Here is a 53,505-nt window from a genome sequence, read left to right as displayed (position 1 = left end):
GCACGGAGCGCGCTTTCAGCGGAGAGCAGCGCCTCGACAGCGGCGGTGCGGCGGGTCTCAGCCTCGGTGATCGCCTCGGCCAGTTCGGCGCGGCGGGCGAGGATTTCCTCGGGCGCGGCGTTGGCCTCGGACAATTCCTCCTGCGCGTCGTCGGCGCGGCGTTCCAGCTCGGCGATGCGGTCCGCGGCGGTGGTCTTGCGGGCCGTCCAGCTTTGAATGTCGCGCGCCACCTCCTGCGAGCGGGTCCGGCGGGCGGCGCCCTCGCGGCGGATCTCTTCCTGCGCGGCGCGGCGGGCCATCATCGCCATGCGCGCGGCTTCGACCTGGGTGCGGATGGTTTCCAGCCGGGCGCGGGCGCTGTCCAGATCGTCGATCTCCGCCAGTGCCTCCTCGGCCTCGGCCAGCCGGGATTCCGCCGCTTCGGCCTCGGCCTGCATCCGTTCCAGCGCCAGTTCCGCCGTCTCGCGCTTGGACCGGGCGAGGCTCGCGTCGGCCTCGGCCTTCGACGCGGCTCGGGAGGCTTCGGTCAGCCGCATCTCGGCCTGACGGCGGGCGTCGCGGGCCATGCGGTCGGCCTCGGTCAGTTGGGCCAGACGCGACTGGCGGGCCTGATGCGCCTCGCGCGCGGCCTCCTGCCGTTCCTCGGCCTCGTCCAGATCGGCACGGAGCTGATCCAGCCGGTTGCGCTGCGTCAGGCGGATGGCAGCGGCCGAGGGCGCATCCTCGCCCCGCTGCATCAAGCCATCCCAGCGCCAGAGGTCGCCACCCGTCGTCACCAGCCGCTGGCCGGGTTTCAGGCTGGCATGCAGAGCCTCCGCCTGATGGTCTTCGACCAGCCCGATCTGCGACAGACGACGGGTCAATTCGGCAGGCGCAGAGACGCTTTTCGCCAGCGGCTCGACCCCGGCGGGCAGCGCGGCGGGCGCCTCGAAGGGCGCCAGCGCGCGCCAGCCCGAGCCGGTCGCAGAGGCCGCGATCCTGAGGTCATCGCCCAGCGCCGCGCCCAGGGCGTGTTCCAGACCGGGCGCCACGCGGACCTGATCCAGGAGCCCCCCGGCAAGATCCTTGTCCCGCGCCAGCAGCCGTTCCAGCGCCGTCAGTTCGGCGGACAGCGCGGTCGCCTCGCCCTCCGCCCCGGCCCTTGCCGCACGGGCCTCGACCTCGGCCGCTTGCGCATCGGCGCGGGCGGCTTCGGTCTCGATCAGCGTTTCCTCGGCCGATTCCAGCAGGTCCTGCGCGGCATCCCGCGCCTCGGCCGCCTGTTCCTGACCCTGCTCCGCAGCCTCCAAAGCGGCGGCGGCCTGCGCGGCGTCGTCGGCGGCGCGCTGGGCCCCGGCGGCGGCTTTGGCGCCCTCCGCCCGTGCATCCGCCGCCTGACGGGTCAGCGACTGGTGGCGCGCGGCGAGGCGGGCCATGTCCTCGGTCGCCTCGGTCAGGTGCGCTTCGATATCGGCCAGCACGTCGGAGGCCTCGCGCGCCGCTTCCACGGCTTCGGCCAGCTTCTCGTCATGACCCTCGGCCGCGCGGGCGAGTTGCTCTTCCTCCCATTGCAGCCGCTCGATGGTCTCATCCGCATCCGCCGCCAACCCCGATTCGCGCTGCGCGTCGCGGCGCAACTGCTCGATCCGCGCCATGAGGGTCTGCACCGCCTCGCGCGCGCGGGCCTCGGCATCGGTCAGCGTGTCGCGCTGAACCTGAAGGCGTTGCAGGATGGCCCCGGCGATGGCCTCTTCCTCGCGCAGGGGCGGCAGGGCGTCTTCGCGGCTCTCGCGCTGCGTCTTGGCCTCGCGCGCGGCGCGTTCGGCGGCGGCGGCGGCGGTGATCGCCTGGGTCAGCGCCGCCTGTACTTCGGCCCGCGCCTGCGAGGCCTCACGCCAGCGACGATAGAGGATCATCCCCTCGTTCTTGCGCAGTTCCACGGCGATCTCGCGATACCGCGCAGCCTGCCGCGCCTGCCGGGCGAGGACCGAGAGCTGCTGCGCCAGCGCGTCCACGGTGTCGCCGACCCGGGCGAGGTTGGCCTCGGTGGCGTTGAGGCGCAACTCCGCCTCGTGCCGCCGCTGATACAGGCCCGAGATGCCGGCGGCCTCTTCGAGGACCCGCCGGCGCGCCTTGGGCTTGGCGTTGATGAGTTCCGAAATCTGCCCCTGCCGGACCAGCGCCGGGGAATGCGCGCCGGTGGAGGCATCGGCGAAGAGCATCTGCACGTCGCGGGCGCGGACCTCCTTGCCGTTGACGCGATAGGCGGAGCCGGCGTCGCGGGTGATGCGGCGCGTGACCTCCAGGAAATCGGCGTCGTTGAAGCCTGCGGGCGCCACGCGGTCGCCGTTGTCGACGGTCAGCGCCACCTCGGCAAAGGCCCGGGCGCCGCGCGACTTGGTGCCGGCGAAGACCACATCCTCCATGCCGGAGCCGCGCATGGCGGTCGGGCGATTCTCGCCCATCACCCAGCGCAGAGCCTCCAGCAGGTTGGACTTGCCGCAGCCGTTCGGCCCGACCACGCCGGTCAGGCCTTCGCGGATCACCAGTTCGGTGGGATCGACGAAGCTTTTGAAACCGTTGAGGCGCAGGCGGGTGAAGTGCACGGAAGCATCCGGTTGGGGCGATTGCGGCCAGTTTTTCCGCGCGCGCGCGGGGAGTCAAGGATGACGCCGGATATGGCGGGGAGCCCAGGGGTTATCCACAAGATATTGGGGCATTGCGGCCACAGTTTCGGCGGCCTAGCCTGCGGGAAAACGAGGTTTGCCATGGCCCTATCCGTCCGTCCCGATTCCCCCCGCGACCCCGGCGCGACGGCGCTGCTGCAGGCCTCGCACGCCTATCTGCAAAGCCTCTATGACCCTGAGGACAACCATTTCCTGTCCATCGACGAGCTTTGCACGCCGGAGATCCTGTTCTTCACCGCCCGGCAGGACGGGCGGGTCATCGGCACCGCGGCGCTGGCCCTGCGCGGGGGCTATGGCGAGGTGAAATCGATGTTCGTGGACCCGGCGGCGCGGGGTCAGGGCGCCGCCGGGGCGCTGCTGGGGCGGCTGATCGGCGAGGGGGCGTTGCGCAGCCTGCCGGTGCTGAAGCTGGAGACGGGGCCGCTCAACACCGAGGCGCTGGCGCTTTACGCGCGGCATGGCTTCACCGTCTGCGGGCCGTTCGGGGATTATGCGGAGGTCCCGGCTTCGGTGTTCATGGAGCGCATACTCGACGCCCCGGCGCCGCGGCGCATGGGGCCGGAGGAGGAGATGGCCCCGGTCCATGCGCTGCTGACCGCGGCCTTCGGCTATATGGAGGGGGTGATCGACCCGCCGTCCTCGCTGACCCGGATGACATTGGCGGATCTGGCGCGCGACGCGGCGGAGAATGAGCTTTGGGTGATGGAGCCCGGGCCCGCCGCCTGCATGATCCTGACGGTCAAGGGCGACACGCTCTATCTGGGCAAGCTGGCGGTCGACGGGCGGCTGAGGGGGGCGGGGCTGGCGCGGCGCATGGTCGAACACGCGGTCAATCGGGCCCGGGCGCTGGGGCTGGCGCATGTGACGCTGCAGACGCGGGTGGAGCTGACCGGCAATCACGCGACGTTCCAGCGGCTGGGCTTTCGCGAAATCGAACGGACAGCGCATGCGGGCTACGACCGGCCGACCTCGATCACCTATCGGCGGGACGTCTGAACCCGTTGCACCTGCGACAATCGGGCGCTTCACATTCCAAAGTCGGAATGTTACTACGAATTCCAGAAATGGAATATGTGGAGACCCGACATGCCCCCTACCCGCCCCTCTGACACCTACAATCCGATGTACTTCCTGGCCTCTCTCGGTGCCGGCGGCCTGTCGGTCAGCTTCTTCATGTGGCTGATGTTCTGGCTGCCGCATCCCGGCCGCACCGTCCCGATCTTCGAGGATATCGCCGCCGCCTTCCAGACCGGGACGCCGCTGAAACAGGCGATGATCATCGCCGCCATGGCCTTCATCGCGCTGTTCGTCGTCCTGAACCTGAAATCGCTGGTCTGGAACCTGACGCATTTCGCCCGGTGGAAACGGACCGAGGCCTATCAGAAATTCACCAAGACCAACGCGCAAAGCCAGTTGATGGCCCTGCCGCTGGCGCTGGCCATGTCGGTGAACGGCCTGTTCATCGCCGGGCTGGTCTTCGTCCCGGGCCTGTGGACTGTGGTGGAATACCTGTTCCCGGTGGCGCTGTCGGCCTTCGTGCTGATCGCCGTGCTGGCCTTCCGCACCTATGGCGCCTTCATTGCCCGCATCAAGGTCGAGGGCGGGTTCAACCATGCGGCCAACAACAGCTTCGGCCAGATCCTGCCCGCCTTTGCCTTCGCCATGATCGGCGTCGGCATGGCCGCCCCGGCGGCGATGAGCACCAATGCGGCCGTGGTCGGCGTGTCGATCGTCGCCTCGACCTTGCTGATGGTGACCTCGGTGCTGATCGCCGGGATCGCGCTGGTGCTCGGCATCCGCTCGATGCTGGACCACGGCACCAATGCCGAAACCGCGCCGACGCTGATGATCCTGATCCCGCTGATGACCATTCTGGGCATCCTGATGATGCGGCAGAACCACGGGCTGGGCACCCAGTTCGAGGCGCATACCTCGGACGCCGAGACCTTCCTCTTCCTGGCCAAGGTCGTCTCGGTGCAGGTGATCTTCGCGCTGTTCGGCTGGCTGATCCTGTCGCGCCACAATTACGCCAAGCGCTTCATCTGGGGCCGCGAGACCTCGGTCATGAGCTATGCGCTGGTCTGCCCGGGCGTCGGCTTCACCGTGCTGTGGCAGTTCTTCGTCCACAAGGGGCTGGTCGCGGTGCATCTGGTCGACAAATTCTCGGTTACCTACTGGGCGCTGGTCGGGGTGGCTCTGGTGGTGCAGGCCGCGATGGTGGCGCTGGTCTTCACCCTGAACCGGCGGCATTTCGGCAGTCCGCGCGCCGTCGCCGCGGTGCCTGCGGAGTAATCCTGCCAGCCTGAACAGAGGGGCGGTCCCGCGCGGGCCGCCCTTTCTGCATTCGTATATGCGTATTCTTTTATTGTGTGGGCCGGGCAGACATGCCTATCCTGACCCCGGGTTTCGGCCCCGCGTGTTTGGGAGGATGCGCGTCACGAACCGGAGGATTTCCATGCTGCAGACCGCTTTGCGCGCGACCGGCTTCGCCGTCGCGCTGTCGCTCGCGCCGCTGGCCGCGCTGGCCGAGACGCACCGCGTCGCCTTTCACGTCGACGAGAATGACCCGCAGGTCATGAACATGACGCTGAACAACGTGAACAACTTGATCGCCTATTACGCCGAACAGGGCGACGAGGTGGAGGTGCAGGTCGTGACCTATGGCCCCGGCCTGCACATGCTGCGGGAAGATACCTCGCCGGTGGCGCCGCGCATCGCCCAGATGGCGCTGGAGCATGAGAACGTCACCTTCCAGGCCTGCAACAACACGTTGCAGGGCATGCAGCGGCAGGCCGGGCACGACATCGCGCTGTTGTCCGAGGCGAACATCGTCCCCTCGGGCGTGGTGCAGCTGGTCACGCTGCAGGAGCAGGGCTGGTCCTACATCCGGCCCTGATTCAGAACAGCCGGGGCCGCCTTACATCGCCGGATGGCAGGCGGCCTCGGACAGGGTGAGCAGCGTGTCCGAGGTCCGCACCAACCGCCCGTCGCCCATGGCCGTCTGCATCGCCGGGCGGAATGTCTCGGGCATGAAGCCCAGCGGCATCAGCAGGGTCGGCACCTGGCTGACCTCAAGCTGGCAATCGTTGTAGCGCATGACCTCGACCAGCAGCGCGTCGGGGCTGTCTGCCCGCTCGATGGTGCAGAAATCGGCGTCCAGCGTGATCCCGCCCATGACCGAGGCATCGCCCGTGGCAAAGCCCCGCGCCACGGCATCGGACAGGATCTCCTGATATTCCTCGGGCGTGGTGCCCATGTCGTTCATGAAGAGGCCGGTCTGCGCCTCGTTCAGGGTGCAGCCATAGGCGCGCAACATGCCAATGACCGACGGGGCCTTGGCGGGGTCGATCTCGGCCCGGGCGGTGAGGGGGGCAAAGGGCAACAGGGCCGCGGCGGCGGCCAGAAAGTAGCGGGTCATGGTAATGCCTCATGCAAATACGGGTGGAAAATACCACCACGAACAGGGAAACACCGCCGCGCCCGCCCGTCACCGCAAACACGTGCGGTTTGTCCTAGTCGTCCTTTGGCAAGGGGGCGAGTTCGGTTTCCAGAAAGCGCTCGAACGCGTCCAGGTTCAGCGGCTCGAACTGTCCGAAGGCCTGCATGAAGACCGAGGCCGCGCGCATCGCGTCGGGCTCCAGCTTGCACCATTTCACCCGGCCGCGCTTTTCCTGGCTGATGAGCCCCGCCTCGGCCAGCAGCGCCAGATGCTTGGAGATGGCGGCGAGCGAGATGGCGAAGGGCTCGGCCACGTCGGTGACGGCCATGTCGTCCTCCAGGAGCATCCCCAGGATCGCCCGGCGCGTCGGATCGGCCAGCGCCATGAAGATCGCGTCGAGGGGATCGGGGGTTGCCATGGCCAAGGGCCTATCCACCCCCCGCGCCCCGGTCAAGATATTCAACCGATACGTTGAATGTGCAGATGCGGCATCGTTAGCGCCCGAAACCCCACGAACCCGTGAGGCACCGGAAAATTTCAACGCCTTTTCAATGTGTTGCGGGCCAGTATTCGCGCTTGACTCTGCGCCCCCCCGCTTCTAGGTTCCGCCCGTCACTCCCAAGGGGGGTTCCCGATGTCCGACCCGAGCGATCTGGAGCGCCTGAAAGCGCTCGACGAACGGCTGCGGAGCCTGAAGAAGGCACAGGAACCGACCGTCAACGGGGTGGCGCAGGGTCATGAGATGGCGCATTTCGCCTGGCGCATGGTCACCGAGTTGGTTGCCGGTCTGCTGATCGGTTTCGGCATCGGGTACGGGCTGGATACGGTGTTCGACACCATGCCGCTGTTCCTGGTGCTGTTCATATTGCTGGGCCTCGTGGCCGGTATCCGCGTGATGATGCGGACCGCACAGGATGCCCAGCGCAAGAGCACGCAGGCGGCAATGCCCGCCAAGAACGAAGGGGACTGAGACGTGGCCGCAGAAGAGCATGGCGAAGGCCTGGCCTTCCACCCGATGGACCAATTCATCGTGCGCCCGCTGTTCGGCGAGGGCGACGTGGGGGTCTTCACGATCACCAACGCCACGCTGTGGATGGCGCTGAGCGTTCTGGCCATCGCGCTTCTGTTCATCGTCGGCACCCGCGGCCGGGCCATCGTGCCGACCCGCGTGCAGTCGATCGCGGAACTGGCCTACGGCTTCATTCACAAGATGGTCGAGGATGTGGCGGGCAAGGAAGCGCTGGCCTTCTTCCCCTATATCTTCACCGTGTTCCTGTTCATCGTCTTCTCGAACTTCCTGGGCCTCCTGCCCATGGCCTTCACGCCCACCTCGCATATCGCGGTCACCGCGGTGCTGGCGATCGGCGTGTTCCTCACGGTGACCATCGTCGGTTTCGCCAAGAACGGCGCGGGCTTCCTGTCGCTGTTCTGGGTGTCCTCGGCGCCGCTGGCGCTGCGCCCGATCCTGGCGCTGATCGAGATCATCTCGTATTTCGTGCGCCCGGTCAGCCATTCCATTCGTCTTGCCGGCAACATGATGGCCGGCCACGCCGTGATCAAAGTGTTCGCCGCCTTCGCGCCGCTGATCCTGATCTCGACCATCGGCATCGCCGTGACGCCTCTGTCGATCATCGCCATCACCGCGATGTACGGGCTCGAAATTCTCGTGGCCTTCATCCAGGCCTACGTCTTCACCATCCTGACCTGCGTCTACCTCAAGGATGCGCTGCATCCGCATCACTGACGCGGGCTCTCGACCCCTCACTCAACCTATTCCAGCCTCAAGGAGAAAGATCATGGAAGGTTCCATCGTTCAAATGGGTGCGTACATCGGCGCTGGCCTGGCCTGCATGGGCATGGGCGGGGCTGCGGTCGGCGTGGGCAACGTCGCCGGCAACTTCCTGTCGGGCGCGCTGCGCAACCCGTCGGCGGCCGCTGGCCAGACCGCGACGCTGTTCATCGGCATCGCCTTCGCCGAAGCGCTGGGGATCTTCTCGTTCCTCGTCGCGCTGCTGCTGATGTTCGCCGTCTGATCCTGACCATTCCGTGATCCTTGCGGCCGGGTGGGTCTGACGACCTGCCCGGCGGATACGGTCAATCAGGAGGACGCCCATGTCTGCAGAAACCGCAGCCGAGCACGGCGCCGCCGCTGCGCATGGCGCCGAAGCGGCCTCGTCGGGTGGCATGCCGCAACTCGATTTCGCGACCTTCCCCAACCAGATCTTCTGGCTGGTGGTGGCGCTGGTCGTGCTCTACTTCATTCTCTCGCGCGTGGCGCTGCCGCGGATCGGATCGGTTCTGGCCGAACGGACCGGCACCATCACCAACGATATCGCCGCCGCCGAGACCTACAAGCAACAGGCCGCCGAGGCCGAGGCCGCCTATCACAAGGCGCTGGACGACGCACGCGCCGCTGCCGCCAAGGTGGTCGAGGAATCGCGCGCCGAGATCCAGAAGGAACTCGACGTGGCCATCGCCAAGGCCGATGCCGAGATTGCCGCGCGCACCGCGGAATCCGAGGCCCGGATCGGCGAGATCCGTGACAGCGCGGCCGAGGCCGTGAGCACGGTCGCCAAGGACACGACCAAGGAGATCCTGGGCGTGTTCGGCGTCAAGGCCGATGCGCGGTCGGTGACCTCGTCGGTGAACGCCCGCCTGAAAGGGGGTGCCGCATGACCCGGCTTCTCGCCCTGATGCTTGCTGTTGCCGCCTCGCCGGCGATGGCGGCCAGCGGTCCGTTCTTCTCGCTGCGCAACACCAACTTCGTGGTGCTGCTGGCCTTCCTGCTGTTCATCGCGGTGCTCCTGTACTTCAAGGTGCCCGGGCTGATCGGCGGTCTTCTGGACAAGCGCGCGGCGACGATCCGCGCCGAGCTGGAAGAAGCCCGCAAGCTGCGGGAGGAAGCGCAGGAGCTGCGCGCCTCGTTCGAGCGCAAGAAGGCCGAGGTCAAGGACCAGGCCGACCGCATCGTCGCCAAGGCGAAAGCCGACGCGGAGGTGGCGGCGGCCCAGGCCAAGGCCGATCTGGAAACCTCGATTGCCCGCCGTCTGCGCGCGGCCGAGGATCAGATCGCGGCGGCCGAAGCGGCGGCGGTTCGCGAAGTCCGCAACCGCGCGATCGCCGTGTCGGTCGCGGCAGCGGGCGATCTGATCGCCAAGAACCTGACGGCCGAAGACGCCAACAAGATGATCGAGGATTCGATCGCGACGGTGGAACAGCGCCTGCATTGAGCGCGCCTCACCGCACCGGAAGGGCCCCGCTTCGGCGGGGCCTTTTCGTTGTCGTTTCAGGCCAGCCGGGCGAGGAGGCTGTCGAGCATCGCCGCATGCGGCCCGGCGTCGTTGCCCCCCGCGCTGGCCAGCGCCGCCCTGTCGAACATCGCCGACACCAGATCCGCCAGCGCGGCCAGGTCCTCTCCGGTCGCGGTGACCCCGGGCAGCGCGGCCAGCCCCTCGCGCAGCGTGGCGCCGCCGGTGTCGGCGTCGATGCGGCGCATCTCGTCAGGGCCGAGCACCGAGGGACCGTCGATCAGCATCAGCCGCACCCGACCCGGCACCTGCATTGCCGTGAAATAGGCCCGCGCGCCCTGCCTGAGCGCCGTCAGGGGATCCGTGGCATCGAGGCTGGCGGCGTCGATACTGGCGGCGATGGCCTGCGCCTCGGCCTCGATCAGCGCCAGGAACAGCGCGCGTTTGTCGGCGAAATGGTGATAGAGCGCGCCGCGCGTCACCCCGGCGCGGGCGACGATCTCGGGCGTACCGGTCTCGGCATAGCCGGTTTCGGTGAAGAGCGCGCGGGCCGCGCTCAGCAGGGCGGCGCGGGTTTCCTGCCGACGGTCGGCGTTGGAACGTCTCTCTTGCATACATGCAGCCTGTATGTTAATCGCTTCCATACAGCCTGAATGTTTTTGATCCCCGGAGCAAGCCCCATGCAGATCACCCAATTCTATCCCGTGCTGATGGTCGAGGATGTCGCGACCAGTGCCGCCTTCTACAAACGCCATTTCGGCTTCGAAGCGGCGTTCGAGAGCGATTGGTACGTGCACCTGACGATGCCGGGCGCGGTGCCGGTGAATCTGGCCATCCTCGATGGCAGGCATGAGACGATCCCCGCCATGGCCCGGGGCAAGGTGACGGGAATGCTGCTGAATTTCGAGGTGGCGGATGTGGATGCCGTGCATGAGACGCTCAGCGCGACGGGTCTGCCGATCCTGCTGCCGCTGCGCGACGAGGATTTCGGCCAGCGGCATTTCATCACCGCCGACCCGAACGGCGTGCTGATCGACGTCATCACACCGATTGTGCCCAGCGCCGACTATGCCGCGCAGTACACGGCCGAGGCCCTGCCCGGATAAGCCCTAGCGGCGGCCGAGATTGTCGCTGACCCGGAAGCCCTCGGGCACCGCGTCGCGGCCTTCGAGCAGCAGATCGGCCGCCAGTTCCGCCAGTTTCGGCGCCATGCCGAAGCCGATCTTGAAGCCGCCGTTCAGCACGAAATGCCCGGGCCTCTCGGGCCAGGCCCCCAGCATCGGCGCGCGGGACGGGGCGCGGGGGCGGACACCCGCCCAGCGCTCGATCACCGCGGCCCCGGCCAGATCCGGGCAGAGCGTCCGCACCTTGTCGATCAGGGCTTCAAGCTGGTCGTCGGTGCTGTCGGGGCTGCCGTAGTCGCGCTCGCTGGTCGATCCCACGGCTACGGTCCCGTCTGCATGCGGAACGACATGCAGCGCCTCGGCGAAAAGCTGGGGCGCGTCGCGGAAATCGGCACGGAACAGGGCTGCCTGCCCCTTCACCCCCGCCCCGATCCCCAGATCGCGGAGCCCCTGCACCCCCGTCGCCCAGAGCACGATCCCCGAGGGCTCGCCGCCGATCTCCACCGTCACGCCCTTCGTCGCCAGCGCCGCGACCAGCGCTTCGGCCGCGCCGCGGGGCCGCATCCGGGCGGTCAGCGTGTCGTGGACCACCAACCCGGTCGGACTGGACAGCCGCATCCCCGGCACCTGATCCGCCGGCACGACGCGCCACTCGGCCCGCCCCTGCCAGAGGTCGCGCGCGTTCTCGCCCCGCTCGCGCGCCCGGGTCACGGCGGCCTCATCGGCCAAGGGCTGCACCCGGCCCAGCCGGGCATACCCGGGATCGCGCCCGCTGATCCGCGCCACCTCGGCCCAGAAATCCCCGGCCATCAACAGGCTGTCGAGCTGAAACGCCTTCTTGGTGTTCCAGTTTTCGGGCACATGCGGGGCCAGCGCGCCGACGATCCCGCCCGAGGATCCGGCACCGATGCGCGCAGCCTCGATCACCCGCACGCGGGCGCCGCGCCGGGCCAGCGACCATGCGGCGCTGAGGCCGAAGATCCCCGCCCCCATGACGGTGAATTGTGCCATTGCCTTTCCCCTGCCCGCGCGTCATGCAGGGCCTGACGCAGCCCTTCACACGCGAATGAACCAGCCCGACCTCACCTGGACCGAGAGCGACACGCCGGTCGCAACGGCGTTTGACGATCCCTACTTCACCGGAGGGCTGGAGGAAACGCGCCATGTGTTCCTGGCGGGCAACGATCTGCCCGCGCGGCTGCGGGACGGGTTTCAGGTGGCCGAACTGGGTTTCGGCACCGGACTGAACCTGCTGGCGCTGGCGCAGATCTGGGACGGCCCCGGCATTCTGCACTTCACCTCGTTCGAGGCTTTCCCGATGGCCGCCGCCGATATGGAGCGCGCGCTGAAACCCTTCGCCCTGCCGCAGACCGGGACGCTGGTGGCGCAATGGGGCGCGGCCGAGGGGCCGGTGCGGCGCCTCTCGCTGGGCGGGATCGCGGCGCAGGTCATCATTGGCGATGCGCGCCAGACGCTGCCCGTCTGGCAAGGCGCCGCCGATGCCTGGTTCCTGGACGGTTTCGCCCCGGCGCGGAATCCCGAACTCTGGAACGATGACCTGCTGGCCGAGGTCGGGCGCCATACCGCCCCCCTCGGGACCTGCGCCACCTATACCGCCGCGGGCCATGTCCGCCGGGCGCTGGAAGCCGCCGGTTTCACCGTTACCCGCCAGCCCGGCTTTGGCCGCAAGAAACACATGACCCACGGCAGGAAACCCGCATGAGCGCCCGTCAGAACACCACCCTCGGCGTCTGGCTGATGATCGCCGTGACCTTCGTCTTCGCCATGCAGGACGGAATCTCGCGCCATCTGGCCGGGGAATACAACGTCTTCATGGTGGTGATGATCCGCTACTGGTTCTTCGCCAGTTTCGTCATCGTGCTGGCCAGCCGCATGGCCGGGGGGCTGAAGAATGCCGCCCGCTCGGGCACGACCAAGATGCAGATCTTCCGCGGCGCCCTGCTGTCGCTGGAGATCTTCGTCGCCATCATGAGCTTCGTCCTGCTGGGTCTGGTCGAGGCGCATGCGGTCTTCGCCACCTATCCGCTGCTGATCGCCGCGCTTTCCGGCCCGGTGCTGGGCGAAAAGGTCGGCTGGCGGCGCTGGGTCGCCATCGGCATCGGCTTTGTCGGCGTGCTGGTGATCCTGGAACCCGGCTTCGGCGTCTTCCGGCCCGAGGCGCTGATGTCGGTCCTCGCCGCCTTCATGTTCGCGCTGTACGGCCTGCTCACCCGCTACGTGGCGCGCTACGATTCCGCCGCCGTCAGCTTCTTCTGGACCGGCGTCACCGGCGCCGTGGTCACCACCGCGGTCGGTGTCTGGTTCTGGGAGCCGATGAGTGCGGGCGACTGGGGCTGGATGGGGCTCTTGTGCATCACCTCGGCCTCCAGCCATTTCCTGCTGATCAAGGCCTATGAGGTGGCCGAGGCGAATGCGATCCAGCCCTTCGCCTATCTGCAGCTGGTCTTCGCCAGCGTCATCGGCATCACCATCTTCGGTGAGACCCTGCGCCCCAATGTGGCGGTGGGCGCGGCGATCGTGGTCTGCGCCGGGCTCTTCACCCTGTGGCGCGCCCGGATCGCCGCGCAGCGCGGCTAGGTCAGCCGGTCGCGCACATCTGTTCGGCCAGCGAGCCGAAGTTGCGATAGCGCGCCCAGAATTCGTTGTCGGCGCGCGTCGGCGACATGCGGACCGATTGCGCCTCGTCGGGATTGGTGAAGAAGCGCGCGGCGCGGCGCTGTTCCGAGCGGGTCAGCGTATGGTCCGCCGCCGCGTCGATGCAGCGGCAGAGCTGGCGCGAGGCGCCGGGCCGGTCCGAGCTGTTGCAGGCGGCCTCGATCGGGCCGGCGAGCGCCGCCACCGGGACCATGGTCGCCAGCGCCAGCACGGAAGCTGTCAGGAGTTGTTTCATTCTTGCCTCTGTCCAGGTCAACGCGGCCTTTCCGGCCGTCTTAACAAAGCGTTATAAGCATACGTTATTCTTAGCAAAATCCCGGCGATTCGGCAATATCTACCCCTAGTATCGGCAACAATCCCCGCCGCTAGATCGGCACCGCGCCGCTTGCCCGCGAATCGGCCGGGGCCTATCGTGGCCCCGGACAGGGAGGCCGCCATGGATGTCTGGGATTACGTCATCGTCGGCGCGGGCAGCGCAGGCTCGCTGCTGGCCAACCGCCTGAGCCGCAAGCACAAGGTCCTGCTGCTCGAGGCCGGGGGCTCGGACAATTACATCTGGGTGCATGTTCCGGTCGGCTATCTCTATTGCATCGACAATCCCCGCGCCGACTGGCGCCTGAGGACCGCGCCCGAACCGGGGCTCAACGGGCGCGCGCTGCTCTATCCCCGGGGCAAGATGCTGGGCGGCTGTTCCTCGATCAACGGCATGCTCTATCTGCGCGGCCAGGCGGCGGATTACGACCAGTGGCGGCAGATGGGGAATACCGGCTGGGGCTGGGACGATGTGCTGCCGCTGTTCAAGGCGCATGAGGATTACGCGGCGGGCGATCCCGGCGATCTGCACGGCACCGGCGGCGAGTGGCGGGTCGAGAACCAGCGCCTGCGCTGGCAGGTGCTGGACGATTGGGCGAAGGCCGCGCAGGAGGTGGGCATCCCCGCCATCCCCGATTTCAACACCGGCGACAACGAGGGCGTGGCCTATTTCAAGGTGAACCAGCGCGCGGGCTGGCGCTGGAACGCCGCCAAGGCCTTCCTGCGCCCGGCCCGCAGGACCGGCAATCTGGCGATCCACACCCAGGCGCAGGCCACCGGCCTCGTGTTCGACGGCACCCGCTGCACCGGCGTGCGCTATCTGCGCGACGGCCACCCGGCCGAGGCAAGAGCCCGGGCCGAGGTGATCCTCTGCGCGGGCTCAGTGGGTTCGACGCAATTACTGCAACTGGCGGGGATCGGCCCCGCCCAGCGGCTGCGCGAGCTGGGCATTGCGCCGCTCCACGATTGCGACACGGGCGAGAATCTGCAGGACCATCTGCAACTGCGCCTCGCCTACAAGATCACCGGCGGCAAATCCCTGAACACGATGGCGAATTCGTTGTTCGGCCGGGCCCTGATCGGCGCCGATTACGCCCTGAGGCGCCGCGGCCCGATGTCCATGGCCCCCTCGCAGCTGGGCGCCTTCGCCCGTTCCAGCGCCTCGGTGGACCGCGCAGATCTGGAATACCACGTCCAGCCCCTGAGCCTCGAGGCTTTCGGTCAGAAACCGCATCCCTTCCCGGCGATCACCGCCTCGGTCTGCCAGCTGCGCCCCGACAGCCGCGGCCATATCCGCCTCGCCAGCCCCGACCCGCTGACCCCGCCGGTGATCCAGCCCAATTACCTCAGCGCCGAGACCGACCGCCTTACCGCCGCCAACGCCATCCGCCTGACCCGAAGGATCATGGCCGCCCCCGCGCTGGCCAGATACCGGCCCGAGGAGTTCAAGCCGGGCCCCCAGGCGCAGACCGAGGCCGAGCTGATCCGCGCCGCAGGCGAGATCGGCACCACGATCTTCCACCCGGTCGGCACCTGCCGCATGGGCACCGACCCCCGCGCCGTGGTCGCATCGGACCTGAAGGTCAACGGAGTCCAGGGCCTGCGGGTCGCCGACGCCTCGATCATGCCGAATATCACCTCGGGCAACACCAATTCGCCCACGCTGATGATCGCCGAAAAGGCCGCCGCCCTGATCCTCGGCGCCTGAACCATCTTTGTTCCGGAAATATCCTCGGGGGTTCCCCAAGGGGGTGGAAAACCCCCTTGGGCGGGGGGTCCGGGGGGCAGCGCCCTCCGCTTCCGTCGCCCGAGGCGCCCGCGTCAGCGGGGAACGAGGGCGAAACCCCTCACCCGCGCCGCACCGAGGCGGTCACGTAATTCACCGACAGGTCCCGGTCCGACAGCGACCAGCGCCAGAGGATCGGGTTGAACACCATCCCCTTGCGGTCGACCGGATCCAGCGCCGCCCCCCGGATCAGCGCGTAAAGCTCGTCGGGCGTGATGAATTTCGCCCAGTCATGCGTCCCCTTCGGCAGCCAGCGCATCACCACCTCGGCGCCGACGATGGCCATGGCATAGCTCTTGGGGTTGCGGTTCAGGGTCGAGCAGATCATCAGCCCGCCGGGTTTCAGCAGGTCATGGCAGGCGATCAGGAAGGCCTGGGGATCGGCGACATGCTCGATCACCTCCATGTTCAGCACCACGTCGAAGCGTTCGCCCGCCGCCGCCAGATCCTCGGCCGTGGTATGGCGATAGTCGATTTCCAGCCCCGATTGCTGGGCATGGATCTGCGCCACCGGGATGTTGCGGGGCGCCGCATCGGCGCCGATCACCGTCGCCCCCAGCCGGGCCATGGGTTCCGACAGCAACCCGCCGCCGCAGCCGATATCCAGCAGCCTGAGCCCCTCGAAAGGTTTCGGCCCGGTCAGATCCCGGTCGAATTCGGCGGCGATCTGGCTGGTGATATAGTCCAGACGGCAGGGGTTCAGCATGTGCAAGGGCTTGAACTTGCCATGCGGATCCCACCAATCCGCGGCCATGGCCTCGAATTTGGCGACTTCGGCGGGGTCGATACTGGTGCTCATCCTGCGCTCCGGCTTGCCTTTTCCGCCCGCATCCCGTGGAATGCGGCGATTGGGCGGTATATAGACCGGATGATGGACAAGTCCCACGAGCAAAAGAGCGCAGCCGCCTTCCTCTATCCCCCGATCGAACCCTACGAGCGGCGGATGCTCGACGTGGGCGACGGGCACAGCCTTTATGTCGAGGAATGCGGCAATCCGGCGGGCGTGCCGGTCGTGGTGCTGCATGGCGGCCCGGGCGGCGGCTCCAGCCCGATGATGCGGCGCTTCTTCGATCCGGCGCATTACCGGATCGTGCTGTTCGACCAGCGGGGCTGCGGCCGTTCGCGCCCTCATGCCAGTGTCGAGGCCAACACCACCCAGCACCTGATCCGCGATATCGAGGCGATCCGCCAGACGCTGGGCATTGGCCGCTGGATCGTCTTCGGCGGCAGCTGGGGCGCGACGCTGGCGCTGGCCTATGCCCAGGCCCATCCGGCGCATGCCGCCTGGCTGGTGCTGCGGGGCGTGTTCCTGGGCACGAAGGCGGAACTCGACTGGTTCTACGGCGGCGGCGCCGGGCGGTTCTATCCCGAACTCTGGGCCCGCTTCGCCGAGGCGATCCCGCCCGAGGAGCGCGGCGACCTGATCGGCGCCTACCGGCGGCGGCTGTTTTCCGGGGTCTTCGCGCAGGAATCGCGCTTTGCCCGGCTCTGGTCCGATTGGGAGAACGCGCTGGCCACGGTCGAGACCCGGGTCTTCCACGACACTCCGGTCGATTACGCCCGCGCCTTCGCCCGGCTGGAGAATCACTATTTCTCGAACGATTGCTTCTTCGACCGGGACGGCCAGCTGCTGGAGGACCTGTGGAAGATGGCGGGCGTGCGGGGCACCATCGTGCAGGGGCAACTGGACATGATCTGCCCGCCGGTCATGGCCTGGACGCTGCACCGCGCCTGGACCGGCAGCACGTTGCGGATGGTGCCGATGGCCGGTCACGCGCTGTCCGAACCCGGCATCACCGCCGAGCTGGTCGGCGTGATGGACAGCCTGCGCAACGTCGGGCTGCTGCGGGCCTGATCAGGCCTCGGGCAGCCGGAACTCGGCGATTTCGGTGTTTTGCAGGCGGATCTGGTTGTCGTCCGAGATCGTCGTGGCCCAGAGCTGCCCCGCCGCGTCGCGGGTGACCGAGATCCCCTCGTGATTGTCGAGTTGCCCCAGCGAGGTCTCGACCAGCGTCTCGGGCTGGTCCCAGGCGCCGGGGCGCAGGCGGCTGATGCGGGTGGCGAAGAAGGCGAGGCGGAACTTGCGTTCCAGCAGATAGAGGTTGCCGTCCGGCCCGAAATCCATGCCGACAGGCCGGAACCCGCCGCGCGAGGGGACCATGCCCGCGACCTCCCAGCCGTCGCGCAGCCGATAGAGCGGATGGCCACCATCCAGTTGCCCCTCAGGCAGGACATGCACGACACCCGCGCCATCCAGCGCCAGCGATTCGAGGCTGCTGTTCACCGGCAGGCGCCGCCAGTCGGGCGCCACCGGCAGGGCGACCGCCGGTCCGCCGATCTCGGGATAGGCGTAGACGCGGGGCTGGGGTCCCTCGAACGAGACATAGAGCGTGCCGTCGGGGCCGACATCGAGGCCCTCGGCATCGGCGCGATGGACGGGCATCTCGTTGCCCTCGGGGTCGCGCAGGGTGAAATGGTCGATCTTCTCGACCTCCTGCAACCGCCCCGCCGCATCGCGGATCAGCCGGACGCGGACCAGGAATCCGCGGTCGCTGACCACCAGCGCCCGGCTGCGGTCGTCGCTGAGATGGATGCCCGAGAAGCCGCCGAAGAACGGCCCGCCCCCCTCCCAGCGAAAGAGCGAATCGGCACGGGCGGCGATGGCACCGGCAGGGCGGCCCAGGGGCAGCGCGCTGGCGGCAGCGAGGGCGAGGAAAAGGCGGCGGGTCAACGGCATGGCGGCACCCTACAGACGGAATATGTCAAACGGAATCCCGCCTCACGACATTGCGCTTGAAACGAGCGGCACTTGGGCGTATATCGCCCTCAACAGCGGCGCTACAGGGTCCAAACCTGTAGCCCACCGAAAAGTGTCGCGGGCCGCTTCGGCCCGTTTTTTCATTTCTGGAGGTCGCGCATGACCGACCAAGACCTGCACTCCGATCCGACCCCCGGCCAGCCCGAAGATCTGGTGGCCCGTACCGCCATCGACCGGCGCCTGGCCGAGATCGTCAAGCCCGCCGTCGAGGCCGCCGGTTTCGAACTGGTGCGCATCCGCCTGATGTCGGGCAAGACCCGCACGCTGCAGATCATGGCCGACCGGCCCGAGGGCGGGATCGAGATCGACGAGCTGGGCGAGATCACCACGCTGGTCGGCGCCGTTCTGGACGTCGAGGATCCGCTGGAAGACGCCTATGTGCTGGAAGTCTCCAGCCCCGGGATCGACCGGCCGCTGACCCGGCTGAAGGATTTCGACACCTGGTCGGGGCATGAGGCACGCCTCGAGACCAGCGAACTGATCGACGGCCGCCGCCGCTTCAAGGGTATCCTGCAAGGGACCGAAGAGGGCGAAGTTCTGGTCGAGATCGAGGAAAAGGGCGAGCCGCTGATCATCGGCCTGCGCTTCGAGTGGCTCTCGGACGCCAAGCTGGTGCTCACCGACGAGTTGATCGCCCAGACGCTGCGCGCCCGCAAGGACGCCGGCGCCATCAACGAATCCGACTTCGATTCCATCGAATCCGAACCCGCTTCCGAGGAGGAGTGACGAATGGCCATCACCAGCGCCAACCAGCTTGAGCTCTTGCAGACGGCCGAAGCCGTCGCGCGTGAGAAACTGATCGACCCCGAGCTGGTCGTTCAGGCGATGGAAGACAGCCTCGCCCGGGCCGCGAAGTCGCGCTATGGCGCCGATATGGACATCCGCGTCCACATCGACCGCAAGACCGGCCGCGCCCAGTTCACCCGGATCCGCACCGTGGTGGCCGACGAGGAATTCGAGAACCACCACGCGCAGATGACCGTGGCGCAGGCCAAGCAATTCATGGCCGACCCGCAGATCGGCGACGAGCTGAAGGATGATGTGCCGCCGGTCGAACTGGGCCGCATCGCCGCGCAATCCGCCAAGCAGGTCATCCTGCAGAAGGTGCGCGAAGCCGAGCGGGATCGCCAGTACGACGAGTTCAAGGACCGCGTCGGCACGATCATCAACGGTCAGGTCAAGCGCGAGGAATACGGCAACATCATCGTCGATATCGGCCGGGGCGAAGGCATCCTGCGCCGCAACGAGAAGATCGGCCGCGAAAGCTATCGCCCGAACGACCGCATCCGCTGCTTCATCAAGGATGTGCGCCGTGAGGCCCGGGGCCCGCAGGTCTTCCTGTCGCGCACCGCGCCCGATTTCATGGCTGCGCTCTTCAAGATGGAAGTGCCGGAGATCTACGACGGCATCATCGAGATCAAGGCCGTGGCCCGCGACCCGGGTTCGCGCGCGAAGATCGCGGTGATCAGCTATGACAACTCGATCGACCCGGTCGGCGCCTGTGTCGGTATGCGCGGCTCGCGCGTGCAGGCCGTGGTGAACGAGCTTCAGGGCGAGAAGATCGACATCATTCCGTGGAACGAGGATCAGGCAACCTTCCTCGTCAACGCGCTGCAACCGGCCGAAGTGTCGAAAGTGGTGATCGACGAGGACGCGGCCCGCATCGAGGTCGTGGTGCCGGACGAGCAGCTCTCGCTCGCCATCGGCCGCCGCGGTCAGAACGTGCGTCTGGCCAGCCAGCTGACCGGCCTCGACATCGACATCATGACGGAATCGGACGAATCGGCCCGTCGTCAGGCGGAATTCGCCGAGCGGACCAACCTGTTCATGGAAGCGCTCGACATCGACGAGATGATGGCGCAGCTGCTGGTCGCCGAAGGCTTCACCAATCTGGAAGAAGTCGCTTACGTCGAAATCGACGAGCTTCTGTCGATCGACGGCTTCGACGAAGGCACCGCGACCGAGCTGCAAGCCCGGGCCCGCGACCGGATCGAGGCGGCCAATCAGGCGGCGCTGGACAACGCCCGCGCGCTGGGCGTCGAGGACAGCCTCATTGACTTTGAGGGTCTGACGCCCCAGATGATCGAGGCACTGGCGAAAGACGGCATCAAGACGCTGGAAGATTTCGCCACCTGTGCGGACTGGGAACTGGCCGGTGGCTGGACGTCGGTCAACGGTCAGCGTGTCAAGGACGACGGCATCCTCGAGCCCTTCGAGATGAGCCTCGAAGAGGCGCAGACGATGATCATGACCGCGCGCATCCTGCTGGGCTGGGTCGATCCCGCCGAGCTGGAGGCCGAGGAAGAGGAAGAGCCCGCCGACGACGAAGACGACGCGTAAGGAGTCCGACCCATGACCAGGGGCGGGCGCGTCAAGGACCAGGACGGGCCGGAACGGCGCTGCATCGTCTCAGGCGAGGTTCAGCCCAAGGGTGGGCTGATCCGCTTCGTGGTGGGGCCGGGTGCCGCGCTGGTGCCGGATATCGAGGGCAAGCTGCCCGGTCGCGGGATCTATGTCTCGGCCGATCGGGCGCTGATCGCGCAGGCGGCGAAGAAGAAGCTCTTCGCCCGCGCGGCTCGGGAGCCGGTCACGGTGCCTGCGGATCTGGACGCGATGGTCCACGACCTGCAGACGCGGCGCGTGATCGGTCTGCTGGCGCTGGCCCGCAAGGCGGGTCAGGCGGTGGCGGGCTACGAGAAGGTGAAGGACTGGCTTCGATCAGAGGAGGCGGTGGTGCTGATCCAGGCCACCGACGGCTCTGAACGGGGCAAGACGAAGCTGAAGGCCCCGCCGGGCGAGGACGGTTTTATCGGCTGTCTGCTGGCTGGGGAAATCGGTTTGGCTTTCGGCCGGGAACATGTGATACATGCCGCGCTTGCCGCTGGCGGTCTGTCTGCACGTGTAGTAGAGGAAGCGGCGAAACTCGCGCGTTTGCGCGGGCAGGACGGTGGCCATTGTGGCGCCACCCGAGAGGATTGACGAGACGCATGAGCGATACTGACGGCAAGAAACCCCTTGGGCTGCGCAGCGGCTCGACCCCCGGGCAAGTGAAGCAGAGCTTCAGCCACGGGCGGACCAAGGCGGTTGTGGTGGAAACCAAACGCAAGCGCGTTGTGGTGCCCAAGCCCGGCGCCGCGGGTGGTGCGTCGGACGGATCGGCGAACAAACCGGCGGCGGGCACTCTGGGCTCGCGCCGCCCCGCAGGCATTTCCGACGCCGAGATGGAGCGCCGTCTGGCCGCTGTCCGCGCCGCCAAGGCGCGGGAGGCCGACGAGGCCATCCAGCGCGCCGAGGAAGAGCGCCAGCGCGAGGAAGACCGCGAGCGCCGCCGCGCCGAGATCGAGGCCCGCGAGCGCGAAGAGCGTGAACGCGAGGAAGCCCGCAAGGCCAAGGAAGAGGAAGAGGCCCGCAAGGTCGCCGAAGCCGCTGCCGCCGTGGCTGAGAAGGCCGCTGCCGCCGAGGCCGAGAAGGCCGAGCGCCCGGCCCGTGGCGCCGACCGCGCCCCCTCGGCGCCGAGCCCGGCCAATGCCCCCGCCGCCGAACGCAGCACCCCGCCGCGTCCGGCCGGTGGCCCCGCCGGTGCCCCCCGCAAGTCCGAGCGCGAGCGCGAGGACCGCGATTCGCGTGGCAAGAAGGGCGACGACGCCGGCCGCCGCGCGGGCAAGCTGACGCTGACCGCCGCGCTGGACGGTGGCGAGGGCGGGCGCCAGCGCTCGCTTGCCGCCATGAAGCGCAAGCAGGAAAAGGCCCGCGCCAAGGCGCTGGGCATGGGCCACAAGGCCGAGAAGCAGTCGCGCGAAGTGCGTCTGCCGGAAACCATCGTCGTGCAGGAACTGGCCAACCGGATGGCGGAACGCGCCGCCGACGTGGTCAAGGCCCTGATGAAGATGGGCATGATGGTCGCCATGAATCAGGCGATTGATGCCGATACCGCCGAGCTGGTGATCGAGGAATTCGGCCACAAGGCGATTCGCGTCTCGGACGCGGACGTGGAGCAGGTGATCGACACCGTGCAGGACAAGGACGAGGATCTCGTCTCGCGTCCGCCGATCATCACCATCATGGGCCACGTCGACCACGGCAAGACCTCGCTTCTGGACGCGATCCGCAAGGCGAACGTCGTCGCGGGCGAAGCCGGCGGCATCACCCAGCACATCGGCGCCTATCAGGTGACGACCGAATCGGGTGCGGTGCTGTCGTTCCTCGACACGCCCGGCCACGCGGCCTTCACCTCGATGCGGGCCCGCGGCGCGCAGGTCACGGATATCGTGGTTCTGGTGGTGGCGGCCGACGATTCGGTCATGCCGCAGACGATCGAGGCCATCAACCACGCGAAAGCGGCCGGTGTGCCGATGATCGTGGCGATCAACAAATGCGACAAGCCCTCGGCCGACGCCAACCGCGTCCGCACGCAGCTGCTGCAGCATGAGGTCGTGGTCGAGGAAATGGGCGGCGACGTCCAGGACGTCGAGGTTTCGGCGCTGACCGGCAAGGGGCTGGACAGCCTGCTCGAAGCCATCGCGCTGCAGGCCGAGATCCTGGAACTCAAGGCCAACCCCAAGCGCTCGGCGCAAGGCGCGGTCATCGAGGCCAAGCTCGACGTGGGCCGTGGTCCGGTGGCGACCGTGCTGGTTCAGCACGGCACGCTGCGCAAGGGCGACATCTTCGTCGTGGGCGAGCAATACGGCAAGGTCCGCGCGCTGATCAACGATCAGGGCGAGCGGGTCGACGAAGCCGGTCCCTCGGTCCCGGTCGAGGTTCTGGGCCTGAACGGCACGCCGGAAGCCGGTGACGTGCTGAACGTTGTGGAAACCGAAGCCCAGGCGCGCGAGATCGCGGATTACCGTGCCCATGCCGCCAAGGACAAACGCGCTGCCGCCGGTGCCGCGACCACGCTGGAACAGCTGATGGCCAAGGCCAAGGCGGACCAGGACGTGGCCGAGCTGCCGGTGCTGGTGAAAGCTGACGTGCAGGGTTCTGCCGAGGCCATCGTCCAGGCGCTGGAGAAGGTCGGCAACGACGAGGTCCGGGTGCGGGTTCTGCATTACGGCGTCGGCGCGATCACCGATTCGGATGTCGGCCTGGCGGAAGCCTCGGGCGCGCCGATCATCGGCTTCAACGTCCGTGCCAATGCCACCGCGCGCAGCTCCGCGTCCCAGAAGGGCGTCGAGATCCGCTATTACTCGATCATCTACGACCTGATCGACGACATCAAGGCGGCGGCCTCGGGCCTGCTGAAGGACGAGGTTCGCGAGAACTTCATCGGCTATGCGAAGATCATGCAGGTCTTCAAGGTCTCGGGCGTCGGCAAGGTTGCCGGGTGCCTGGTCACCGAAGGCGTGGCCCGTCGTTCGGCCGGCGTCCGCCTGCTGCGCGACAACGTGGTGATCCACGAGGGCACGCTGAAGACGCTGAAGCGCTTCAAGGACGAGGTGAAGGAAGTCATCTCGGGCCAGGAATGCGGCATGGCCTTCGAGAACTACGACGATATCCGCGACAACGACGTCATCGAGATCTTCGAGCGTCAGACCGTGGAACGCACGCTGGCCTGATTACTTCGGCGGTTGTTTTCGTACCGCCTGTCACCCAAGATCGAACGCCCGGGCTTTCACCAGCCCGGGCGTTTTTCGTGCGGGTATCCATGTCGCGTAGCCATCAGCTGCAGCATCCATCAGGCGCTGACCATTTCGGCCTACTGGATGACATGCGTAGTGGCGCTTTTCGTTTGCCTTCTGGGCCGATCCTGCTGTTGCTGGGCGAACATTTCGGCCCCAACCGCGGTTGGGGCGCCCGCCATATTTGGCACGAGCATCAGAGGGAAATAGCCGCGCGGGGATGGAACCAGTTCGAGGATGTGGCGAAGTTCGTCGCGCTGATTGTCTGCGCCGGAACGCCTGTCTTCTTTGAGGGACCAGGCACCAGAAACACCCGACTCGCAGTCGTTCGAAGCCGTTCGGGAACGGCCATCCTAGAGTCCCGCGACCGCCGGGACGGCCATATCTGGTCCATTGTGACCGCGTTCGCAGGAACAAAAACGCACGGCACCCGGGTGGGGACCGTGCGTTCTGGTAGCTCGCAGTAGCAGCGTCTCTTTAGCTCTTGGGGTCAGAGACCACCCGTAGTGTCCTGCGAATGGACTGCCTATCCAGTCCACCATCCAAAGCGAGCGGGCCAATCGATAGGCGAAGCCGACTCGAAATGCTCTTTATGGCTACGCTCAATATAGGGCGGAAAAGCCGCCAATTCAACAAACGCAACGTCCGCGGTCAGGGGCGGAGCGGCGCGACACTGCGTGCTGCGGTCCGCCCCTGGCTTGAAAGGTCCTCTCAGCCCCCCTGATTGTCGAGCTGCGCGCGGACGCTCAGCCGCCCGCGATGCGAGATGCGGTACGCGTCGCCGCCCCGTGATTCGATCAGCTTCTTGCGCTTCAGCTTCTGAAACACGCGCAGGTCGCAATCGGCCAGCACCATCCCCTCGCGGGTATAGCAGGTGGTGTCGACGATCTTGCGGCCCTCGCCGCGCTCGTGCTGGATTCGGCCCCCCAGGGCCAGGACGTGCAACGTCCGTTGTTCGGGTCGGGAAATATTCATGGATGTCTCGTATGACAGACGTGTCAGATCACCCGGCAGCATCACGCCGCCCGGCTGGTTCCGGATCACGCGGTCCCCGGCGACGGGGACCTAGTCACACAAGCTCTGACATCCACTCTCCATGAGCCGCACCCGCCGGTCAGCCGGGGACGCAGGGCCAAGATGGGGGATCGGCGCGGCGATTGCAACGGGTGGCCCCTTGCCGGCGCCGGGGGCGAGGCGCTAGCGTCACAGCCCATCCCCTTGCCCCGGTGTCCCATGTCCTCGGCCCAGCTGCTTGCCTTCGTGGTCGCGACCACGCTCCTCGTCACCTCGCCCGGCCCCAATGGCGCGCTGATCGCCCGGCTGGTCCCCACCTCGGGCCGCGCAGCGGGCTTTGCCGCGATCGCCGGGTTCTTCACCGCCTTCTACATCCACGGCACGCTGTCGATCCTCGGCATCTCCATCCTGTTGATGCAATCGGCGACGGCCTTCACGCTGGTGAAGCTGGCGGGCGCCGCCTATCTGCTGTGGATCGGCGTGAAATCCCTGATCGCCGCCTGGCGCGGCGCGGCACCCCTGGCCGAGGTCGCCCCCGCCCGGCGCGCGCGGACGCTCAGGCGGGCCTATCTGGAGGGGCTGCTGACCAACGGGCTCAATCCCAAGGTCTCGATGTTCTATCTGGCGGTCTTCCCGCAATTCATCCCGGTCGGGGCGCATCCGGTCGCCACCGCCTTTGAACTCGTGTTCATCCATTCGATGATCAACGTGATCTGGTTTTCCGCCGTGGTCCTGCTGCTGGCCCGCCTCAGCGCCGCGACGCAGGGCGCGCGGTTCCAGCGCTGGCTGAAAGCGGTCACCGGCGTGGTCTTCATCGGCTTTGGGCTGAAACTGGCCAGCCTGCGCCAGGCTGCCTAATCCTCGTTCTCCAGCTCGGACCTTAGCTCGCGCAGCACCGGCAAGACGGCGCGCACCTTGTCGGTGCCGATTTTGGTGGCCAACGCGCCGATCACCGGGGCGATGGCATGCAGCGCCGCGTCGCGGGCCTGCCGCCCGGCGGGCGAGATCGAGACGAACTTGCGCCGCGCATCGTCCCAGTCGGGGCGGATGTGGATATGGCCCGCGACCTCCAGCTTGCCCAGCGTGTTGGTCATGGCGCCCCGGGTCACGTGGAACGCCTTGGCCAGTTGGGCGGGGGTGCGCTCCTCCTGCCGCCGGGCCAGCAGGTTCAGCACGCTGAAATGCGACAGCTCCATCCCGCGCGGCAGCACCTTGGTCAGCCGGGCGCGGGCCAGCTGATCGGCCATGAACAGCTCGGCAAAGAGCGGGATGGCGAGGTCGTCGAGGTTCTTCACGTCAGACGCTCCGGCGGCGCGAAGGGGCGGTCGTGGTCGAGGGACGGCACCCGGGCGCGGGCATGCTCCACGGCGCCGAGGTCGAGGTCGGCGAAGATCAGCCCCGGCTCGGTGCCCGCATCGGCCAGGATCTCGCCCCAGGGGGCGATGGCGAGCGCGTGGCCATGGGTGGCGCGTTTGCGGCCGGTGGTCTGGGGATGCTGGCCGGTCTGAGCCGGGGCCAGTACGTAGCAACCCGTCTCGATGGCGCGGGCACGCAGCAGCGTCTCCCAATGCGCGGCGCCGGTGACGGGGCTGAAGGCGGCGGGAACGGTCAGCACCTGCGCCCCAGCCTGCGCCAGCGCGCGATAGAGATGGGGGAAGCGCACGTCGTAACAGATCGTCATGCCCAGCGCGGCGAACGGCGTCTGCGCCAGCACCGCGCGGTCGCCCGGACGGATCCCGGCCGATTCGCGGTAGGTCTCGGTCTCCGTCACCTGCACGTCGAAGAGGTGGATCTTGTCGTAACGCGCCGTGATCGCCCCATCCGGCCCGATCAGGATCGAGCGGTTGGCAAAGCGCGTATCCTCCGGATCGGCGGTCTTCAGGATCAACGAGCCCGCCAGCAGCCAGATCCCGGCCCGCGCCGCCTCGTCCCGCAGCATGGCGAGGACCGGGTCCTCGCCCTCGACCGTCAAGACGTTCTGATGGTGCTTGCGGTCGGCCGAGATGCAATTGGTGCATTCCGGCGTCAGCACGAAGCCCGCGCCACCCGCCACCGCCCTGCGCACGGCGTCGCGCACCAGGGCTACATTCTCGGCCGGCAGGTCGCCGACGCTCAGCTGACAGAGACCGGCGCGCATCAGCCTGCCAGCAGCGGGTCAAGCCCGCCCCGCCGGTCCAGCGCATGCAGATCGTCCGAACCGCCGATGTGCTTCCCGTCGATGAAGATCTGCGGCACGGTACGGCCGCCCTTGGCGCGGTTCACCATCTCGGCCTTGCGGTCGGGGTGTTCCAGCACGTCGATTTCGGTGAAGCTCACGCCCTTCTGCTTCAGCAGCCGCTTGGCGGCGTGGCAATAGCCGCAGAAGGGCGAGGTGTAGATTTCCACGTTGGCCATGGCGCATCCTTTCACGATTGCTTCGGATGTAGTGCGCCGGAGGGGGCTTGTGAACCGTGATTACGGTCTGACGATCATTCCTCGCGCAGAACCCGGGCCAGAACGATGACATCGACATCATCGGCGCCCGCAGCGAAGCAGGCTTCCGCCGCCGCGGCCAGCGTCGCGCCCGAGGTCATGACGTCATCGACCAGCAGCACATGCCGCCCCTCGATCCGTTTGGCGCGGGTCGGGCGGGGGGCGATGGCGCCCTGCTGGTTCTCGAACCGGGCGGCGCGGCTCAGCCCGTCCTGGATGCCGGTGCACCGAGTGCGAAGCAGCAGGTCGGGCAGCGCCGGGCGGTCCAGTTCCCGGCCCAGCGCCAGCGCCAGCAACGCCGATTGGTTATAGCGGCGGTGAAACAGGCGCGCGCGGTGCAGGGGCACCGGCACGACCAGCGTATCGGCGCGGCACAGGGGCGCGGCCTGACGGGCCAGCCAGCGCCCCGCCGGGCGGGCAATGTCGTGCCGGTCGCCGTATTTCAGCGCCAGCACCAGCTGACGCCCGGTCCCGCCATAGAGGAGCGCTGCGCGGCCGTGGCTCCAGGGCCGGGCGACGCGCAGGCAATCGTCGCAGAGGATCGGCGCCTCGGCCGGATCGCCGGGCAGGGGTGCCGCGCATTTGTCGCAGGACAGGCCGGTGACGAAGGCGGCCTCGGCCCAACAGCGACCGCAGAGCGTGCCGGGCTCCAGCACGGCCGCCTCGCAGGCCAGACAATGCGGCGGATAGAGCGTGTCCAGCACCAGCCGGGCCGCGCGGCCAAGCCCGGCCTTGACTTCGCCGCCCGCAAGGCCAAACACACCTGCCATGAGCGCCCAACGCCCCCCTGCCCTGACCGACCGCCCCGCGCTGGACCGTTTCCGCGCCCGCGCCCGCCGCGCGCCCGCCTTCTTCCTGCACGAGGATGCGGCGGACGAGGTTCAGGAGAGACTCGCCGAGGTTAACAGAACGTTTACGGCACCCGCCGTGGTAACGCCCTTCCCCGAGGTCTGGGAGGGTCGCCTGCCCGGCGCCCGGCTGGTCCCGGATACCGACGTGCTGGATCTGGAACCCGGCGCGCATGACCTGGTGGTGCATGCGCTGGCCCTGCATTGGGCCGACGATCCGCTGGGCCAGATCATCCAGTCGACGCGGGCGCTGCAACCGGACGGGTTGTTCATCGGCGTGCTGTTTGGCGGGCAGAGCCTGCAGGAGCTGCGCATGGTGCTGGCGCAGGCGGAAAGCGACGTGACCGGCGGCCTGTCGCCCCGGGTGGTGCCGATGGGCGAGATCCGCGATCTGGGCGCGCTGTTGCAGCGGGCCGGGCTGGCGCTGCCGGTGGCGGACAGTTTCACGCGGACCGTCCTCTATCGCGACCTGCTGCATCTGGTGCGCGACCTGCGCGCCATGGGCGAGGTCAACGCGCTGGACGCCCGCCACAGGGCCCCGCTCAGGCGCGCGGTGCTGGCCCGGGCCGCCCAGCTTTACGCCGAGAGTTTCGCCGATCCCGAGGGCCGCCTGCAGGCCACGGTCGAGACGCTGTTCCTGACCGGCTGGGCGCCCGCCGAGGGCCAGCAGAAGCCGCTCCGCCCGGGATCGGCCGCGCAGCGGCTGGCGGCGGCGCTGGGGACCACGGAAACCGGCCTCGAACCTGCGCCTTTTGCCGCAGCCCCCAGGCTCAAGGATTGACGGGACCGACCCGCCCGCTAGGTCTGGGTCGCCACCAGAGAGGAAGCCGATGACCGACCTGCACCGACCGGCCCATGCCCCTGCCGACCACCCCGCCCTGCCCCGGGCCAAGGTCGGCGTGCTGCTGGCCAATCTGGGCACGCCGGATGCGACTGATTACTGGTCGATGCGGCGCTATCTGAACGAATTCCTGTCCGACCGCCGGGTGATCGACATCGCGCCCTGGAAATGGCAGCCGCTGTTGCAGCTGATCATCCTGTCGAAACGGCCCTTCACCTCGGGCGCGAATTACCGGCTGATCTGGAACAAGGAGCGGGACGAGAGCCCGCTGATGACCATCACCCGGTCGCAGACCGAGGCGCTGGCCAGCCGCATGCAGGAGGCCTATGGCGAGGCGGTGCAGGTCGAGTTCTGCATGCGCTACGGCAACCCCTCGACCGCGAGCGTGGTCGAGAAGATGGTCAAGGCGGGCTGCGAGAAGATCCTGTTCTTTCCGCTCTACCCGCAATACGCGGGCGCCACGACCGCCACCGCCAACGACCAGTTCTTCCGCGCGCTGATGGGTCAGAAATGGCAGCCCGCCGCCCGCACCGTCCCCGCCTATTTCGACGAGCCGCTCTATATCGAGGCGCTGGCCGCCTCGGTCGAGCGGGCCTATGCTGCACTGCCGCAAAGGCCCGACCTGCTGGTGGCCAGCTATCACGGTATGCCGCAGCGCTACCTGCGCGAGGGCGACCCCTATCATTGCCAGTGTCAGAAGACGACGCGGCTGCTGCGCGAGCGGCTGGGCTGGGAGGCGGGATCGATCGACACCTCGTTCCAGTCGGTCTTTGGGCGTGAGGAATGGCTCAGGCCCTATACCGTTGAGCATGTGGCAAAACTGGCCGAATCAGGGGTGCGTAACATTGCCGTGATCGCCCCCGCTTTCAGCGCCGATTGCATCGAAACGCTGGAGGAAATCCAGGGCGAGATCCGCGAGGCCTTCGAACATGCGGGCGGTGAGAGCTTCACCTATATCCCCTGCCTGAACGATGATTCGGCCCATATGGACGCGCTGGCGGCCATTGCCCGGCGCAATCTGGCCGGTTGGCTGGAGTAATTTCTGCGGTGCAGAATGAACAAAGGCCCGGCAGGTTTCCCGCCGGGCCTTTGCTTTGGGCAAAACGAAAGGGGCCAGGCGAACCTGACCCCTTCGTTTGATCGCGTGTGCGGATCAGTTCGCCAGAGCGGCGACCAGAACCAGCAGCAGCAGCGGGATCACGATGCCGCCAACCGACGACGACGAGTGAGCCACAACGACTTCCGGCTCGACCATCGGCGGGGCAACGTAGCCCGAAGCCATGGCGCCGGTGCCGACGACGGCCAGCAGGCCAGCGAGAGCAAGTTTCTTCATGTCAACCTCCAGTATTCGCATGCCCCTGTTTTGTTATGAGGACAGGAACATGCACCCAAGACGATACCTCGTATCTGATCTGAAAGCAGTTTGCGGGGTGAATTGCAACGGGGCACGTGCGGCTTTTCACGCTTCTTCGCCCCGATGTCGTCAAATTAGCAACACCTGTGTTCCGACCTGCGCGAAGGAATAAAGCTGTGCAATATGTTCATTGTAGAGGCCGATGCAGCCACTCGAGGAGCGCCGCCCGATCTTGCGCGTGTCATGGGTTCCATGCACCCGATAGGCCGGCCAGCCGAGGTAGAGCGCATGCGTGCCAAGCGGGTTGTCCGGGCCCGGTCCGACATAGCGCGGCCAGTCGGGATAGCGCGCCAGCATGTCCGCCGTGGGCCGCCAGTCGGGGCCGAGGACCTTCTGCACCACCTCGGTCCGGCCGCGGCGGGTCAGCTCGTCCGTCATCGGCACCGACGAGGGGTAAAGGCGATAGGTCCGCCCGTCCTCGGACCAGAAATGCACGCAGCGGCTGATCGTATCGGCCAGGATCGCGCCCTTGCGCAGGCTGTCGAAGTGATCGCGCCATTCCATCGTGCGGAAGCTGGAGGCGTTGCGCCGCGTCGTCTCGCGCACGTCCTCTTCCATCTGGGTGGAGTTCTGCAGCGCGCTGGGGGGCGGCGCCGATTGCGCCATGACCGAGGGCGCGGCGAGCGCGCCGCCAAAGGCGGCGGATGTCGCAAGAAAGCCCCGGCGGCTGAACCGCGGGAAAAGATCGCTGGGCATGAAACTGCTCGACTGCTTGGTGTTCTTTTTTTTGCCATGCTACGCGAAAAACCGCGTTCTCGCAACGCAGAGCGCAGGGCGCCCCGGCCAGTGCCGTTGAGTTTTTGGCAGAATTTCGCTATGGCTGAAGGATCGAAGCAGTCAGAGACAAAAATGTCCGAACTCGACCTTTCCCTCCTCGCCGCGTTTTCCGCGGCGGCCGCGCTGGCCGCCTGCTCGTCCGCGCCGCCCGAAACCGCCATGCGGCTGGGCACCGACGGCCGCCCGATGCCGGTGGTCTACCGGATCACCCCGGGCGATGCGACCCAGGTGCAGGCGCGGATGCGCGACGCGCTGAACACGGTGCGCCAGCAGCAGGGCCTGCCGGGCGTCGAGTTCAGCCAGGACCTGACCACCGCCGCCGCCACCCATGCCCGCGACATGTCGGTGCAGGTGCGGCCCTGGCATTTCGGCTCGGACGGGTCCTCGCCGATCGACCGGGTGCGGCGCGTCGGCTACACCGGCTATTTCCTGGGCGAGGCGGTGTCCGAGACCTATGAGACCGAGATCGAGACGCTGACCGCCTGGCTGTCGCAGGAGGACACGCGCAGCATCTTGCTGGACGCCCGTGCCCTCGATCTGGGCTTTGCCTGGTATCAGGAAGCGAATGGCAAGATCTGGTGGTGCCTGACCACCGGCGCGCCTGCGGTTCCGGCCGGTGCCTCGCAGCAGATCGCCCAGCAGGCGCCGGTTGCCGATACGCGGCCCAACCGCTCCTAAGCGGTCAGGACGATCCGGGTCCCGTCGCGGACCATGGCGTAGATCTCTTCGATCTGGCGATTCGTCACGGCGATGCAGCCATCCGTCCAGTCGCCCCGCCGGTAGCGGCTGAAGCGGCTGCGCGTGCCGGTGCCGTGGATGAAGATATCGCCGCCGGGATCCACCCCCGCCGCCTGCGCCCGCGCCAGATCCGCCGCATTGGGGTAATCTATTCCCAGGGACAGGTGGAAGGCGCTGGCCGGGTTGCGCCGGTCGATGCGGTATTCCCCCTCGGGCGTGCGGGAATCGCCCTGTTGCTGCTTGTGACCCAGAGGATTGGCGCCGAGCGCGATGTCGTAGCTGCGAAGGCGGGTCGCGCCGGACCACAGCTCCATCCGCCGTTCGGATTTGAGGACCCGCACCTCGGTCACCTCGGGCCCGTCATAGTCGCGAAACTGCGGGCCGCGGGCGCAGGCCGCCAGCGCCAGCAGCAGGAAGGTCCGCCGCGGGATCATGCCAGCCCCCGGATCACGCGCCGCAGATAAGCGGCGTCGCCCGCGTTGCCGACCCTGTCTGCGGCGTCTTGCGGCGCCATCCATTGCGCGCTGTGGCCGGGTTCGGTCGGCGGGCCCAGCCGCCGCACGGGCCGCGCCAGGAAGATATGGCAGAGCTTCTCGGCCCAGATGTCGTATTCCGGCATGAAGGTGAAGCGCCGGAAGGCCCCCAGCCGCCGCGCCCCGCCGATGCGCCAGCCGGTTTCCTCATAGACCTCGCGGTGCAGGGCCTGGATCGGTGATTCGCCGGGGTCGATGCCGCCGCCCGGCAGCTGGAACTCCGGCCAGGGCTCCTGCTGATGGGTCAGCAGCACCCGCCCGTCGCGCCAGAGCACCGCATAGGCGCCCGGCCTCAGCCGGTAGCGCTGCCCGCTTTCGCGCGGGTCGCCGTATCGCGGGATCATGCCCGTCTCCTTGTTGTCTGCCCGAGGGACGCGCGAATCGCTTTGCCCCTTGGCCCCAGGAAAAGGATTCCTATATGACGGCCTTAAAACCAAGCCCCATGATGTGAAGGTTTCCTGATGACTCTCGGTGCGCAAATCGCCTGGGACGATACCGTCCTGCCGTTCCAGCTGGACAAGGCCGACGTGCGCGGCCGAGTCGCCCGTGTGGACGGTGTCCTCGATACGGTGCTCTCGCAGCACCGCTACCCGGCCCCGATCGAGGATCTGGTGGCCGAGGCCGTCCTGTTGACCGCCATGATCGGCCAGACGCTGAAACTGCGCTGGCGCCTCTCGCTGCAGGTGCGCGGCAAGGGCGCGGCGCGGCTGATCGCGACCGATTACTACGCCCCCACCGCCGATGGCGCCCCCGCGCGGATCCGCGCCTGGGCCAGCTTCGACAGCGAACGCCTCAGCCTGACGGACCGCGGGTTCGATCAGATCGGCGAGGGCTATCTGGCGATCATCATCGACCAGGGCGAGGGCATGCAGCCCTATCAGGGCATCACCCCGATCGCCGGCCAGTCGCTGAGCGATTGCGCCGAGGCCTATTTCGCGCAATCCGAGCAACTGCCGACCCGTTTCTCGACCGCGCATGGCCGCAATCAGATGGCCGGTCAGGCCGAACACTGGCGCGCCGGCGGCGTGATGCTGCAGCACATGCCCAAGGCCAGCCCCTATGCCCAGGGCGGCGCGACGGGCGACAACGGTCTGCTGCATGCGCGCGATCTGGTCTCGGGCGACGATGCCGAGAACTGGAGCCGGGTGAACATCCTGCTCGACACGGTCGAGGAGCTGGAGCTGATCGGCCCGTCGGTGCAGCCGACCGACCTGCTGCTGCGGCTTTTCAACGAGGAAGAGCCACGGGTCTACGATGCCCAGCGCATCGAATTCGGCTGCTCGTGTTCCGAGGACAAGGTGCGTCAGTCGCTGTCGATCTATTCGGCCAAGGACATCGGCCACATGACCACGCCCGAGGGCACGGTCACGGCCGATTGCCAATTCTGCGGGGCGCATTACGTTCTCGACCCGAAGACCGTGGGGTTCGAGGCGAATAATGGCGGCAAGGACTGAGATCATCGAGCATCTGCGGGACGCGCTGAACCGCGACGGCCCGCAATCCTCGGATTTCGACCTGAACCCGCAGTTTCGCCCCACGGGGCTGAAACTGCGGCCCGCCGCCGTACTGATCGCCCTGGCTGAAAAGCCGGGCGGTTGGCACGTGATCCTGACCAAGCGCGCCTCGACCCTGAAGCACCACCCGGGGCAGATCGCCTTTCCGGGCGGCAAGGTCGATCCCGGTGACGCCGGACCCGAAGCCGCCGCCCTGCGCGAGGCGCAGGAGGAAGTCGGGCTCGACCCCGCCCGGGTGCGGGTGCTGGGCGCGATGCCGGTGCATGAGACCGTCACCGGCTTTCGCGTGACCCCCTTTGTTGGCGTCATCGACGGGGATTTCACCCCGGTGCCCGAGGCGGGCGAGGTCGAGGAAGCCTTCTTCGTGCCGCTGGCCCATCTGATGGATGAAGGCGCCTATTCGGTGCAGCGCCGCCGCTGGCTGGGCCAGTGGCGCAGCTATTACACCGTGCCCTGGGGCCCCTATTACATCTGGGGCGCGACGGCGCGGATGCTCCGGGCGCTGGCGGCGCGCGCGGCATGAAGGTCAGCGGCGCCTGGCTCGACAATCCCGGCACCCAGGCGGTGATGGGAATGCTGACCGGCGCCGGATTTCACGCGCTCGCAGTCGGTGGCTGCGTACGCAACGCCCTGCTGGGCGTGCCGGTCGCGGATGTGGACATCGCCACCGATGCGCTGCCCGAAACCGTCTCTATGCTTGCCGAAAAGGCCGGGTTGAAGGCGGTGCCGACCGGCATTGCCCATGGAACCGTGACTGTGGTCGCGGAGGGCGAGGGCTATGAGGTCACCACCTTCCGCCACGACGAGGAAAGTTTCGGCCGTCACGCCCGGGTGTCCTTCGGCGCCTCGCTGCAACAGGATGCGGCCCGGCGCGATTTCACCATGAACGCGCTTTATGCCCAGGCGGACGGCACGCTAATCGACCCCTTGGGCGGGCTGCCGGACCTACAGGCCCGGCGGCTGCGCTTCGTCGGCGATCCCCAGGCGCGGATCACCGAGGATTACCTGCGCATCCTGCGCTTCTTCCGTTTCCATGCCCAATACGGCGACCCCGAGCAGGGTCTGGACCCCGAGGCGCTGGCCGCCTGCGCCGAGCATTCGGCCATGTTAGAGACGCTTTCGCGCGAACGGGTGACGGCCGAGCTGAAGAAACTGCTCGCCGCCGCCGACCCCGCGCCCGCCGTCGCCGCCATGGCGCTATCGGGGGTGCTGCTGCCTGTCCTGCCCGGCGCTCAGCCGCAGGCGCTGCCGGTGCTGGTGCATCTGGAAGGGGACAAGCCGGGCGGCTGGCTGCGCAGGCTGGCGGTGCTGACGGGCGACGTGGAAACGCTGCGCCTGTCCAAGGCCGAGATCCGCGATTTCGGCAAGGTCAGAGACGCTTTTTCCGGCATGGACACGCCCGCCGCGCTGGGCTGGCGGCTGGGCTGGCGGCTGGGCTGCGACGCGCTGCTGGGCCGGGCGGCACTGCTGGAAACACCCCCTGCCCCGGGCTGGCAGGCCGAGGTGATGCGCGGCGCGCAGGCCGATTTCCCGCTGAAACCCAAGGACCTGATGCCGGTGCTGCTGGGTCCCGATCTGGGCCGGGCGCTGGCTCGGGCGCAGGAGCATTGGCTGGCCCAGGATCTGAAACCCGACCGCGCACAGCTTCTTGCGCTTCTGGGGCTGGCCTGATCCCCCACTCCGCCCTAGATTGCCTTCACAGGTGAAGGATTGGCGGATTGTTCAGATTTTTTGAAAACCTGGTGGATCCCTATGCCGCCTATCCCGAGGACGACACACCGCCGCGCCGCCTGTGGTCGTTCCTGGGCGTCTACATGCGCCCGTTCCGCAAGGTCTTTGCCGTAACCGGCCTGTTCTCGGTCATCGTCGCAGCGATGGAGATCGGGCTGCTCGGCTATCTCGGCCGGCTGGTCGACCTGTTCGAACAGGCGGGCCCGGCCGAATTCTGGGCCGAGCACGGGACCGAGATGATCCTCGCCGCGCTGTTCCTGTTGTTCCTCAGGCCGGTGTTGCAGCTGGTCACCGTCGCGCTCCTGAACAACGCGATCATCCCCAATTTCGGCACGCTGATCCGCTGGCGCTCGCATCGCCATGTGCTGCGCCAGTCGGTCGGCTGGTTCGAGAACGATTTCGCCGGGCGCATCGCCAACCGGATCATGCAGACCCCGCCCGCCGCCGGCGAGGCCGTGTTCCAGATCTTCGACGCGCTGGGCTATTCCGTCGCCTATATCGTCGGCGCCGGCGTGCTGCTGGCCGGCGCCGATCCGCAGCTGGTGATCCCGCTGCTGATCTGGCTGGTGCTGTACGGCACGCTGCTGCGCTGGACGATCAAGCGGGTCGGCCCCGCGTCCGAGGCCGCGTCGGACGCCCGCAGCGCCATCACCGGGCGGGTGGTCGATGCCTATTCCAACATCCATTCGGTCAAGCTGTTCGCCCAGAACGACCATGAAACCGCCTATGCCAAGGAAGCCATCCAGAAGGCCCGCGAGACCATGCAGGCGGAGATGCGGATCTTCACCACGATGGAATTCTGGCTGGTCACGCTGAACGGCTTCCTGATCGTCGCCGTGGTCGGCTGGGCGATCTGGCTCTGGTCGGTCGGCTCGGCCAGCGTCGGCATCGTCGCCGCCGCCTCGGCGCTGGTGCTGAGGCTCAACGCCATGACCGGCTGGATCATGTGGGCGGTCAGTTCCTTCTTCCGAAGCCTGGGCGTGGTGGCCGAGGGGATGGATACCATCGCCCAGCCGATCACCCTGACCGACGCACCCGGAGCCAAGGCGCTGGCGTTCAAGGACGGCGAGATCCGGTTCGAGGGCGTCAGCCACCATTACGGCCGGGGCTCCGGCGGGCTGGACCGCATCGACCTGACCATCCGCCCGGGCGAGAAGCTGGGGCTGGTGGGGCGCTCGGGCTCGGGCAAATCGACCCTCGTCAAGCTGCTCTTGCGGTTCTACGACCCCGAGAGCGGGCGCATCCTGATCGACGGGCAGGACGTGACGCAGGTCACGCAGGACAGTTTGCGGGCGCAGATCGGCATGGTCCAGCAGGACACCGCGCTGCTGCATCGCACAGTGCGGGAGAACATTCTCTACGGCCGCAGCGGCGCCGACGAGGCGCTTATGCTGGAGGCCGCGCGGCGGGCCGAGGCCGAGGAATTCATCGGCGGGTTGGCCGATGCCGAGGGGCGGCAGGGCTATGACGCGCGGGTCGGCGAAAGGGGCGTGAAATTGTCGGGCGGGCAGCGGCAACGGATCGCCATCGCCCGGGTGATCCTGAAGGACGCGCCGATCCTGGTGCTGGACGAAGCGACGAGCGCGCTGGACAGCGAGGTCGAGGCCTCGATCCAGGAGACGCTCTACGGGATGATGGAGGGCAAGACGGTGATCGCCATCGCCCACCGGCTGTCGACCATCGCCCGCATGGACCGGATCGTGGTGCTGGACGACGGCCATATCGCCGAAGAGGGGACGCATGCCGAGCTGCTGGCCCGCGGCGGGCTTTACGCAAGGTTCTGGGAGCGGCAATCGGGCGGGTTCATCGGCACCGAGGACGCCGCGGAATGAGACCGGGTATCGGGGGGCCAGCCCCCCGAACCCCCCGGGATATTTGAAGAACAAAGATGAGGGCGCGGCTTTGCGCGCAATTTGAATGGCATTGTCTAATCTGATCCGGCCCTTCACCCCCGCCGAGGGCGAGCCGCCGCGCAGCCTGTGGTCCTTCTGCCGCTGGGCGCTGAAGGGCGCCTGGCCGGGGATCTGGCTGGCGACGGTGATCTCGGCCGCGGGGGGCGTGACCGAGGTCGTCTCGGCCTGGGTCATGGGTCAGGTGGTGGATGCGGCCGTCGCCGGGGGCGCGGTGGATTTCGTGGCGCAGAACTGGCCGATGCTGGTGTTCTTCGCCGCCTTCTTCCTGCTGCTGCGGCCGCTGGCCTTCGGCCTGAACTCGGCCGCGAACTTCCTGCTGATCGCGCCGAACATCGACCCCCTGGTCCTGTCGCGGCTGAACCGCTGGACCATGGGGCAGGACATCGTCTATTTCGACAACGATTTCGCCGGGCGGATCGCGCAGAAGCAGATCCAGACGGCGCGCGCCCTGACCGAGGTGGTGAGCGAGAGCATCAACACCGTGGCTTTCGCGCTGTCCTCGGTGATCGGCTCGGTGGCGCTGATGGCCGCGATCGACTGGCGGCTGGGGGTCGGGCTGCTGGTCTGGGCGGTGGGCTATCTGCTGCTGATCCGGCTTTTCATGCCCTATATCCGCAGCCGCGCCGGGGCACGGGCCGGGGCGCGGGCCATGGTCACCGGGCAGGTCGTCGACACGATCACCAACATCCGCACCGTGAAGCTGTTCGCCCATGCAAGGTTCGAGGACCGCAACGCGCTGGACGCCATGGGCCGGTATCGCGAGCGGGTGATGGCCTACGGGCGCGTTTCCGCAACCTTCCGCATCTGTCTCATGCTGGTGGCGGGGCTCTTGCCGGTGGCGCTGGTCGGCGGGACGCTGGCGCTGTGGTCGGCGGGCGAGGCCTCGACCGGGGCCATCGTCGCCGCCGGGACCGTGGCGATCCGGCTGGCGCAGATGACCGGCTGGGTCAGTTTCACGCTGATGGGGATCTACGCCAATATCGGCGAGGTCGAGGACGGGATGCGGACGCTCGCCGTGCCGCATGCGCTGGTCGACGCGCCCGACGCGGCCGAGCTGCCGCCGGTACTGGGCGAAGTGCATTTCGACGGGGTGAGCTTTGCCTATGGTCGCCGCTCGGGCGGGGTGGAGAAGCTGGATCTGAAGATCGCGCCGGGGGAACGGATCGGCATCGTCGGCCATTCGGGGGCGGGGAAATCGACCCTCGTCTCGCTGCTTTTGCGGCTCTATGACACCGAAAAGGGCGCGGTCCGCATCGACGGGATCGACGTGAAGACCGTGACGCAGGAGAGCCTGCGCCGCCAGATCGGCATGGTCACGCAGGACACGGCGATGTTCAACCGCTCGGCCCGCGACAACATCCGCTACGGGCGGCCCGATGCCTCGGAGGCCGAGGTCGAGGCCGCCGCCCGCGCCGCCGAGGCGCATGAGTTCATCCTGGCGCTGACCGACAATGCCGGGCGCAAGGGCTATGACGCGCAGCTGGGCGAGCGCGGGGTGCGGCTGTCGGGCGGGCAGCGGCAGCGGATAGCCCTGGCGCGCGCCTTCCTCAAGGACGCGCCGATTCTGGTGCTGGACGAGGCGACCTCGGCGCTGGACAGCGAGGTCGAGGCCTCGATCCAGAGCACGCTGGCCGAGGTCATGGCGGGCAAGACCGTGCTGGCCATCGCCCACCGGCTGAGCACCATTGCGCGCATGGACCGGATCATCGTGCTTGACGAGGGGCGCATCGTCGAAGAAGGCACGCATGCGGAGCTTTTGGCGCGCGAGGGTCGCTATGCGCGCTATTGGGCGCGGCAATCGGGCGGCTTTCTGGGCGTCGACGAGGATGAAGAGGCGTGAATGGATCTGGAAACCATCGGGGCGGCTGACTTCGGGCGCAGCCTGACGGGGCTGGGGCTGAACCTGCTGTGCCGCGATGTACGGGGCATGGCCGGGTTTCTGGAAGGGGTCTTCGGACTGGGGGTCCACCGGCTTTCCAATGATTTCGCGCTGGTCCGGCATGGGGCGGTGCTGATCCAGCTGCATTCGGACGGGACCTTCGCCCGGCATCCGCTGCATGACCTGCTGCCGGAGAGCCCGCCACGGGGGGCCGGGGTGCAGCTGTATCTCTTCGGAATCGACCCCGACACTGCGGTTTTGCGCGCGGAAGACCACGGCGGGATGGTGATCGAGCCCCCCGCCAACAAGCCGCATGGCTTGCGCGAGGCGGCGATCCTGTCGCCCGAGGGGTATGCCTTCAGCCCGGCGGTGCCGGCATGAGCGTGATCGATCGGCTGAACCTGCGGGGCGAGGGCGTGGCCCCCGGGCTGGTGGTGGCGCGTGCGCTGCCGGGCGAGGAGGTGGGCGGCGAGGCCGTGGATGGCCGGATCGCGCAACCGAAGATCCTGACGCCCTCGCCCGACCGGGTGGCGGCGCCCTGCCGGCACTACAAGGCCTGCGGCGGCTGTGCGCTGCAACATGCCTCGGATGCCTTTGTCGAGACCTGGAAGACCGGCGTCGTCCGGCAGGCACTGGCCGGTCAGGGGCTGGAGGCACCGTTTCGCGACACGCTGACCTCGCCTGCCGGGACACGCAGGCGGGCGACGCTGGCCGGGCGGCGGCTGAAATCGGGTGCATTGGTCGGGTTCCACGGGCGGGCCAGCGACACGGTGACGGCGATCCCCGGTTGCACGCTGTTGGACCCGGCGCTGGTCGCGGTAATCCCGGCGCTGGAGGCGCTGGTGACCGAGGGCGGCTCGCGGAAGGGCGAGGTGCGGCTGACTGTGACCCGCTATGCCGAGGGGGTCGAGGTCTCGGTCGACGAGGGCAAGCCGCTCGACCGGGCACTCAGGCTGGCCCTGCCGCAGATCGCCGGGGCGCATCGGCTGGCGCGGCTGGTCTGGAACGGCGAGGTGCTGTTGCAGGAGGCGCCGCCGAGCCTGACGATGGGCCGGGCCCGCGTCTCACCCCCGCCCGGCGCCTTCCTGCAGGCCACGCCGCAGGGCGAGGCGGCGCTGAAAGCCGCGGTGATCGAGGCGGTAGGCGGCGCGAAACAGGTGGTGGACCTGTTCGCCGGATGCGGCACCTTCGCGCTGCCGCTGGCGGAGACCGCCGAGGTGCACGCGGTCGAGGGGGCTGCGCCGATGCTGGCGGCGCTGGACCTGGGCTGGCGCAACGCGACGGGTCTGAAACGGGTCACGACCGAGGCGCGCGACCTCTTCCGCCGCCCGCTGATGCCCGATGAACTGAAGCGCTTCGACGCCGCGGTCATCGACCCGCCGCGCGCCGGGGCCGAGGCGCAGGTGGCAGAACTGGCGCAGGCGGCGGTGCCGGTCATCGCCCATGTGTCCTGCAGTCCGGTCACCTTTGCCCGCGACGCGAGGGTGCTGGTCGGCGCCGGCTACCGGCTGGATTGGGTGCAGGTGGTGGACCAGTTCCGCTGGTCGGCGCATGTCGAGCTTGTGGCGCGGTTCTCGCGGGCCCATATGGCGTAAAAACCATGGGGTTATCATGTCCTTGAACGAACGCATCCTGGCGTTTCTCGACAGTCCTGCCGTGCGCAACGGCATCATCGCGGTGATCCTCCTGAACGCCGTCGTGCTGGGGATGGAGACCTCGGACAGCATCATGGCCTCGTTCGGGCCGCTGATCGTGGCGATCGACACGGCCTGCCTTGCGGTCTTCGTGGTCGAATTGACCTTGAAACTGGTGGCGCTGCGGCTGTCGTTCTTCCGCTCGGGCTGGAACCTGTTCGATTTCGTCATCGTCGGCATCGCCATCGTGCCGGGGGCCGGGAATTTCAGCGTGTTGCGGGCGCTCAGGGTGCTCAGGCTCCTGCGCGTGATCTCGGTCGCGCCGGCGCTGCGCCGGGTGGTCGAGGGCTTCGTGCGGGCGATCCCCGGCATGGGCTCGGTCATCCTGCTGATGGGGATGATCTTCTACATCTCGGCGGTGCTGGCGACGCAGCTGTTCGGCACGGGCTTCCCGGAATGGTTCGGCGATCTCGGCGCCTCGACCTATTCGCTGTTCCAGATCATGACGCTGGAAAGCTGGTCGATGGGCATCGTCCGCCCGGTGATGGAGGTCTATCCCTATGCCTGGGCCTTCTTCGTGCCGTTCATCCTGGTCACCACCTTCGCGGTGGTGAACCTGCTGGTCGGCCTGATCGTCAATTCGATGCAGGACGCGCATAACGAGGAAAGCGACGCCCGCACCGACGAATACCGCGACGAGGTGCTGACGCGGCTGCGGGCCATCGAGGCCCGGCTGGAGCGCAACGAGTAAGGGCCGCAGCCGTCAGGCGCCGTATTCGTAGACCGCGCAGCTCATGTCGTCGGGGAAATCCTCGGACCCGTGCCAGCGCGAGAGTTCCCACATCAGGGCATCCAGCAGGCGGGTGCCCTTCAGGTCGCCGAGATTGCGCAGGATCTCGGCCAGCCCCTCCTGCCCCAGCTCGACGCCGTCGGGATTGGGGCATTCGGTGATGCCGTCGGACAGGATCAGCAGCCTTTCGCCGGGCTCGAGCCGGGTTTCGAAGCCGGTATAGGTGGCCTCGTCCAGCAGGCCCACGGGCAGACCGCCCTCGCCCAGCAGGCTGATCGAGCCGTCGCGGTGCTGGATGACCGGATAGGGATGGCCCGCCTGCACCATGCGGATATGGCCGTTGGTGCGGTTGATCTCGGCATAGGCGAGGGTGGCGTAGCGTTCGGTCTGGATCTCCGACAGCATGAGCCGGTTCATCGCCGCCGCAACCTCGGCCGGGGGGCGGCCGACGGGACCGTCGGGGCCGATGGTCACGGCGATGTTCTGGTCGGGCGTGGCGCCCGACAGCAGGCCGTAGAGCCGCGCGGTCAGCAGCGCCGAGGTCACGCCATGGCCCGAGACGTCGATGCCGTAAAGCCCGGTCACGCCCGGCGAGACCTCGAAGAAACCGACCATATCGCCGCCGACATGCCCCGAGGAGCGCAGGATCAGACTGACCTCCCCCTCCTCGTAGCGGTGGAAGCGTTCGCGCAGCAGCGATTGCTGGAGGTTCCGCGCCTCGACCAGATCGCGGTCCAGCGCGGCATAGAGGTTGCGCAGCCGGTCCAGCGTTTCGCTCAGCAGGGCGTTGTTGCCGCGCAGGGCGCGTTCCATGGCCAGCACCCGCTCGCCGGCGTTGATGCGGGCCCGCAACTCGCCCTGATCGAGCGGCTTGGTCAGGAAATCGTCGGCGCCGACGTCCAGCCCTTCGGCCACCGCGCCCTTGTCGGATTTCGAGGTCAGCAGGATGAAATAGACGTAGCGGTCGCTGGGCAGGGCCCGCAGCGCGCGGCAGAACTCGATCCCGGTCATCCCCGGCATCATCCAGTCCGACAGCACCAGGTCGATGTTCTGGCGGCTGCACAGCTCCAGCGCCTTGGCGCCGCAATCGGCATGATGCACGATGAATCCATGCCCGCGAAGACCGGCTTCGACAATCATGCGCTGGGCGCGCGAATCATCGACGATCAGAACATGCCTGATTGCCCTCTCGGACGACGCAATACGCGCAGTCGGGGCATCGGCCGAGGGGAACGCAATAGAAGACACAGGGCACCTTGGATAGCCGTTGCGCCAGTTGAGCCGCAAATTGATTAACAACTATTAAACCGCCAGTTGTTTTTCTACTCTTTTCGGCGTTAGGATTTCACTCAAAGGTTGATACCCACACTCAGACGATCGAATGGAGACAGGCCATGATCGATTGGAATCAGGTTGATGAGTTGCGTTCCGACATGGGCGACGCTTTTGGCGAGGTCGTCGAGGTTTTCCTGCAGGAAGTCGATGACGCCTTGCTGCGCCTGAGCCAGCAGGAGGTGGGGCCTGACATGGCCGCCGATCTTCATTTCCTGAAGGGGGCCGCGCTGAATCTGGGCTTCTCCAGCTTTGCCGCGCTCTGCGCCGAGGGCGAAACGCTGGCCAATGGCGGCCGGGCCGAGCAGATCAATCTGGCCCGCGTCCTCGGCAGCTATCGCGACTCGCGGGATGCGTTCCTGTCAGGACTGGCCCGCCGCGCCGCCTGAGTCGTTCGCCGGGACGCACCAATCCCCGCTCAAAGCAGGAAATTGGCCAGCGTCTCGTCGATCGTCACATCGCGGAAATCGAAACCGGCTGTTTCCATCCGCGCAAAGAGGCTGCGGATGTTCTCGGCGCGCGTCGTCTCGATCCCGATCAGGACGGTGCCGAAGTTGCGCGCCGATTTCTTGAGGTACTCGAAGCGGGCGATGTCGTCCTCGGGCCCGAGGATCTCGAGGAAATCCCTGAGCGCACCGGGCCGCTGCGGCAGGCGCAGGATAAAATACTTCTTGGTCCCGGCGAAGCGCATGGCGCGTTCCTTGACCTCGGGCAGACGCTCGAAGTCGAAATTCCCGCCCGAGGTCAGGCAAACCACGGTCTTGCCGCGGATCTGGTCCTGAAGATCGGGCAGCGCGTCGATCGACAGCGCCCCCGCGGGTTCCAGAACGATCCCCTCGACGTTCAGCATCTCCAGCATCGTCACGCAGATCCGGTCCTCGGGCGCGAGCAGCACCTGCGAGGGGTCGGCGTCCTTCAGCGTGGCGAAGGGCCGCGCGCCGATCCGGGCCACGGCCGCGCCATCGACGAAACTGTCGACGCGGGGCAGCGTCACCGGCTCACCGGCCTTCAGCGCGGCGGTCAGGCTGGGGCCGCCCAGCGGCTCGACATAGCGGAAGGCCGGCGGGGCGCCCAGCGCCTCGAAATAGCGCTTCACCCCGGCGGCCAGCCCGCCGCCACCCACCGGCAGCACCAGCATGTCGGGCGCGCGGCCTAGCTGGTCCATGATCTCGACCCCGACACTGGCCTGCCCCTCGATCACATCATCGTCATCGAAGGGGGACAGGAAATGCGCCCCCACCTCGGCGCAGAAGGCCTGCGCGGCGGCCAGCGACTGGTCGAAGTAATCCCCGGTCAGCCGGATCTCGACCTGATCGCCGCCGAAGATGCGGGTCTTGTCGATCTTCTGCCGCGGCGTCGTCACCGGCATGAAGATCACGCCGCGCCGCCCGAAATGCTTGCAGGCATAGGCCACGCCCTGCGCGTGGTTCCCGGCCGAGGCACAGACGAAGACCTCCTGCTCCGGGGTGTCGTCCAGCACCCGGCGCATGGCGTTGAAGGCGCCGCGGATCTTGTAGCTGCGCACCGGCGTCAGATCCTCGCGCTTGAGCCAGATCTCGGCCCCGAAGCGGTTGGACAGATGGTCGTTGCGCTGCAGGGGCGTCGGCTCGAAGAGCTGGCGCAACTGGTCGGCGGCGGTGCGGGCAGAGGTGAGGATATCGCGCATGTCCCCCCTTACTGTGCAACCCCTGCCACGGCCAAGCGAGAAGTGAACCGCCCCCGATGACGCGCTGCCGCCGCTCGTGTATCAAGGCGTGACGCCTCCTGCTGGACGACCCGATGCGCCGTTTCCTGCCTGCCCTTCTGCTGCTGCTGCTTGCTGCCTGTCAGGTGCGAGAGCAGGTCGATTTTCTGCAAACCCCCGGTGTCGGCAATGCCTTGCGGCCGGTTCTGGTGGGCACGACGCGCGGCGCCGACCCGAATCAGCCGGTCCCGGGGTGGGAGCGCAATCCGCAGGTCACCTATGGCCGCTATGTCGTCTCGATCCCGCCGGACCGCGAGATCGGCACCATTCCCCGCCAGCGCCCGCGGCAGGTCGCCGATCCCGAGCGGCATTTCATGCTGGCGGAATCGGTGCAGGAGACGCCCGCGGAATTCGTCGCAGCGCTGCGCGCCGAACTCGCGCAGCAGCCCAGCAACCAGCACGAGGCCGTGGTCTTCATCCACGGCTTCAACACCGCCTTCATCGAGGGGGTCTACCGCACCGCGCAGCTGGATTACGACCTGCGCATCCCGGGTGTGATGCTGCATTATTCCTGGCCCTCGCTGGGGGCGCCGCTGGCCTATGCCCATGACCGCGACAGCGCGCTCTTCGCCCGGGACGGGCTGATCGACATGCTGCATCAGGTCCGGCAGGCGGGGCCGCGGCGCATCATCCTGATGGCGCATTCCATGGGCTCGCATCTGCTGATGGAGACCCTGCGCCAGATGGCGCTGACCCGCGATCCGACGCTGCGCCAGATCGGCGGGGTGATCCTGATCTCGCCCGATGTGGATGTCGAACTCTTCCGCCAGCAGGTGCGCACCATCGGCACCCTGCCCGAGCCCTTCCTGATCATCACCTCGCAGCGCGACCGCATCCTGGCGCTGTCGGCCAGCCTGACCGGCGAACGCTCGCGGCTGGGCAACCTGCCCGATGCCACCGCGGTCGAGGGGCTGGGCGTCACGCTGGTCGATGTCAGCGCCTTCGGTCAGGGCGCCGGGCATTTCACCGCCGGGTCCTCGCCCGCGCTGATCGGCCTTCTGGACCAGATGAACGCGCTGAACGTGGCGCTGGGGTCCGAGAACGCAGGCTCGGTGCCGCTGCTGCCCGCCACGATCCTGACGCTGCAGAGCACGACCGAGGTGATCCTGACCCCCTTCACCGAGATTTCGGGCGAGGTCACCGGCAACAACCGCAACCCGCGGGCGGTCATGCCCTGGTGGCTGCGCAACTTCGTCGCCGGGGGTCACGTGCCGCCGGAGGCCGCGCGCTAACGGCGCTTGCGCAGATAGATGTAATAGGCGCCGGTCCCGCCGTGGCTGCGGTGGGCCTCGCGCACCTCCATCACCAAGGCGTTGAGGGGCGGCAGCCGCAGCCAGTGCGGGACCTCATGCTTGAGGATCCCGGCGCGGGCGGGCATCGGCGCGAAATGGTCGGGGCCGGGCTTGCGCCCCTTGCCGGTGATGACCAGCACCAGCCTGAGCCCGCGGGCATGGGCCGAGATGAGAAAGCCGTTCAGCGCCGAATGCGCCTCGGCCACCGTCATGCCGTGCAGGTCGATGCGGGATTCGGGGTCCAGCTTGCCGCGGGTCATGCTGCGGTGGAGGTTGCGGTCCATCCGCACCGGCTCGCGCGCAAGCCGCTCGCTGACCGTTTCGGCCAGATCCAGCCGCACGGGCGGCGGGCTGGCACGCCCGCTCAGCGCCGCGGGCGGGATCGGCAGGGTGCGCGGCGGGGCCTCGCCCTTGCCCTTGGCGGGTGGGGCGGGCGGATCGGAAAACGGCGCCCTGGGGTCAGGCGCCGTTGCAGGGGGGCTGGGTTCGTCGGGCAGCTCGCCTGACAGGCTGAGCCGCCGGGCGCTGCGCGCCACACGCTGCCAGAGCTCGCGCTCGTCGTCAGTCAGGCGGCGGCGCGGCACGGCGCGGACCCGGGATCAGTCGCCGGTGGCGACAAGCCGCCAGTTGGGATTGTCCGAACCCATGGTGCGGGCGAAGGTCCAGATGTCACGCTCCTGCTTCACGCGGTTGGCGTCACCCTCGACGATATTGCCCTCGCGGTCGCGCACCACCGAGGTGATCTCGCCCACGAAGCGCACGCTCAGCTCGGCCTCGCGCGTGGCGGGGTTGAAGCGGGCATCCGACACGGCGATCTCGCGCAGGCCGACGAAGCTGGCCTCGACCGTCAAGCCCTCGCGCTCGCGGTGCTGGACCACCTCGTCGAAGCTTTCGAACACGTCCCGCGACAGCAGCGGCACCAGATCGTCCAGCTCGCCGCGTTCAAAGCCCATGAGGATCATCTCATAGGCGCCGCGCGCACCGCCCAGGAATTCCGTCAGGTTGAACGAGGGCTCGGCCCGCTTCATCGCCGCCAGCGCCTCGGCCGCCGGGGAGTTGGCGGGAACGTGATCGGTGATGTCGTGATCTTCGCCACCCTCGATTACCTCGAAGCCGCTTTTCGCCCGGGGACCGGGCGCGGCGGGGCCGGGCATCGGCTCGGGCGGGCGCTCGTAGCCTTCGCGCGTTCCCAGCACGTTGCGCAGCTTCAGGATCAGGAAAACGGCGATGCCGGCGAGAACCAGAAGTTGTATCACAGCGGAATCCATCATGTCCTCGGGGGCGTGCGGCCTTGGTTTCATACGTTCGTTGCTTATGTAGGGTGCGCTGGCCCCCGTGTCTACCGCACCGGACGCCGCATGACGCCTTGGTCACAGAAAGGGGCCTTGGACACAGAAAAGGGATATCCGCTTGCCTGTCTTGCTGCTTTTCATCCTGATGCCGCTGATCGAGATCGCGCTCTTCATCGCGGTCGGCGGACAGATCGGCGTCGCCGCGACGCTGGCACTGATCGTGCTGTCGACGCTGGCGGGTTTCGCCATCCTTCGGGGACAGCAGACGCGGGCCCTGGCGATGATGCAGGGCGGCCTCAGGGTCCAGCCCGGCACCTTCCTGGCCGAGGGCGCCTTTCGCACCCTGTCGGGCATTCTGTTGATCCTGCCGGGCTTCCTGACCGATGCCCTTGGCCTGGTGCTGCTGTTCCCGCCCCTGCAGCGCGCCATCGTCCGCGGCATCGGCGCGCGGGCCGGCGTCGTCTCGGTGCGGACCTGGCAGCAGGACGACGTGGTCGAGGGCGATTATACCGTGCGCGAGCCCGATCCGCTGGGCCCTGAGCGCCGTCTGGACGATGCGCGGCATTGAGGCGACAGGACTCTGCTGCTAGAACCCCGACAAACAACAGGTCAAGCAGGAGAGTCTAATGGCCGCTACTGGCAACGGCGCCGATCCGCAGGGGGCTGCCGCCCCGGGCGCGCAGCCGCAGGTGAAATTCCAGGTTCTGGCGCAGTTCGTCCGCGACCTGTCCTTCGAGAACGCGGTCGTCCGCGGCGCAGGCGTGATGCCGCAGGGCCAGCCCGACATTCAGGTGCAGGTCAGCCTCGACGCGAAGAAGCGCGAGACCGACGGGCATTACGAGGTGATCTCGAAATACAAGGTCGAGTCCAAGATCAAGGACACCGGCCAGACGCTCTATCTGGTCGAACTGGAATACGGCGGCATCTTCCTGATCGAGGGTCTGCCGCAGGACCAGATGCACCCCTTCCTGCTGATCGAATGCCCGCGGATCGTCTTCCCCTTCGCCCGCCGCATCATCGCCGATGTGACGCGCGACGGTGGCTTCCCGCCGCTGAACCTGGACATGATCGATTTCATGGGCATGTACCGCCAGCAGCTGACGCGCCAGCAGGCCCCGGCACCGCAGGCCTGAGCCCGCACCACAAGCCTGGATACGGCCGGACCTTTGGGTCCGGCCGTTGCCGTTTCAGGGTTTCTTAACCTTTGTCTCGCAAGGTGTCGGGGAAACCGAGGACGTGCCCCGATGCAGGACCATACCGACACGATCAACCCGGAGGCCGGGCTTCCCCCGGTTGACGCCGCAGAACGGATCCACCGCAACCGGCAGGATCGGCTGGAGCGGCAGGCACGCGTGGGCATCCTGCGCAATCCCAAATCCCCGCCGCGTCCACCCGCCCGCCGTGCGGCGCTGATGGGCCGCTGGCCGAAGCTGCGCAGCTCGCGCCGTCCCCGCGACAGCGCGGTTGAAGAAGCCGCGCAGGCCGTCGTCACCAGGCTGGTGCCGGTGGCCGAGGGGGCGCGCGGCCCCCTGCCCGTCCGCCGCGACGCCGAGGGGCGCGTGCAATCCATCGACCTGGCGGGGCTGATGGCCTCGGTCGACGGCCTGGGTTCCGCGACGCCGATCCGCACGCCCTTCGCCGCCTCGATCCGCGCCGACGGGACCGAGGCCGAGGCGCCGCCGCCCGCCCCCGCGAAAGCCGCGATCCTGACTCCCGCGGCCTGGATCGACGATCACGACGACCCGGTCGAGGATCAGGATGCCCTGGGTCAGGCCTTCCGCGACGCCGCCGAGCCGCCGGTTGCCGACGCAGCCCCCTCCCCGCGCCGTCGCGGGCTCTGGATCGTCGGTCTGGGGGTGCTGATCGCGCTGACCGTGCTGGTCATCCTGCCCGCCACCGGGGTTCTGCACGCGACTTGAGCCCGCCCCGCGGTTTCGCTATCGACGGAACCGAAGCGACGCGGGGATCGGGATGAAACAGGCACGCGCCTGGCAACGGATGCTTTCAGGCCGCAGGCTGGACCTGCTGGACCCGACTCCGCTGGATATCGAGCTGGAAGACATCGCCCACGGACTGGCCTTCGTGGCGCGCTGGAACGGGCAGACCACCGGCGACTGGCCCTATTCCGTGGCCGAACATTCCCTGCTGGTGGAAACCCTGGTCACGCGGCTGGACCCCGGTTTCGCCCCGCGCTGGCGGCTGGCCGCGTTGCTGCATGACGCGCCCGAATACGTGATCGGCGACATGATCTCGCCGGTGAAAGCCGCGGTCGGGCCCGGCTATGGCGCGCTGGACGCGCGGCTGACGGCGGCGATCCACCTGCGCTTCGGCCTGCCCGCCGAGATCCCGAAAACCGTGAAACGCCTGATCAAGCGCGCCGATACGCTGAGCGCCTGGCTGGAAGCCACGCAGATCGCCGGTTTCACCCGGGCCGAGGCGGACAAATACTTCGGCCGCCCCTCGCCCGAGGTCGCCGGGCTGACCATCCTTCCCCGGCCCCCGGCCGAGGTACGGGCCGAGTACATCGCCCGCCACGCCGAGCTGCTGCGCCTGATCGACGCCCGGCGCTGAGCGCTAGTCGGTCAGATGGGGCGCCAGCCTTGTGCGCACCGCCTCGGGCATCGGCGCCGAGGCGCGGGTCTTCGGATCGAAGAACACCTCGGTCAGGTCATAGGTCGCGTGCAGCGCGCCGGTCTCGGCATGGATCATCCGCAGGTGGAAGGTCATCGACCGACCGCCCAGCCGCTTGACCGCGCCGTCGATGACGAACCCGTCCCCGGCCTTCAACTCCTTGATGAAATTGGTTTCCGCCTTGGCCGAAACGATATGCACGCCGTGCTCCTCCAGCATCCAGGAAATCGGGATCCCCAGCGCGGTATAGAGGAAGAACGAGGCGTCATCGAAGAAGGGCGCGTAATGGCGCACGTTCATGTGGCCGAAGATGTCGTGGTGCCAGGGATGCACCACGCCGCGCAGAAGTTCCGGTCGTCCGTCAGGCATTGAGCTCTCGTTTCTCGATGTAGTGACCATAGAGGGTGGTCAGGATGCTGGCGCCGACCAGGAAGACCAGCCATTGCGTCACGGCCGACCAGATCAGCGCCAGCGGGACACTGGCCTGCGCCAGCGCCGGGATCAGTGCGTCAAGCGCCCATCCCGCCAGCAGCGAGGCCAGCGCCAGCGTGATGAAGGCCGCGCCGCTGGTCCCGGTCTGATACCAGGCCTCGCGCAGGGTCAACGGCCGCTCGATGGCTGCCCCCGGCAGCACCGGCGACAGGCGGTAGAAGACATAGATCGCGGGCAGCAGGGTCACGACGAAGGCGACCAGCCCGGCCACCAGCCCCGGCGAGGCCGCGTCGGCCCCGGCACCCAGCAGCGGGAAGACCACCAGCCCGGCGATCAGCATCAGCGGGATGAACAGCAGCGCGATGATCAGCCCCAGCACGAAACCTGCCTTGAAATATCCCCAGATCGCCGCACCGTTCCAGGCGGGCAGGAAGGCACCCGGCGCCTCCTCGAGCAGGATGAACCGGTGCCAGGCCACCACCACCCAGAGGCCGACGATGATCCGCGCCACGTCCAGCACGATTGCCGCGACCGACGGCGCCGCCCCCGCCTCGGGCGTGGCCCCCAGGCTGAGGGTCAGCGCCACCATCACCGCCAGCGCCACGCCGCCGATGCGCAGCGCCTGACCCAGATTGCCCAGAACCATGCGCACGGCATGGATGAAGATCGCCAGTCCCTGCATCGGGCCCCCTTTCGTTCGCCGCCAGTCTTCCCGCCGCGTCCGGGCGTGTCAATCTCGGCCCCTCGCGGTGCAGCGGGTGTTGCGCCCATCCGGCAAAGCCTGTAGCGAAGGCGCGGTCCATCCCGTGGGAGAATGCTCATGTCCGCGCCCAAGAAAGTCGTGCTGGCCTATTCTGGCGGGCTCGATACCTCGATCATCCTGAAATGGCTGCAAACCGAATACGGCTGCGAGGTGGTGACCTTCACCGCCGACCTCGGCCAGGGTGAAGAGCTTGAGCCGGCGCGCGAAAAGGCGCTGATGCTGGGGATCAAGGAAGAGAACATCCATATCGTCGACGTGCGCGAGGAATTCGTGCGCGACTTCGTCTTCCCGATGTTCCGCGCCAACGCGGTCTATGAGGGCCTCTACCTGCTGGGCACCTCGATTGCCCGGCCGCTGATCTCCAAGCACCTCGTCGATCTGGCGCACAAGCACGGCGCCGATGCCGTGGCCCATGGCGCCACCGGCAAGGGCAACGATCAGGTGCGGTTCGAGCTGTCGGCGCTGGCGCTCGACCCCTCGATCCAGGTGATCGCGCCCTGGCGGATCTGGGATCTGACCAGCCGCACCCGCCTGCTGGAATTCGCCGAGCAGAACCAGATCCCGATTGCCAAGAACAAGCGCGGCGAAGCGCCCTTCTCGGTCGATGCGAACCTGCTGCACACCTCGTCCGAGGGCACGGTGCTGGAGGATCCGGGCGTCGAGGCCCCCGATTACGTCGCCCAGCGCATCGTCGCCGTCGAGGATGCGCCGAACGAGCCCGAATTCATCGAAGTGACCTTCGAGCAGGGCGACGCGGTGGCGATCAACGGCGAGGCGATGTCGCCGGCCACGATCCTGACCGCGCTGAACGAATACGGCGCCAAGCACGGCATCGGCATGCTGGACTTCGTGGAAAACCGCTTCGTCGGCATGAAGTCGCGCGGCGTCTACGAGACCCCCGGCGGCACGATCCTGCTGGAAGCCCATCGCGGCATCGAGCAGATCACGCTGGATGCGGGCGCCGGGCACCTGAAGGATTCGATCATGCCGCGCTATGCCGAGCTGATCTACAACGGTTTCTGGTTCTCGCCCGAGCGCGAGGCGCTGCAGGCCCTGATCGACAAGACGCAGGAGCATGTCACCGGCACCGTGAAGCTGAAGCTCTACAAGGGCGTGGCGCGGACCGTGGCGCGGTGGTCGGATCACTCGCTCTATTCCGAGAAACACGTGACCTTCGAGGAAGACGCGGGCGCCTACGACCAGAAGGACGCCGCCGGCTTCATCCGCCTGAACGCGCTGCGCCTGAAACTCATCGCGACGCGGAACGCCCGGGTGGCGGGGAAGGGCTAACCAGAGCGCTCCCGCATCGCGAGGATGGACTCCACCGGGTAGATCATTTTCGGATGCGGGAGCTCTGCGTAGGTTGAAAAGCCAATGCTCTCATAGAAGGCGGTTGTCTTTGCGTTCAGCGACTGCAAGGTGACCGCGTAGAATCCTACGATTTCGGCCACCTGCGCCACCTTCTCGAAGGCATCTTGCAAAAGAAAGGTGCCTAACCCAGCGTTCTGAACCTGACGGTCAACTGCAAGGAAGCCAATGTTGATCGCGGGAAATGCCGTGTAGGTCGCGAGGTAGCTGCTTTTCTCTCGCCTTGTGTCCGGAACAGAGTCTGACCCCACCTGAAGTGCGTAGTATCCTATGCACTTCGCATCACCTGAGAGGTGCGCGACAAAGACTGCTTGCTCGCGCCGCCGCGCGCATTTGTTGGCTTTGTTCTTCAGGAAGCGATTGAGCGCGCCATTGCCGCAATCAAAGCGGTTAAGCACATGCCCGCTTGCTATCGGTTCCACCACTATCTTTGATAGATCCAGTGGGTCGGGCTTCGTCTTGCTGCTGCCGAACGGCTTCATACTGTCTACGCATTTCAATCATCTTCGCGTTCGGTCCACCGCTCTGGCGCGAAAGAGCTCGCACGTAGTCGCTCGCTTCACGCTGCGAGTGAAACTTGGCTTTTCCGTTAACACGCGCAAGCTTGTTCCACCAACGCGCAAAAGCATCGATCGACATGGTCGTCACCTTCCTTGCACTTCACGTTGTACACGACTGTTGCCAGCTTGTGAATCCGTCACATCGACGAACAGCGCAACGCCATCAATATGGTTGCTCAAGAGTTTGGTCTGTAGATGCTAACGTGCTTTTTGTGAGTGTGGTTCCTGTCTCGAGAAAAACGGGCCGTCCCTTTGGGGCGGCCCGTTCGCTTTGGGAGTGCTGCTTACGAGGTCGTCAGGTCAGGAGGG

Annotated in this window: 60 protein-coding genes (1 of these 60 only partly in view); 36 read left to right on the top strand and 24 right to left on the bottom strand. The window is 67.6% G+C overall.

Annotated elements, in window-relative coordinates; genetic code table 11:
* A protein-coding gene (smc, locus tag VDQ18_RS06950; RefSeq protein ID WP_323020251.1) for a chromosome segregation protein SMC crosses the window boundary here: on the bottom strand, positions 1-2,585 show its 5' portion. The gene continues 865 nt to the left of window position 1, outside the view; the window shows 2,585 of its 3,450 coding nt (coding positions 1-2,585); its start codon is at positions 2,583-2,585; its stop codon lies beyond the left edge, outside the window.
* Positions 2,586-2,747: 162 nt separating this feature from the next.
* On the opposite strand from smc, the gene VDQ18_RS06945 reads away from it, so the two are divergent.
* The 3 genes from VDQ18_RS06945 (at position 2,748) to VDQ18_RS06935 (ending at position 5,562) form a co-directional block, all read left to right on the top strand.
* Positions 2,748-3,662, top strand: coding sequence for a GNAT family N-acetyltransferase (locus VDQ18_RS06945; RefSeq protein ID WP_323020250.1), 915 nt, complete (start codon positions 2,748-2,750; stop codon positions 3,660-3,662).
* 90 nt (positions 3,663-3,752) lie between these two features.
* Entirely contained in the window at positions 3,753-4,958 is a 1,206-nt protein-coding gene (locus VDQ18_RS06940) for a TsoY family (seleno)protein (RefSeq protein ID WP_323020249.1), read from the top strand.
* A gap of 163 nt (positions 4,959-5,121) precedes the next feature.
* Positions 5,122-5,562 (top strand): DsrE family protein, encoded by a 441-nt coding sequence (locus VDQ18_RS06935; RefSeq protein ID WP_323020248.1) that lies wholly within the window; start codon positions 5,122-5,124, stop codon positions 5,560-5,562.
* A 21-nt stretch (positions 5,563-5,583) separates the two neighbouring features.
* Here the strand turns inward: VDQ18_RS06935 and VDQ18_RS06930 are convergent, their stop codons facing one another.
* Complete coding sequence (locus tag VDQ18_RS06930) at positions 5,584-6,084, bottom strand: hypothetical protein (protein ID WP_323020247.1); 501 nt, start codon at positions 6,082-6,084, stop codon at positions 5,584-5,586.
* Positions 6,085-6,178: 94 nt separating this feature from the next.
* Complete coding sequence (locus VDQ18_RS06925) at positions 6,179-6,523, bottom strand: metalloregulator ArsR/SmtB family transcription factor (RefSeq protein WP_323020259.1); 345 nt, start codon at positions 6,521-6,523, stop codon at positions 6,179-6,181.
* Positions 6,524-6,739: 216 nt separating this feature from the next.
* Between VDQ18_RS06925 and VDQ18_RS06920 the strand changes: the two genes are divergently transcribed.
* From VDQ18_RS06920 to VDQ18_RS06900, 5 genes are all read left to right on the top strand, one after another.
* Positions 6,740-7,075, top strand: a complete 336-nt coding sequence (locus VDQ18_RS06920) for an AtpZ/AtpI family protein (RefSeq protein WP_323020246.1) — start codon at positions 6,740-6,742, stop codon at positions 7,073-7,075.
* Positions 7,076-7,078: 3 nt separating this feature from the next.
* Positions 7,079-7,849 (top strand): F0F1 ATP synthase subunit A, encoded by a 771-nt coding sequence (locus VDQ18_RS06915; protein WP_323020245.1) that lies wholly within the window; start codon positions 7,079-7,081, stop codon positions 7,847-7,849.
* 52 nt (positions 7,850-7,901) lie between these two features.
* Positions 7,902-8,138, top strand: a complete 237-nt coding sequence (locus VDQ18_RS06910; protein WP_107751530.1) for a F0F1 ATP synthase subunit C — start codon at positions 7,902-7,904, stop codon at positions 8,136-8,138.
* A gap of 79 nt (positions 8,139-8,217) precedes the next feature.
* Positions 8,218-8,781 carry a F0F1 ATP synthase subunit B' gene (locus VDQ18_RS06905; RefSeq protein ID WP_107751531.1) on the top strand — a complete coding sequence of 188 codons (564 nt, stop codon included), beginning with the start codon at positions 8,218-8,220 and terminating at the stop codon, positions 8,779-8,781.
* Positions 8,778-9,335, top strand: coding sequence for a F0F1 ATP synthase subunit B (locus VDQ18_RS06900; RefSeq protein ID WP_323020244.1), 558 nt, complete (start codon positions 8,778-8,780; stop codon positions 9,333-9,335). Before VDQ18_RS06905 ends, VDQ18_RS06900 begins: the two co-directional genes overlap by 4 nt.
* A gap of 56 nt (positions 9,336-9,391) precedes the next feature.
* Here the strand turns inward: VDQ18_RS06900 and VDQ18_RS06895 are convergent, their stop codons facing one another.
* On the bottom strand, positions 9,392-9,967 hold the full coding sequence (locus VDQ18_RS06895) for a helix-turn-helix domain-containing protein (protein WP_323020243.1): 576 nt from the start codon (positions 9,965-9,967) through the stop codon (positions 9,392-9,394).
* A 66-nt stretch (positions 9,968-10,033) separates the two neighbouring features.
* Here VDQ18_RS06895 and VDQ18_RS06890 point away from each other — a divergent pair, with 66 nt between their 5' ends.
* Entirely contained in the window at positions 10,034-10,459 is a 426-nt protein-coding gene (locus VDQ18_RS06890; protein ID WP_323020242.1) for a VOC family protein, read from the top strand.
* 3 nt (positions 10,460-10,462) lie between these two features.
* Here VDQ18_RS06890 and VDQ18_RS06885 read toward each other — a convergent pair whose 3' ends face one another.
* Complete coding sequence (locus VDQ18_RS06885; protein WP_323020241.1) at positions 10,463-11,488, bottom strand: FAD-dependent oxidoreductase; 1,026 nt, start codon at positions 11,486-11,488, stop codon at positions 10,463-10,465.
* Between the two features lie 55 nt (positions 11,489-11,543).
* Between VDQ18_RS06885 and mnmD the strand changes: the two genes are divergently transcribed.
* Together mnmD and VDQ18_RS06875 are read left to right on the top strand one after the other, a co-directional pair.
* Positions 11,544-12,200 carry a tRNA (5-methylaminomethyl-2-thiouridine)(34)-methyltransferase MnmD gene (gene mnmD, locus VDQ18_RS06880; RefSeq protein WP_323020240.1) on the top strand — a complete coding sequence of 219 codons (657 nt, stop codon included), beginning with the start codon at positions 11,544-11,546 and terminating at the stop codon, positions 12,198-12,200.
* A complete protein-coding gene (locus VDQ18_RS06875) occupies positions 12,197-13,075 on the top strand; it encodes a DMT family transporter (protein ID WP_323020239.1) in 879 nt (292 codons plus the stop codon). Before mnmD ends, VDQ18_RS06875 begins: the two co-directional genes overlap by 4 nt.
* 1 nt (position 13,076) lies before the next feature.
* Here VDQ18_RS06875 and VDQ18_RS06870 read toward each other — a convergent pair whose 3' ends face one another.
* On the bottom strand, positions 13,077-13,388 hold the full coding sequence (locus VDQ18_RS06870) for a hypothetical protein (RefSeq protein WP_107751538.1): 312 nt from the start codon (positions 13,386-13,388) through the stop codon (positions 13,077-13,079).
* A gap of 201 nt (positions 13,389-13,589) precedes the next feature.
* Here VDQ18_RS06870 and VDQ18_RS06865 point away from each other — a divergent pair, with 201 nt between their 5' ends.
* Complete coding sequence (locus VDQ18_RS06865) at positions 13,590-15,173, top strand: GMC family oxidoreductase (protein WP_323020238.1); 1,584 nt, start codon at positions 13,590-13,592, stop codon at positions 15,171-15,173.
* Positions 15,174-15,312: 139 nt separating this feature from the next.
* On the opposite strand, the gene ubiG is transcribed toward VDQ18_RS06865, so the two are convergent.
* Entirely contained in the window at positions 15,313-16,050 is a 738-nt protein-coding gene (ubiG, locus tag VDQ18_RS06860) for a bifunctional 2-polyprenyl-6-hydroxyphenol methylase/3-demethylubiquinol 3-O-methyltransferase UbiG (RefSeq protein WP_323020237.1), read from the bottom strand.
* 72 nt (positions 16,051-16,122) lie between these two features.
* Here ubiG and pip point away from each other — a divergent pair, with 72 nt between their 5' ends.
* A complete protein-coding gene (gene pip, locus VDQ18_RS06855; RefSeq protein WP_323020236.1) occupies positions 16,123-17,106 on the top strand; it encodes a prolyl aminopeptidase in 984 nt (327 codons plus the stop codon).
* On the opposite strand, the gene VDQ18_RS06850 is transcribed toward pip, so the two are convergent.
* The gene (locus VDQ18_RS06850) at positions 17,107-17,988 is read right to left on the bottom strand and encodes an esterase-like activity of phytase family protein (protein WP_323020235.1); all 882 of its coding nucleotides are present in this window, start codon (positions 17,986-17,988) and stop codon (positions 17,107-17,109) included. It abuts the gene before it with no gap.
* A gap of 180 nt (positions 17,989-18,168) precedes the next feature.
* On the opposite strand from VDQ18_RS06850, the gene rimP reads away from it, so the two are divergent.
* Genes rimP through infB form a run of 4 tightly spaced genes read left to right on the top strand, consistent with a single transcriptional unit; the run spans position 18,169 to position 23,621 of the window.
* Positions 18,169-18,795, top strand: a complete 627-nt coding sequence (gene rimP, locus VDQ18_RS06845) for a ribosome maturation factor RimP (protein WP_323020234.1) — start codon at positions 18,169-18,171, stop codon at positions 18,793-18,795.
* 3 nt (positions 18,796-18,798) lie between these two features.
* Positions 18,799-20,409, top strand: coding sequence for a transcription termination factor NusA (gene nusA / locus VDQ18_RS06840; protein ID WP_323020233.1), 1,611 nt, complete (start codon positions 18,799-18,801; stop codon positions 20,407-20,409).
* Between the two features lie 12 nt (positions 20,410-20,421).
* On the top strand, positions 20,422-21,048 hold the full coding sequence (locus VDQ18_RS06835) for an RNA-binding protein (protein WP_323020232.1): 627 nt from the start codon (positions 20,422-20,424) through the stop codon (positions 21,046-21,048).
* A gap of 8 nt (positions 21,049-21,056) precedes the next feature.
* On the top strand, positions 21,057-23,621 hold the full coding sequence (infB, locus tag VDQ18_RS06830; RefSeq protein WP_323020231.1) for a translation initiation factor IF-2: 2,565 nt from the start codon (positions 21,057-21,059) through the stop codon (positions 23,619-23,621).
* A 774-nt stretch (positions 23,622-24,395) separates the two neighbouring features.
* Here the strand turns inward: infB and VDQ18_RS06825 are convergent.
* The gene (locus tag VDQ18_RS06825) at positions 24,396-24,659 is read right to left on the bottom strand and encodes a YjhX family toxin (protein ID WP_323020230.1); all 264 of its coding nucleotides are present in this window, start codon (positions 24,657-24,659) and stop codon (positions 24,396-24,398) included.
* Positions 24,660-24,917: 258 nt separating this feature from the next.
* Between VDQ18_RS06825 and VDQ18_RS06820 the strand changes: the two genes are divergently transcribed.
* Positions 24,918-25,556 (top strand): LysE family translocator, encoded by a 639-nt coding sequence (locus VDQ18_RS06820; protein WP_323020229.1) that lies wholly within the window; start codon positions 24,918-24,920, stop codon positions 25,554-25,556.
* Here VDQ18_RS06820 and VDQ18_RS06815 read toward each other — a convergent pair.
* The 4 genes from VDQ18_RS06815 to VDQ18_RS06800 all read right to left on the bottom strand — a co-directional run bounded on the left by VDQ18_RS06815 (position 25,553) and on the right by VDQ18_RS06800 (position 27,940).
* Positions 25,553-25,945: a MarR family winged helix-turn-helix transcriptional regulator gene (locus VDQ18_RS06815; protein WP_323020258.1), complete on the bottom strand. Its 393-nt coding sequence runs from the start codon at positions 25,943-25,945 to the stop codon at positions 25,553-25,555. The genes VDQ18_RS06820 and VDQ18_RS06815 overlap by 4 nt on opposite strands.
* Before the next feature lie 44 nt (positions 25,946-25,989).
* The gene (locus VDQ18_RS06810) at positions 25,990-26,835 is read right to left on the bottom strand and encodes a carbon-nitrogen hydrolase family protein (RefSeq protein WP_323020228.1); all 846 of its coding nucleotides are present in this window, start codon (positions 26,833-26,835) and stop codon (positions 25,990-25,992) included.
* Complete coding sequence (gene grxC / locus VDQ18_RS06805) at positions 26,835-27,092, bottom strand: glutaredoxin 3 (protein WP_107751549.1); 258 nt, start codon at positions 27,090-27,092, stop codon at positions 26,835-26,837. Before grxC ends, VDQ18_RS06810 begins: the two co-directional genes overlap by 1 nt.
* Positions 27,093-27,166: 74 nt before the next feature.
* Positions 27,167-27,940 carry a ComF family protein gene (locus tag VDQ18_RS06800; protein WP_323020227.1) on the bottom strand — a complete coding sequence of 258 codons (774 nt, stop codon included), beginning with the start codon at positions 27,938-27,940 and terminating at the stop codon, positions 27,167-27,169.
* Between VDQ18_RS06800 and VDQ18_RS06795 the strand changes: the two genes are divergently transcribed.
* Positions 27,939-28,799 (top strand): SAM-dependent methyltransferase, encoded by an 861-nt coding sequence (locus tag VDQ18_RS06795; protein ID WP_323020226.1) that lies wholly within the window; start codon positions 27,939-27,941, stop codon positions 28,797-28,799. The two genes, VDQ18_RS06800 and VDQ18_RS06795, sit on opposite strands and share 2 nt — an antisense overlap.
* A 49-nt stretch (positions 28,800-28,848) precedes the next feature.
* Positions 28,849-29,898 (top strand): ferrochelatase, encoded by a 1,050-nt coding sequence (gene hemH / locus VDQ18_RS06790; RefSeq protein WP_323020225.1) that lies wholly within the window; start codon positions 28,849-28,851, stop codon positions 29,896-29,898.
* A gap of 114 nt (positions 29,899-30,012) precedes the next feature.
* Here the strand turns inward: hemH and VDQ18_RS06785 are convergent, their stop codons facing one another.
* Together VDQ18_RS06785 and VDQ18_RS06780 are read right to left on the bottom strand one after the other, a co-directional pair.
* Positions 30,013-30,192: a hypothetical protein gene (locus VDQ18_RS06785; protein WP_107751636.1), complete on the bottom strand. Its 180-nt coding sequence runs from the start codon at positions 30,190-30,192 to the stop codon at positions 30,013-30,015.
* Positions 30,193-30,342: 150 nt separating this feature from the next.
* Positions 30,343-30,969: a L,D-transpeptidase gene (locus VDQ18_RS06780; protein WP_323020224.1), complete on the bottom strand. Its 627-nt coding sequence runs from the start codon at positions 30,967-30,969 to the stop codon at positions 30,343-30,345.
* Between the two features lie 153 nt (positions 30,970-31,122).
* On the opposite strand from VDQ18_RS06780, the gene VDQ18_RS06775 reads away from it, so the two are divergent.
* Positions 31,123-31,728: a CAP domain-containing protein gene (locus tag VDQ18_RS06775; RefSeq protein WP_323020223.1), complete on the top strand. Its 606-nt coding sequence runs from the start codon at positions 31,123-31,125 to the stop codon at positions 31,726-31,728.
* Here the strand turns inward: VDQ18_RS06775 and VDQ18_RS06770 are convergent.
* Both VDQ18_RS06770 and VDQ18_RS06765 read right to left on the bottom strand, forming a co-directional pair.
* Positions 31,725-32,222: a L,D-transpeptidase family protein gene (locus tag VDQ18_RS06770; protein ID WP_323020222.1), complete on the bottom strand. Its 498-nt coding sequence runs from the start codon at positions 32,220-32,222 to the stop codon at positions 31,725-31,727. The two genes, VDQ18_RS06775 and VDQ18_RS06770, sit on opposite strands and share 4 nt — an antisense overlap.
* A complete protein-coding gene (locus VDQ18_RS06765; RefSeq protein ID WP_323020221.1) occupies positions 32,219-32,665 on the bottom strand; it encodes an NUDIX hydrolase in 447 nt (148 codons plus the stop codon). Before VDQ18_RS06765 ends, VDQ18_RS06770 begins: the two co-directional genes overlap by 4 nt.
* 117 nt (positions 32,666-32,782) lie before the next feature.
* Here VDQ18_RS06765 and VDQ18_RS06760 point away from each other — a divergent pair, with 117 nt between their 5' ends.
* The 8 genes from VDQ18_RS06760 to VDQ18_RS06725 all read left to right on the top strand — a co-directional run bounded on the left by VDQ18_RS06760 (position 32,783) and on the right by VDQ18_RS06725 (position 41,743).
* On the top strand, positions 32,783-33,775 hold the full coding sequence (locus tag VDQ18_RS06760; protein ID WP_323020220.1) for an Hsp33 family molecular chaperone HslO: 993 nt from the start codon (positions 32,783-32,785) through the stop codon (positions 33,773-33,775).
* The gene (locus VDQ18_RS06755) at positions 33,759-34,358 is read left to right on the top strand and encodes a CoA pyrophosphatase (protein WP_323020219.1); all 600 of its coding nucleotides are present in this window, start codon (positions 33,759-33,761) and stop codon (positions 34,356-34,358) included. Before VDQ18_RS06760 ends, VDQ18_RS06755 begins: the two co-directional genes overlap by 17 nt.
* Positions 34,355-35,506: a CCA tRNA nucleotidyltransferase gene (locus VDQ18_RS06750; RefSeq protein ID WP_323020218.1), complete on the top strand. Its 1,152-nt coding sequence runs from the start codon at positions 34,355-34,357 to the stop codon at positions 35,504-35,506. Before VDQ18_RS06755 ends, VDQ18_RS06750 begins: the two co-directional genes overlap by 4 nt.
* A gap of 47 nt (positions 35,507-35,553) precedes the next feature.
* Entirely contained in the window at positions 35,554-37,398 is a 1,845-nt protein-coding gene (locus VDQ18_RS06745) for an ABC transporter ATP-binding protein (protein ID WP_323020217.1), read from the top strand.
* An 85-nt stretch (positions 37,399-37,483) separates the two neighbouring features.
* Positions 37,484-39,319, top strand: coding sequence for an ABC transporter ATP-binding protein (locus VDQ18_RS06740; RefSeq protein WP_323020216.1), 1,836 nt, complete (start codon positions 37,484-37,486; stop codon positions 39,317-39,319).
* Positions 39,320-39,739 carry a glyoxalase gene (locus VDQ18_RS06735; RefSeq protein WP_323020215.1) on the top strand — a complete coding sequence of 140 codons (420 nt, stop codon included), beginning with the start codon at positions 39,320-39,322 and terminating at the stop codon, positions 39,737-39,739. It abuts the gene before it with no gap.
* Entirely contained in the window at positions 39,736-40,953 is a 1,218-nt protein-coding gene (locus VDQ18_RS06730) for a class I SAM-dependent RNA methyltransferase (protein WP_323020214.1), read from the top strand. Before VDQ18_RS06735 ends, VDQ18_RS06730 begins: the two co-directional genes overlap by 4 nt.
* Positions 40,954-40,969: 16 nt before the next feature.
* Positions 40,970-41,743, top strand: a complete 774-nt coding sequence (locus tag VDQ18_RS06725) for an ion transporter (protein WP_323020213.1) — start codon at positions 40,970-40,972, stop codon at positions 41,741-41,743.
* Positions 41,744-41,755: 12 nt separating this feature from the next.
* On the opposite strand, the gene VDQ18_RS06720 is transcribed toward VDQ18_RS06725, so the two are convergent.
* Positions 41,756-43,030 (bottom strand): fused response regulator/phosphatase, encoded by a 1,275-nt coding sequence (locus VDQ18_RS06720; RefSeq protein ID WP_323020212.1) that lies wholly within the window; start codon positions 43,028-43,030, stop codon positions 41,756-41,758.
* A gap of 146 nt (positions 43,031-43,176) precedes the next feature.
* Between VDQ18_RS06720 and VDQ18_RS06715 the strand changes: the two genes are divergently transcribed.
* Positions 43,177-43,503, top strand: coding sequence for an Hpt domain-containing protein (locus VDQ18_RS06715; RefSeq protein WP_323020211.1), 327 nt, complete (start codon positions 43,177-43,179; stop codon positions 43,501-43,503).
* Between the two features lie 29 nt (positions 43,504-43,532).
* Here the strand turns inward: VDQ18_RS06715 and ilvA are convergent, their stop codons facing one another.
* Positions 43,533-44,780, bottom strand: a complete 1,248-nt coding sequence (ilvA, locus tag VDQ18_RS06710; protein WP_323020210.1) for a threonine ammonia-lyase IlvA — start codon at positions 44,778-44,780, stop codon at positions 43,533-43,535.
* A 113-nt stretch (positions 44,781-44,893) separates the two neighbouring features.
* Between ilvA and VDQ18_RS06705 the strand changes: the two genes are divergently transcribed.
* Positions 44,894-46,090: an alpha/beta hydrolase gene (locus tag VDQ18_RS06705; protein WP_323020209.1), complete on the top strand. Its 1,197-nt coding sequence runs from the start codon at positions 44,894-44,896 to the stop codon at positions 46,088-46,090.
* On the opposite strand, the gene VDQ18_RS06700 is transcribed toward VDQ18_RS06705, so the two are convergent.
* Positions 46,087-46,734, bottom strand: coding sequence for a Smr/MutS family protein (locus VDQ18_RS06700; protein ID WP_323020208.1), 648 nt, complete (start codon positions 46,732-46,734; stop codon positions 46,087-46,089). The two genes, VDQ18_RS06705 and VDQ18_RS06700, sit on opposite strands and share 4 nt — an antisense overlap.
* Positions 46,735-46,749: 15 nt before the next feature.
* On the bottom strand, positions 46,750-47,418 hold the full coding sequence (locus tag VDQ18_RS06695) for a Tim44/TimA family putative adaptor protein (protein ID WP_323020207.1): 669 nt from the start codon (positions 47,416-47,418) through the stop codon (positions 46,750-46,752).
* A 151-nt stretch (positions 47,419-47,569) separates the two neighbouring features.
* On the opposite strand from VDQ18_RS06695, the gene VDQ18_RS06690 reads away from it, so the two are divergent.
* The 4 genes from VDQ18_RS06690 (at position 47,570) to VDQ18_RS06675 (ending at position 50,013) form a co-directional block, all read left to right on the top strand.
* A complete protein-coding gene (locus VDQ18_RS06690) occupies positions 47,570-48,010 on the top strand; it encodes an FxsA family protein (RefSeq protein ID WP_323020206.1) in 441 nt (146 codons plus the stop codon).
* A gap of 58 nt (positions 48,011-48,068) precedes the next feature.
* Complete coding sequence (gene secB, locus VDQ18_RS06685) at positions 48,069-48,575, top strand: protein-export chaperone SecB (RefSeq protein ID WP_323020205.1); 507 nt, start codon at positions 48,069-48,071, stop codon at positions 48,573-48,575.
* A 111-nt stretch (positions 48,576-48,686) separates the two neighbouring features.
* Positions 48,687-49,361: a hypothetical protein gene (locus VDQ18_RS06680; RefSeq protein ID WP_323020204.1), complete on the top strand. Its 675-nt coding sequence runs from the start codon at positions 48,687-48,689 to the stop codon at positions 49,359-49,361.
* 52 nt (positions 49,362-49,413) lie between these two features.
* The gene (locus VDQ18_RS06675; protein WP_323020203.1) at positions 49,414-50,013 is read left to right on the top strand and encodes an HD family hydrolase; all 600 of its coding nucleotides are present in this window, start codon (positions 49,414-49,416) and stop codon (positions 50,011-50,013) included.
* A gap of 3 nt (positions 50,014-50,016) precedes the next feature.
* Here the strand turns inward: VDQ18_RS06675 and VDQ18_RS06670 are convergent, their stop codons facing one another.
* Both VDQ18_RS06670 and VDQ18_RS06665 read right to left on the bottom strand, forming a co-directional pair.
* Positions 50,017-50,442 carry a thioesterase family protein gene (locus tag VDQ18_RS06670; RefSeq protein ID WP_323020202.1) on the bottom strand — a complete coding sequence of 142 codons (426 nt, stop codon included), beginning with the start codon at positions 50,440-50,442 and terminating at the stop codon, positions 50,017-50,019.
* On the bottom strand, positions 50,435-51,187 hold the full coding sequence (locus VDQ18_RS06665) for a hypothetical protein (protein WP_323020201.1): 753 nt from the start codon (positions 51,185-51,187) through the stop codon (positions 50,435-50,437). Before VDQ18_RS06665 ends, VDQ18_RS06670 begins: the two co-directional genes overlap by 8 nt.
* A 138-nt stretch (positions 51,188-51,325) precedes the next feature.
* On the opposite strand from VDQ18_RS06665, the gene VDQ18_RS06660 reads away from it, so the two are divergent.
* A complete protein-coding gene (locus VDQ18_RS06660) occupies positions 51,326-52,558 on the top strand; it encodes an argininosuccinate synthase (RefSeq protein ID WP_323020200.1) in 1,233 nt (410 codons plus the stop codon).
* Here the strand turns inward: VDQ18_RS06660 and VDQ18_RS06655 are convergent.
* Positions 52,555-53,118, bottom strand: a complete 564-nt coding sequence (locus tag VDQ18_RS06655; protein ID WP_323014036.1) for a GNAT family N-acetyltransferase — start codon at positions 53,116-53,118, stop codon at positions 52,555-52,557. The genes VDQ18_RS06660 and VDQ18_RS06655 overlap by 4 nt on opposite strands.
* Positions 53,119-53,505: the final 387 nt, after the last annotated feature.

This window comes from Pararhodobacter sp. (assembly GCF_034676075.1).
Lineage (GTDB): Bacteria > Pseudomonadota > Alphaproteobacteria > Rhodobacterales > Rhodobacteraceae > Pararhodobacter.
Note: the sequence above shows the minus strand (reverse complement) of the source record. Positions and strands in the feature narration are given on the sequence as shown.

Excerpts from the sequence above, each read along its gene's own strand:
- VDQ18_RS06795 (WP_323020226.1), top strand. The coding sequence starts at position 27,939 with ATGAGCGCCCAACGCCCCCCTGCCCTGACCGACCGCCCCGCGCTGGAC.
- VDQ18_RS06885 (WP_323020241.1), bottom strand. The coding sequence starts at position 11,488 with ATGGCACAATTCACCGTCATGGGGGCGGGGATCTTCGGCCTCAGCGCC.
- VDQ18_RS06900 (WP_323020244.1), top strand. The coding sequence starts at position 8,778 with ATGACCCGGCTTCTCGCCCTGATGCTTGCTGTTGCCGCCTCGCCGGCG.
- VDQ18_RS06780 (WP_323020224.1), bottom strand. The coding sequence starts at position 30,969 with ATGCCCAGCGATCTTTTCCCGCGGTTCAGCCGCCGGGGCTTTCTTGCG.
- VDQ18_RS06680 (WP_323020204.1), top strand. The coding sequence starts at position 48,687 with ATGCAGGACCATACCGACACGATCAACCCGGAGGCCGGGCTTCCCCCG.
- VDQ18_RS06735 (WP_323020215.1), top strand. The coding sequence starts at position 39,320 with ATGGATCTGGAAACCATCGGGGCGGCTGACTTCGGGCGCAGCCTGACG.
- VDQ18_RS06935 (WP_323020248.1), top strand. The coding sequence starts at position 5,122 with ATGCTGCAGACCGCTTTGCGCGCGACCGGCTTCGCCGTCGCGCTGTCG.
- VDQ18_RS06865 (WP_323020238.1), top strand. The coding sequence starts at position 13,590 with ATGGATGTCTGGGATTACGTCATCGTCGGCGCGGGCAGCGCAGGCTCG.
- VDQ18_RS06725 (WP_323020213.1), top strand. The coding sequence starts at position 40,970 with ATGTCCTTGAACGAACGCATCCTGGCGTTTCTCGACAGTCCTGCCGTG.
- VDQ18_RS06910 (WP_107751530.1), top strand. The coding sequence starts at position 7,902 with ATGGAAGGTTCCATCGTTCAAATGGGTGCGTACATCGGCGCTGGCCTG.
- VDQ18_RS06825 (WP_323020230.1), bottom strand. The coding sequence starts at position 24,659 with ATGAATATTTCCCGACCCGAACAACGGACGTTGCACGTCCTGGCCCTG.
- grxC (WP_107751549.1), bottom strand. The coding sequence starts at position 27,092 with ATGGCCAACGTGGAAATCTACACCTCGCCCTTCTGCGGCTATTGCCAC.
- VDQ18_RS06655 (WP_323014036.1), bottom strand. The coding sequence starts at position 53,118 with ATGAAGCCGTTCGGCAGCAGCAAGACGAAGCCCGACCCACTGGATCTA.
- VDQ18_RS06905 (WP_107751531.1), top strand. The coding sequence starts at position 8,218 with ATGTCTGCAGAAACCGCAGCCGAGCACGGCGCCGCCGCTGCGCATGGC.
- VDQ18_RS06715 (WP_323020211.1), top strand. The coding sequence starts at position 43,177 with ATGATCGATTGGAATCAGGTTGATGAGTTGCGTTCCGACATGGGCGAC.
- VDQ18_RS06740 (WP_323020216.1), top strand. The coding sequence starts at position 37,484 with ATGGCATTGTCTAATCTGATCCGGCCCTTCACCCCCGCCGAGGGCGAG.
- VDQ18_RS06890 (WP_323020242.1), top strand. The coding sequence starts at position 10,034 with ATGCAGATCACCCAATTCTATCCCGTGCTGATGGTCGAGGATGTCGCG.
- VDQ18_RS06675 (WP_323020203.1), top strand. The coding sequence starts at position 49,414 with ATGAAACAGGCACGCGCCTGGCAACGGATGCTTTCAGGCCGCAGGCTG.
- VDQ18_RS06775 (WP_323020223.1), top strand. The coding sequence starts at position 31,123 with ATGTCCGAACTCGACCTTTCCCTCCTCGCCGCGTTTTCCGCGGCGGCC.
- ilvA (WP_323020210.1), bottom strand. The coding sequence starts at position 44,780 with ATGCGCGATATCCTCACCTCTGCCCGCACCGCCGCCGACCAGTTGCGC.
- mnmD (WP_323020240.1), top strand. The coding sequence starts at position 11,544 with ATGAACCAGCCCGACCTCACCTGGACCGAGAGCGACACGCCGGTCGCA.
- VDQ18_RS06920 (WP_323020246.1), top strand. The coding sequence starts at position 6,740 with ATGTCCGACCCGAGCGATCTGGAGCGCCTGAAAGCGCTCGACGAACGG.
- pip (WP_323020236.1), top strand. The coding sequence starts at position 16,123 with ATGGACAAGTCCCACGAGCAAAAGAGCGCAGCCGCCTTCCTCTATCCC.
- VDQ18_RS06705 (WP_323020209.1), top strand. The coding sequence starts at position 44,894 with ATGCGCCGTTTCCTGCCTGCCCTTCTGCTGCTGCTGCTTGCTGCCTGT.
- VDQ18_RS06895 (WP_323020243.1), bottom strand. The coding sequence starts at position 9,967 with ATGCAAGAGAGACGTTCCAACGCCGACCGTCGGCAGGAAACCCGCGCC.
- VDQ18_RS06940 (WP_323020249.1), top strand. The coding sequence starts at position 3,753 with ATGCCCCCTACCCGCCCCTCTGACACCTACAATCCGATGTACTTCCTG.
- VDQ18_RS06770 (WP_323020222.1), bottom strand. The coding sequence starts at position 32,222 with ATGATCCCGCGGCGGACCTTCCTGCTGCTGGCGCTGGCGGCCTGCGCC.
- VDQ18_RS06730 (WP_323020214.1), top strand. The coding sequence starts at position 39,736 with ATGAGCGTGATCGATCGGCTGAACCTGCGGGGCGAGGGCGTGGCCCCC.
- VDQ18_RS06930 (WP_323020247.1), bottom strand. The coding sequence starts at position 6,084 with ATGACCCGCTACTTTCTGGCCGCCGCCGCGGCCCTGTTGCCCTTTGCC.
- VDQ18_RS06765 (WP_323020221.1), bottom strand. The coding sequence starts at position 32,665 with ATGATCCCGCGATACGGCGACCCGCGCGAAAGCGGGCAGCGCTACCGG.
- VDQ18_RS06870 (WP_107751538.1), bottom strand. The coding sequence starts at position 13,388 with ATGAAACAACTCCTGACAGCTTCCGTGCTGGCGCTGGCGACCATGGTC.
- VDQ18_RS06945 (WP_323020250.1), top strand. The coding sequence starts at position 2,748 with ATGGCCCTATCCGTCCGTCCCGATTCCCCCCGCGACCCCGGCGCGACG.
- VDQ18_RS06925 (WP_323020259.1), bottom strand. The coding sequence starts at position 6,523 with ATGGCAACCCCCGATCCCCTCGACGCGATCTTCATGGCGCTGGCCGAT.
- secB (WP_323020205.1), top strand. The coding sequence starts at position 48,069 with ATGGCCGCTACTGGCAACGGCGCCGATCCGCAGGGGGCTGCCGCCCCG.
- VDQ18_RS06755 (WP_323020219.1), top strand. The coding sequence starts at position 33,759 with ATGGCGGCAAGGACTGAGATCATCGAGCATCTGCGGGACGCGCTGAAC.
- VDQ18_RS06835 (WP_323020232.1), top strand. The coding sequence starts at position 20,422 with ATGACCAGGGGCGGGCGCGTCAAGGACCAGGACGGGCCGGAACGGCGC.
- VDQ18_RS06875 (WP_323020239.1), top strand. The coding sequence starts at position 12,197 with ATGAGCGCCCGTCAGAACACCACCCTCGGCGTCTGGCTGATGATCGCC.
- VDQ18_RS06820 (WP_323020229.1), top strand. The coding sequence starts at position 24,918 with ATGTCCTCGGCCCAGCTGCTTGCCTTCGTGGTCGCGACCACGCTCCTC.
- nusA (WP_323020233.1), top strand. The coding sequence starts at position 18,799 with ATGGCCATCACCAGCGCCAACCAGCTTGAGCTCTTGCAGACGGCCGAA.
- VDQ18_RS06695 (WP_323020207.1), bottom strand. The coding sequence starts at position 47,418 with ATGGATTCCGCTGTGATACAACTTCTGGTTCTCGCCGGCATCGCCGTT.
- VDQ18_RS06670 (WP_323020202.1), bottom strand. The coding sequence starts at position 50,442 with ATGCCTGACGGACGACCGGAACTTCTGCGCGGCGTGGTGCATCCCTGG.
- VDQ18_RS06800 (WP_323020227.1), bottom strand. The coding sequence starts at position 27,940 with ATGGCAGGTGTGTTTGGCCTTGCGGGCGGCGAAGTCAAGGCCGGGCTT.
- VDQ18_RS06660 (WP_323020200.1), top strand. The coding sequence starts at position 51,326 with ATGTCCGCGCCCAAGAAAGTCGTGCTGGCCTATTCTGGCGGGCTCGAT.
- hemH (WP_323020225.1), top strand. The coding sequence starts at position 28,849 with ATGACCGACCTGCACCGACCGGCCCATGCCCCTGCCGACCACCCCGCC.
- ubiG (WP_323020237.1), bottom strand. The coding sequence starts at position 16,050 with ATGAGCACCAGTATCGACCCCGCCGAAGTCGCCAAATTCGAGGCCATG.
- VDQ18_RS06785 (WP_107751636.1), bottom strand. The coding sequence starts at position 30,192 with ATGAAGAAACTTGCTCTCGCTGGCCTGCTGGCCGTCGTCGGCACCGGC.
- VDQ18_RS06815 (WP_323020258.1), bottom strand. The coding sequence starts at position 25,945 with ATGGCCGATCAGCTGGCCCGCGCCCGGCTGACCAAGGTGCTGCCGCGC.
- VDQ18_RS06665 (WP_323020201.1), bottom strand. The coding sequence starts at position 51,187 with ATGCAGGGACTGGCGATCTTCATCCATGCCGTGCGCATGGTTCTGGGC.
- VDQ18_RS06760 (WP_323020220.1), top strand. The coding sequence starts at position 32,783 with ATGACTCTCGGTGCGCAAATCGCCTGGGACGATACCGTCCTGCCGTTC.
- VDQ18_RS06810 (WP_323020228.1), bottom strand. The coding sequence starts at position 26,835 with ATGCGCGCCGGTCTCTGTCAGCTGAGCGTCGGCGACCTGCCGGCCGAG.
- VDQ18_RS06750 (WP_323020218.1), top strand. The coding sequence starts at position 34,355 with ATGAAGGTCAGCGGCGCCTGGCTCGACAATCCCGGCACCCAGGCGGTG.
- infB (WP_323020231.1), top strand. The coding sequence starts at position 21,057 with ATGAGCGATACTGACGGCAAGAAACCCCTTGGGCTGCGCAGCGGCTCG.
- rimP (WP_323020234.1), top strand. The coding sequence starts at position 18,169 with ATGACCGACCAAGACCTGCACTCCGATCCGACCCCCGGCCAGCCCGAA.
- VDQ18_RS06850 (WP_323020235.1), bottom strand. The coding sequence starts at position 17,988 with ATGCCGTTGACCCGCCGCCTTTTCCTCGCCCTCGCTGCCGCCAGCGCG.